Annotated in this window: 49 protein-coding genes and 1 pseudogene (1 of these 50 only partly in view); 32 read left to right on the top strand and 18 right to left on the bottom strand. The window is 70.3% G+C overall.

The window, feature by feature from the left end:
• Positions 1-684: 684 nt before the first annotated feature.
• Positions 685-2211 (top strand): hypothetical protein, encoded by a 1527-nt coding sequence (locus tag OC490_RS04230; RefSeq protein ID WP_262056417.1) that lies wholly within the window; start codon positions 685-687, stop codon positions 2209-2211.
• Here the strand turns inward: OC490_RS04230 and OC490_RS04225 are convergent.
• The 7 genes and pseudogenes from OC490_RS04225 to OC490_RS04195 form a co-directional block, all read right to left on the bottom strand.
• On the bottom strand, positions 2198-2572 hold the full coding sequence (locus OC490_RS04225) for an aldo/keto reductase (RefSeq protein WP_410098534.1): 375 nt from the start codon (positions 2570-2572) through the stop codon (positions 2198-2200). The two genes, OC490_RS04230 and OC490_RS04225, sit on opposite strands and share 14 nt — an antisense overlap.
• A gap of 18 nt (positions 2573-2590) precedes the next feature.
• Positions 2591-2965: a DUF2255 family protein gene (locus OC490_RS04220; RefSeq protein WP_262056416.1), complete on the bottom strand. Its 375-nt coding sequence runs from the start codon at positions 2963-2965 to the stop codon at positions 2591-2593.
• A gap of 61 nt (positions 2966-3026) precedes the next feature.
• Positions 3027-3275, bottom strand: a complete 249-nt coding sequence (locus tag OC490_RS04215) for a hypothetical protein (RefSeq protein WP_262056415.1) — start codon at positions 3273-3275, stop codon at positions 3027-3029.
• Positions 3276-3476: 201 nt separating this feature from the next.
• Entirely contained in the window at positions 3477-4247 is a 771-nt protein-coding gene (locus tag OC490_RS04210) for a glucose 1-dehydrogenase (protein ID WP_262056414.1), read from the bottom strand.
• A 44-nt stretch (positions 4248-4291) separates the two neighbouring features.
• Positions 4292-4756: pseudogene (locus OC490_RS04205) on the bottom strand (zinc-binding dehydrogenase); the annotation flags it as partial.
• 163 nt (positions 4757-4919) lie between these two features.
• Positions 4920-5327, bottom strand: a complete 408-nt coding sequence (locus OC490_RS04200) for a cupin domain-containing protein (RefSeq protein WP_262056413.1) — start codon at positions 5325-5327, stop codon at positions 4920-4922.
• A 56-nt stretch (positions 5328-5383) separates the two neighbouring features.
• The gene (locus OC490_RS04195; RefSeq protein WP_262056412.1) at positions 5384-5710 is read right to left on the bottom strand and encodes a carboxymuconolactone decarboxylase family protein; all 327 of its coding nucleotides are present in this window, start codon (positions 5708-5710) and stop codon (positions 5384-5386) included.
• Positions 5711-5860: 150 nt separating this feature from the next.
• Here OC490_RS04195 and OC490_RS04190 point away from each other — a divergent pair, with 150 nt between their 5' ends.
• Positions 5861-6760, top strand: a complete 900-nt coding sequence (locus OC490_RS04190; protein WP_262056411.1) for a helix-turn-helix transcriptional regulator — start codon at positions 5861-5863, stop codon at positions 6758-6760.
• Between the two features lie 36 nt (positions 6761-6796).
• On the opposite strand, the gene OC490_RS04185 is transcribed toward OC490_RS04190, so the two are convergent.
• Complete coding sequence (locus tag OC490_RS04185; RefSeq protein ID WP_262056410.1) at positions 6797-8986, bottom strand: sigma-70 family RNA polymerase sigma factor; 2190 nt, start codon at positions 8984-8986, stop codon at positions 6797-6799.
• A gap of 203 nt (positions 8987-9189) precedes the next feature.
• Here OC490_RS04185 and OC490_RS04180 point away from each other — a divergent pair, with 203 nt between their 5' ends.
• From OC490_RS04180 to OC490_RS04170, 3 genes are all read left to right on the top strand, one after another.
• Positions 9190-11907, top strand: a complete 2718-nt coding sequence (locus OC490_RS04180) for a pectinesterase family protein (RefSeq protein ID WP_262056409.1) — start codon at positions 9190-9192, stop codon at positions 11905-11907.
• A 57-nt stretch (positions 11908-11964) separates the two neighbouring features.
• Positions 11965-12237, top strand: a complete 273-nt coding sequence (locus OC490_RS04175; protein WP_262056408.1) for a cellulose-binding domain-containing protein — start codon at positions 11965-11967, stop codon at positions 12235-12237.
• Between the two features lie 271 nt (positions 12238-12508).
• Positions 12509-13057 (top strand): hypothetical protein, encoded by a 549-nt coding sequence (locus tag OC490_RS04170; protein WP_410098532.1) that lies wholly within the window; start codon positions 12509-12511, stop codon positions 13055-13057.
• A gap of 21 nt (positions 13058-13078) precedes the next feature.
• On the opposite strand, the gene OC490_RS04165 is transcribed toward OC490_RS04170, so the two are convergent.
• Positions 13079-13510, bottom strand: coding sequence for a hypothetical protein (locus tag OC490_RS04165; protein ID WP_262056407.1), 432 nt, complete (start codon positions 13508-13510; stop codon positions 13079-13081).
• A 69-nt stretch (positions 13511-13579) separates the two neighbouring features.
• Positions 13580-15100: an amino acid adenylation domain-containing protein gene (locus OC490_RS04160; protein WP_262056406.1), complete on the bottom strand. Its 1521-nt coding sequence runs from the start codon at positions 15098-15100 to the stop codon at positions 13580-13582.
• 196 nt (positions 15101-15296) lie between these two features.
• Here OC490_RS04160 and OC490_RS04155 point away from each other — a divergent pair, with 196 nt between their 5' ends.
• From OC490_RS04155 to OC490_RS04100, 12 genes are all read left to right on the top strand, one after another.
• A complete protein-coding gene (locus OC490_RS04155) occupies positions 15297-16046 on the top strand; it encodes an alpha/beta fold hydrolase (protein ID WP_262056405.1) in 750 nt (249 codons plus the stop codon).
• Complete coding sequence (locus OC490_RS04150; RefSeq protein WP_262056404.1) at positions 16043-17281, top strand: MFS transporter; 1239 nt, start codon at positions 16043-16045, stop codon at positions 17279-17281. Before OC490_RS04155 ends, OC490_RS04150 begins: the two co-directional genes overlap by 4 nt.
• A gap of 48 nt (positions 17282-17329) precedes the next feature.
• Positions 17330-18418, top strand: a complete 1089-nt coding sequence (locus tag OC490_RS04145) for a thioesterase domain-containing protein (RefSeq protein WP_262056403.1) — start codon at positions 17330-17332, stop codon at positions 18416-18418.
• A gap of 38 nt (positions 18419-18456) precedes the next feature.
• Positions 18457-18963, top strand: coding sequence for an SAM-dependent methyltransferase (locus OC490_RS04140; protein WP_262056402.1), 507 nt, complete (start codon positions 18457-18459; stop codon positions 18961-18963).
• A 70-nt stretch (positions 18964-19033) separates the two neighbouring features.
• Entirely contained in the window at positions 19034-20506 is a 1473-nt protein-coding gene (locus tag OC490_RS04135; protein WP_262056401.1) for a radical SAM protein, read from the top strand.
• Between the two features lie 2 nt (positions 20507-20508).
• Positions 20509-21567, top strand: a complete 1059-nt coding sequence (locus OC490_RS04130) for a PLP-dependent transferase (RefSeq protein ID WP_262056400.1) — start codon at positions 20509-20511, stop codon at positions 21565-21567.
• A complete protein-coding gene (locus tag OC490_RS04125; protein ID WP_262056399.1) occupies positions 21561-22574 on the top strand; it encodes a hypothetical protein in 1014 nt (337 codons plus the stop codon). Before OC490_RS04130 ends, OC490_RS04125 begins: the two co-directional genes overlap by 7 nt.
• A 30-nt stretch (positions 22575-22604) precedes the next feature.
• Positions 22605-23354: a class I SAM-dependent methyltransferase gene (locus OC490_RS04120; protein WP_262056398.1), complete on the top strand. Its 750-nt coding sequence runs from the start codon at positions 22605-22607 to the stop codon at positions 23352-23354.
• Between the two features lie 27 nt (positions 23355-23381).
• The gene (locus OC490_RS04115; RefSeq protein ID WP_262056397.1) at positions 23382-24677 is read left to right on the top strand and encodes an acetyl-CoA carboxylase biotin carboxylase subunit family protein; all 1296 of its coding nucleotides are present in this window, start codon (positions 23382-23384) and stop codon (positions 24675-24677) included.
• 31 nt (positions 24678-24708) lie between these two features.
• The gene (locus OC490_RS04110) at positions 24709-25191 is read left to right on the top strand and encodes an SAM-dependent methyltransferase (RefSeq protein WP_262056396.1); all 483 of its coding nucleotides are present in this window, start codon (positions 24709-24711) and stop codon (positions 25189-25191) included.
• A 54-nt stretch (positions 25192-25245) separates the two neighbouring features.
• A complete protein-coding gene (locus OC490_RS04105; RefSeq protein WP_262056395.1) occupies positions 25246-26376 on the top strand; it encodes an acetyl-CoA carboxylase biotin carboxylase subunit family protein in 1131 nt (376 codons plus the stop codon).
• 90 nt (positions 26377-26466) lie between these two features.
• Positions 26467-26622: a hypothetical protein gene (locus tag OC490_RS04100; RefSeq protein WP_262056394.1), complete on the top strand. Its 156-nt coding sequence runs from the start codon at positions 26467-26469 to the stop codon at positions 26620-26622.
• Here the strand turns inward: OC490_RS04100 and OC490_RS04095 are convergent.
• Together OC490_RS04095 and OC490_RS04090 are read right to left on the bottom strand one after the other, a co-directional pair.
• Complete coding sequence (locus OC490_RS04095) at positions 26612-29689, bottom strand: AfsR/SARP family transcriptional regulator (protein ID WP_262056393.1); 3078 nt, start codon at positions 29687-29689, stop codon at positions 26612-26614. The genes OC490_RS04100 and OC490_RS04095 overlap by 11 nt on opposite strands.
• A 145-nt stretch (positions 29690-29834) precedes the next feature.
• Positions 29835-30341, bottom strand: coding sequence for a response regulator transcription factor (locus OC490_RS04090; RefSeq protein WP_262056392.1), 507 nt, complete (start codon positions 30339-30341; stop codon positions 29835-29837).
• Positions 30342-30727: 386 nt separating this feature from the next.
• On the opposite strand from OC490_RS04090, the gene OC490_RS04085 reads away from it, so the two are divergent.
• From OC490_RS04085 to OC490_RS04060, 6 genes are read left to right on the top strand one after another with little or no spacing between them, the layout of a single operon-like run.
• Positions 30728-31324: a hypothetical protein gene (locus OC490_RS04085; protein WP_262056391.1), complete on the top strand. Its 597-nt coding sequence runs from the start codon at positions 30728-30730 to the stop codon at positions 31322-31324.
• Positions 31321-32217, top strand: a complete 897-nt coding sequence (locus OC490_RS04080; RefSeq protein ID WP_262056390.1) for a homocysteine S-methyltransferase family protein — start codon at positions 31321-31323, stop codon at positions 32215-32217. The genes OC490_RS04085 and OC490_RS04080 overlap by 4 nt, the downstream gene beginning before the upstream one ends.
• A complete protein-coding gene (locus tag OC490_RS04075; RefSeq protein WP_262056389.1) occupies positions 32214-34061 on the top strand; it encodes a B12-binding domain-containing radical SAM protein in 1848 nt (615 codons plus the stop codon). The genes OC490_RS04080 and OC490_RS04075 overlap by 4 nt, the downstream gene beginning before the upstream one ends.
• A complete protein-coding gene (locus OC490_RS04070; RefSeq protein WP_262056388.1) occupies positions 34058-35140 on the top strand; it encodes a peptidogalycan biosysnthesis protein in 1083 nt (360 codons plus the stop codon). Before OC490_RS04075 ends, OC490_RS04070 begins: the two co-directional genes overlap by 4 nt.
• A 51-nt stretch (positions 35141-35191) precedes the next feature.
• A complete protein-coding gene (locus tag OC490_RS04065; protein WP_262056387.1) occupies positions 35192-36421 on the top strand; it encodes an ATP-grasp domain-containing protein in 1230 nt (409 codons plus the stop codon).
• Positions 36418-37662, top strand: a complete 1245-nt coding sequence (locus tag OC490_RS04060) for an MFS transporter (protein WP_262056386.1) — start codon at positions 36418-36420, stop codon at positions 37660-37662. Before OC490_RS04065 ends, OC490_RS04060 begins: the two co-directional genes overlap by 4 nt.
• Positions 37663-37701: 39 nt before the next feature.
• On the opposite strand, the gene OC490_RS04055 is transcribed toward OC490_RS04060, so the two are convergent.
• The 6 genes from OC490_RS04055 to OC490_RS04025 all read right to left on the bottom strand — a co-directional run bounded on the left by OC490_RS04055 (position 37702) and on the right by OC490_RS04025 (position 44582).
• Positions 37702-38691: a L,D-transpeptidase gene (locus OC490_RS04055; RefSeq protein ID WP_262056385.1), complete on the bottom strand. Its 990-nt coding sequence runs from the start codon at positions 38689-38691 to the stop codon at positions 37702-37704.
• A 139-nt stretch (positions 38692-38830) separates the two neighbouring features.
• Entirely contained in the window at positions 38831-39931 is a 1101-nt protein-coding gene (locus OC490_RS49505; protein ID WP_410098529.1) for an MFS transporter, read from the bottom strand.
• 102 nt (positions 39932-40033) lie between these two features.
• Entirely contained in the window at positions 40034-40477 is a 444-nt protein-coding gene (locus OC490_RS04040) for a MarR family winged helix-turn-helix transcriptional regulator (protein ID WP_262056384.1), read from the bottom strand.
• A 120-nt stretch (positions 40478-40597) separates the two neighbouring features.
• Positions 40598-42094: a cellulose-binding domain-containing protein gene (locus tag OC490_RS04035; protein WP_262056383.1), complete on the bottom strand. Its 1497-nt coding sequence runs from the start codon at positions 42092-42094 to the stop codon at positions 40598-40600.
• Positions 42095-42308: 214 nt separating this feature from the next.
• Positions 42309-43628: a radical SAM protein gene (locus tag OC490_RS04030; protein ID WP_262056382.1), complete on the bottom strand. Its 1320-nt coding sequence runs from the start codon at positions 43626-43628 to the stop codon at positions 42309-42311.
• 294 nt (positions 43629-43922) lie between these two features.
• Positions 43923-44582, bottom strand: a complete 660-nt coding sequence (locus tag OC490_RS04025; RefSeq protein WP_262056381.1) for a pyridoxamine 5'-phosphate oxidase family protein — start codon at positions 44580-44582, stop codon at positions 43923-43925.
• Positions 44583-44730: 148 nt separating this feature from the next.
• Here OC490_RS04025 and OC490_RS04020 point away from each other — a divergent pair, with 148 nt between their 5' ends.
• The 9 genes from OC490_RS04020 to OC490_RS03980 form a co-directional block, all read left to right on the top strand.
• On the top strand, positions 44731-45975 hold the full coding sequence (locus OC490_RS04020; protein WP_262056380.1) for an FAD-binding protein: 1245 nt from the start codon (positions 44731-44733) through the stop codon (positions 45973-45975).
• Positions 45976-46150: 175 nt separating this feature from the next.
• Positions 46151-47398 (top strand): ROK family transcriptional regulator, encoded by a 1248-nt coding sequence (locus tag OC490_RS04015; protein WP_262056379.1) that lies wholly within the window; start codon positions 46151-46153, stop codon positions 47396-47398.
• An 11-nt stretch (positions 47399-47409) separates the two neighbouring features.
• Positions 47410-49275, top strand: a complete 1866-nt coding sequence (locus OC490_RS04010; protein WP_262056378.1) for a glycoside hydrolase — start codon at positions 47410-47412, stop codon at positions 49273-49275.
• A gap of 213 nt (positions 49276-49488) precedes the next feature.
• Positions 49489-50754 carry an ABC transporter substrate-binding protein gene (locus tag OC490_RS04005; protein WP_262056377.1) on the top strand — a complete coding sequence of 422 codons (1266 nt, stop codon included), beginning with the start codon at positions 49489-49491 and terminating at the stop codon, positions 50752-50754.
• A 17-nt stretch (positions 50755-50771) separates the two neighbouring features.
• Entirely contained in the window at positions 50772-51737 is a 966-nt protein-coding gene (locus tag OC490_RS04000; protein WP_262056376.1) for a carbohydrate ABC transporter permease, read from the top strand.
• Positions 51734-52606: a carbohydrate ABC transporter permease gene (locus OC490_RS03995; protein ID WP_262056375.1), complete on the top strand. Its 873-nt coding sequence runs from the start codon at positions 51734-51736 to the stop codon at positions 52604-52606. The genes OC490_RS04000 and OC490_RS03995 overlap by 4 nt, the downstream gene beginning before the upstream one ends.
• A gap of 27 nt (positions 52607-52633) precedes the next feature.
• Positions 52634-55495 (top strand): glycoside hydrolase family 2 TIM barrel-domain containing protein, encoded by a 2862-nt coding sequence (locus OC490_RS03990; RefSeq protein ID WP_262056374.1) that lies wholly within the window; start codon positions 52634-52636, stop codon positions 55493-55495.
• The gene (locus tag OC490_RS03985; protein WP_262056373.1) at positions 55492-56649 is read left to right on the top strand and encodes an MFS transporter; all 1158 of its coding nucleotides are present in this window, start codon (positions 55492-55494) and stop codon (positions 56647-56649) included. Before OC490_RS03990 ends, OC490_RS03985 begins: the two co-directional genes overlap by 4 nt.
• A gap of 34 nt (positions 56650-56683) precedes the next feature.
• On the top strand, positions 56684-57498 hold the 5' portion of the coding sequence (locus OC490_RS03980; protein WP_262056372.1) for an ATP-binding cassette domain-containing protein. It continues 214 nt past the right edge of the window; 815 of the gene's 1029 nt are visible here — the first part of the coding sequence; its start codon is at positions 56684-56686; its stop codon lies off the right edge, out of view.

Raw genomic sequence — 57498 nt, 5'->3', positions numbered from 1 at the left:
GAGAAGAGAAAGACAAGGGGTGACCCTTCACAAGGGTGGCCCCGGCACCGCGCACCCAGGCGCGGGAAGAAAGGAGAGGTCAGCCGGAGACCACGGGAGTGGACTTGATGAACTTCCGGATGCGGGCAGCGCCCATCACAGAGACAGCCATCGGTCACACCTCCCACAGCACAAGCCAAGTCACCGGCGGCAGCGCAAGGTTGCCGCTCTAACAGCACCGACCTTAGAAGGTGCAACGGCCGCGACGCCAGCGAATTACCGCGTATCCATGGCTCAACACGGCCACGTCGTCCCGGAGACCCCGGCGGCCTGCGTCCATGCCGCTGAACCGTCGCGGTCAGCACACCAGCGGACGTGACCAAGATCCGGGCAATCCGTCCAACGACGGTGCGTGGGCAGCCGATCCACTGCGTGCCGAGGGCTACCGGCGGAATTCGGTGACCTGCGGAAACGCGGCCTCTGGCCTGGGGGATACCGCGCTGGTCCGTACGGATTCCCGGTGAACTTCTGGCCGTCGGCTGTCGCTGGTTCGGGTGCTCTGGAGAGGTTCCCAGAGTGGAACCCGTCTGTCAGCTGACGGCCACTCGGACGCAACCTTCCGGTGCTCTGACGTGTCCACGTGGTGTGCTGACGATACGTAGAACATGGCGGACAGCTGCTGCCGCCGCATTCGCGACCGCCGCTATGGCGGTCGCGACCCCGGCCGCACACGCCGCCGGAACGACGCTCGTCCTGGACACCCAGGAGAACTACTACCTCCCCACCACGGGCGAGGGCCCGAACCTGGACCTCGCCATCACCGCCTCGGGCGGCGACGCCCATGACGTCTCGGTCGCCATCGACGCGTCGTCCCTCGCCGGGAAGGCGACGATGGTGGTCACGGGGGACTGCGTGAGCACCGGCGCCCTGAAGGTGAGGTGCGACGTGGGCCCGCTGTCGGGCAAGGAATCGATCGACCCGTTCCTCCTGAAGCCCACCGCGGCCGCCAAGGCGGGCGACACCGGTGCCATCACCTACACCGCCACCGCCTCCGACGCGGCCACCGTGACGGGGAAGACGGACGTTCTGATCGGCGGGCCCAAGCTCGTCGCCCGGCCCTACCCGGCGCTGAAGGGCATCGCGCCCGGCGCCGTCTTCGAGCGCACCCCGGCCTTCGCCAACACCGGCACGGCCCCCGCCGACAAGGGCGTCATGCTGCTGGTGCAGGACTCGGAAGGCGTCTCTCTGGCCCGTGACCACTCCAACTGCCACTACTCGGACCGGCCCGACGTCGGCGCCTGGTGCCGGTTCGACACCCCGGTCGCGCCCGGCGCGGCCTACGAGACGGACGCGCCGCTGCGCTACACCGCTTCCAAGGACACGATGTACGGCTACAACTCCTACGTCGTGTGGCCGGTCGGCGGCTCCGCGCCCGGCTCCTTCGACCCGTCCGACTTCCCCGGGACCGGCACCGGTGCACCGCTCGGCCTGAAGTCCGTCGCCGCCGGCTCCGGATTCACCGGCTCCGGGTACGGCACCTTCGCCACCACCCAGCACGCCGACTACCAGGCGCTCGGCGACACGGTCGAGGGCAAGGTCGGCGAGACGGTGAGCATCACCGTGGGTGTGCGGAACAACGGGCCGGGCTGGATGAACTTCCGGTGGATGGACGCCGACGACTCCGGCACGTTCGTGGTGACCCCGCCCGCCGGCACGACCATCACCGGCGTCCCCGCCCCCGGCGAACAGGGCGACCCCGGGCCGCTGTGGAACTGCACACCGCGCAAGGCCGGCGCGAAGAGCTACACCTGCGACATCGCCAGCACGGACTTCAAGCCGGGCGATTCCGTGACCCAGGAGTTCACGGTACGGATCGACCGGGTCGTCCCCGGCGCGCAGGGCAGCGTGCGGGCGGTGGAGAACCCCGAGTACCCCAATCGTGACGACGACGCGTCGAACGACACCGCGACGATCACGGTGAAGACCACCGGCTCGGCGACATCCAGCCCGTCGCCCAGCGCCTCCGCGTCCCCGTCGGCCACGGCCACCGCGAGCCCGTCCGGCTCCGGGGCAGGAACCAACGGCGGGACGACGACCGGCGGCGGACTCGCCGCCACGGGCACGGACGGAGTCCTGCTGCGGGCGGGCGCCGCCGTCCTGCTGGTGGCGGGCGGTGCGCTGGCGTTCCTGGCGGCGCGAAGGTCGCGGACGCAGGGCGTCAACGGCCGATGAGGCCACGTTCAGTGCCGGCAAGGGCTTTCGCTACGCAGGAAAGTTCTGGAAGGGTCACAAGACGGCCCGGACCGTCGTGCATCGGGCCGCGCACCTTCGTGGCCAGGACGATGTCCTCGCGCCGTGAGTACTCGCGGATCGCGCGGCCGACGAACTCCTCGGAGGTGCCCGCCTGGTAGACGTTGGCGGTGTCCCAGAAGGTGATGCCCAGCTCGACGGCCTGCCGGAAGAACGGCGCGGCCCTGTCCTCGGTCAGCGCCCACGGGTGGGCACGCGGGACGGTCGGGTCGCCGTAACTCATGCAGCCGAGAGCGAGGCGGCTCACCTTCAGGCCGGTGATGCCGAGACGGGTGTACTCCATGGTGACGCTCCTTTGCGCCTATGCGGCAGGGGTGATGCGGACGGTCGTCGAGCGGGGGCCGCTGCGCAGCATCGGCTCCAGGTAGGGGCTGGAGGCGTACTTGACGCGGTAGGCGTCGTCGACCGCGTCGAGAACGGTGTTGTCCGCCGGTGCGAAGGCGACCTCGTGTTCCGTGCCCGCGACTCGGATGCGTCCGCCCTTCTGCGACAACACCGCTTGGTGCCAGCGGGAGTTGGGGCCGTTGTAGGGGCGGACGTAGAGGTCGCCGCCCGCGACGACGGACCAGATCCAGGTCGGTGTGCCGTAGGTGCGGCCGTCCTCGCGGTACGGCGAGATGTGCAGGTCGTCGGCGGCTGCGAACGAGCGCAGTTGCGCCCGGTTCCAGGTGCTCATCGTGGTTCTCCGTGTGCGGTTGGGGGTGGTGTCCCGGACGGGTTGGGGACAGGTGCCGGGGTCAGCTGTTCAGGGCGCCGCGCCGTTCGGGGAGGACGTTCGCGGTCGCGGTGGCGATGACGATCACCGCGGCGATGAACAGGCTTGCGCGGAGTCCGGGCAGGGGGTTCGTCCGGCGCGCGAGGAGGGTCCCGAAGGCGGTCACGGCCAGGGCGCCGCCGATCTGGCGGCTGGTGTTGAACACCGCGCTCGCCACGCCGAGGCGGCGGGCGGGGACGTTCTCCAGGAGCAGGCCGGCGGTCGGCTGCATGGCCGGCGCTCCGCAGCAACCGACCGGGATCATCACGACGACGATCAGAAGAAGCCCAGCACGGCGGCCGCGAGCGCGGTGGTGGCCGCGCCGCGCGAACCGGCGACGTCACCAGGGGTGGACGGCGACGTGGTGAGCGGGAGCACGGGAAAGCGTTGGATCCGTGCCGTCGTGGCCTCGGCCGCACGGAACGGCGACCGGTCAGCTCGTGGTGTATCCGCCGTCGCCGGGCAGTGCGACGCCGACCACGAAGCTCGCGGCGGGGCTGCACAGCCACAGCACGGCTGCGGCGATCTCGTCGGCCCGGCCCAGCCGTCCGATCGGCTGCTGCTTCATGATCTCGGCCATGGCCTCGGCCTGCCCTTCGAGCATGTCCGCGACCATCGGGGTGTCGATCACGCCGGGACATACGGCGTTGATGCGGATGCCCTTGGGCGCGTACTCGACCGCCGCGCTCTTGGTCAGGCCGATCACCCCGTGCTTGGACGCGTGATACGCGGCACGCTCCGAAAGCCCCACCAACCCGCCCAGCGACGAGCAGTTGACGATGGCGCCGCCGCTGCCCTGCTCCCGCATCCGGCGCAGTTCGTGCTTCTGGGCGGCCCAAATACCGTGCAGATTAACGGCGTTGACGTGATCGAAGTTCTCGGCCGTCTCGTCGGCCGCGTCGCTGGGCGGGACCTGGATGCCGGCGTTGTTGAACGCCATGTCCAGGCGGCCGTACTCCGCCACCGCGCGGTCGACCGTCGCGGCGGCCTGCGCCTCGTCCGTGACGTCGCAGACGACACCGATAGCCCGGTGACCGGCCGCCGTCAGTTCCTCGGCCGCGTGCTGTACGGCCTTCTCGTCGATGTCGGCCAGGACGACCGCGGCACCGGCCTCGGCGAAGGCGCGGGCGGTGGCGAGGCCCATGCCGGAGGCGGCGCCGGTGACGAGGGCCACCTGGTCACGGAAGTCGTAGGTCGGGGTCATGAGAGGTGATTCCCATCGTGGATCGCGGGTCGTGGGTCGGCGGGTCAGGGGCGCAGCAGCGTCTTGACGGCGCGGCGCTCGTCCATGGCCCGGTAGCCCTCGGCGGCCTGGTCCAGCGGCAGGGTCAGGTCGAAGACCTTGCCGGGCTCGATACGGCCGTTCAGGACCCGGTCGATCAGGTCGGGCAGGAAGTGGCGTACCGGGGCGGGGCCGCCGCGCAGGGCGACGTGGGAGAAGAACAACTCATCGCCGTCGATGGCCACGTCGTGCGGGACGCCGACGAAGCCGACGTTGCCGCCGGGGCGGGTGGAGTGGAGGGCCTGGCGCATGGATTCCTGGGTGCCGACGCACTCCAGGACGGCGTCCGCGCCGATGCCTCCGGTGAGGTCCTTGATACGGGCGACGCCGTCCTCGCCGCGCTCGGCGACGATGTCCGTGGCGCCGAAGCCGACGGCCAGTCGCTGGCGGGAGGAGTGGCGGCTCATCGCGATGATCCGCTCGGCGCCGAGCGGCTGCCGGCACCCGGGCGAGGGGAACAGGTCGGCGTTCCATCAGCTCGCCCGGTGGCGTGAACAGCGCGTCGCGACGGTCCGGCCGGCGGCGCTCGGCGGCGAGTCGGCCGTCACGGCGTTGTCGAGGCGGCAGGTGGGGGTACCGCTCTGCGGTCTGAGCTCAGCGCGAGGTACGGGTGCTGGTGCGCGGGCCGTCGTACTCGGCGTCGGTGACGTGCTCCAGCCAGTTGACGTCGTCGCCCTCCCACAGGGCGAGGTGCTCCATGAACTGGTCCGGGCTCGCGCCGTGCCAGTGCTCCTCGCCGGGCGGGCAGCCGATGGTGTCACCGGGGTGGGCCTCGATGATCACGCCGTCCCGGGTGCCGACCAGGGCGACTCCGGACACGATGTGCAGGGTCTGCCCCAGGCCGTGGCTGTGCCAGGCGGTACGGGCGCCGGGTGCGAAACGGACCATGTTGGCCCGCGCCCGGGAAGGCTCCTCGCCCCGGTGGATCACGTCCGCCCAGACGTCACCGGCGAACATGTGCGGGGGCAGCTTCATGGTCGCGGGCTGCTTGAGGATCTCCATGGTGGTACGTGCTCCTTGCGTCGGTGTCAGAAGGGGGCGTGCAGGTGAGAGTGGGGTCAGGCCGTGCGGAACAGTTCCCGGGCCACCGTCAGGGCGGACATCGCCCTGGGCCAGCCGGCGTAGAACGCCATGTGGGTGATCGTCCCGATGATTTCCTCCTCGGTGACGCCGTTCTGCCTGGCCAGCGGGATGTGGAAGGTGAGCTGCTCACTGCTGCCGCTGGTGATCAGACTCGCCACGGTCACCAGGCTGCGGTCCCTCGGGGACAGCTCCGGGCTCTTCCACTCCTGCCCGAACAGCACGTCCTCGCTGTAGCCGGCCAGTGCGGGAGCGGTGTCCCCGAACAGCTCGCGCGGACCCGGGGACTGGGTCTTCTCCGTCATCGTCCATGTCCTTTCCACCGTGGCGCGTCCTGCGCCATTACCGATGAAACTGCAGGTCACGCGCGCGTGGAAGGACTCGTTGATACGTGTACTGCCAGTACACCCCTCAGCCGGAGACACCACCGGACAAGCCGACGTAGCCTCGAAGCCATGGACAACCGGAGCGAGGTACGCGAGTTCCTGACCAGCCGCCGCGCCAAGATCACGCCCCAGCAGGCGGGCCTGCCCGCCTACAGCGGCAACCGGCGAGTCAAGGGGCTGCGCAGGGAAGAGGTCGCACTGCTCGCCGGCGTCAGCGCCGAGTACTACGCCCGCCTGGAGCGCGGCAACCTCTCCGGCGTCTCCGAACCCGTCATCGACTCCCTCGCCCGCGCCCTCCAGCTCGACGACGCCGAGCGTGCCCACCTCGACGACCTCGCGCATACGGCGAACACCAGCCGCCGGCCGGCACGCCGACGGGCGCCGCAGGCGATCCGCGCGAGCCTGCAGCATCTGCTCGACGCGATGACCGAGGCCCCGGCCTTCATCCGCAACGGCCGCCTCGACATCCTCGCCACCAACCGGCTCGGCCGCGCCCTGTACGCCCCGGTCTTCGCCGACCCCGCCCGGCCCGTCAACCTCGCCCGCTACGAGTTCCTCAACCCCGGCGCCGCCGACTTCCTGCCCCAGCTGGAACGCCAGGCGGCCGGAGCAGTCGCGCTGCTGCGCACCGAGGCCGGACGCGACCCCTACAACCGGGACTTGACCGACCTGGTCGGTGAACTGTCCACCCGCAGCGAGAAGTTCCGCACCCTCTGGGCCGCCCACGACGTACGCCTGCACCAGACCGGCATCAAGTACTTCCACCACCCCGCGATCGGCGAACTCACCCTCCCCTTCGAGGCGATGCCCATCCCCACCGAGCCCGGCCTCACCCTCACCGCCCTCAGCGCCGAACCCGGCACCCCGGCCCACGACAGCCTTCGACTGCTGGCCAGTTGGGCCGCGACCCTCGACCAGGACGACCAGACGGACACCGCCGCCGTCGGCGACAACGAGCGCAGCGCGTAGCACGCCCGATCCCCCACGAGGGCACACGCTTGGTGATCAGGACGTCAACACCGCGCCGATGGACGGGTCCTTGCTGTTGCCGAGGAAGGGCGTACTGGGCAGTTGCCCGTCGCGGCGGCGCGGGGCGGTCGCCGAGTCGGCGTCGGCGGTGTGCAGTGCCGCCGCCGTCCAGCCCGACTGGTCCCAGGAGTTGCCGCTGTGCCGGGCTTGCGTGCCCAGCCAGTCGTCGGGGTGGTTCGCCAGGGCGAGGTTGCGCTGAAGTGTCGCGGCGGAGTGGACGAAGGCGAAGCCCGCCGCGCCGTTGCGGTAGGCGGTGTCGTTGGTCAGTCGGGGTGTTCCCGAGCTGCCGGTCTCGGTGAATCCGAAGCCCGCGTTGTCCCAGGCGGCGCTGTTCGAGGCGACGTGGGCGACCCGGATCCCCGCGTCGCCGCCGAGCTTGAAGCCGCTGCCTCCGCCGGAGAAGGTGGCGATGCCCCAGCGGTTGACGCCGTTGCCGAAGGCCCGGCTGTGCTCGACGGTCACGGCGTCGCCGAAGCCGCTGAGGTCGACGCCGTCGCCGGAGTTGTCGTAGATCCGGCATCCCCTGACCCGGTTTCCGCTGCCGGAGCCGTCGTTGAACACCAGGCCGTCGATGTGTCCGCCGGTGGAGCCGGTCTCGTGGTTGTCGTAGAAGTCGCTGTCGAGGATCAGGTTGTCGCGGGTCCCGGCGCCGTGGAGCACCAGTCCCGTCCCGGCGTTGCCGTGCACGCCGAGCCGGGCGAGGACGTCGTCGTGGCAGGACGTGCAGACGTACGGGTTTCCCGGGGAGTCGACGATCTCGATGCCCTGCACGGTGACGTGTCCGCCGCTCTGGGCGATGAGCGTGCCGGTGGCCGGGAGGTCCGATCCGTCGAACACGGGTTGCTCGTCACGGTAGTTGCTCACCGTGATCCGGTGCCCGGCGGTGCCGGAGGACGTGAGGGCGATCGTCGTCGCGGGGCGGTAGGTGCCTCCGCGGAGGGCGACCGTCTGGCCCGGGCGGGCCTTGGCGACGGCCCGGGTCAGCGTGGCGAAGGGGCGGGCGAGTGTGCCGGGGTTGGCGTCGTCGCCGGTGGGGGCGACGTAGTAGTCGGCGGTGGTGACGCCGGAGTAGGAGGGGGACGCGGTCGTCGGGGTGGCGGACGGTGTCGTACCGGAGGGGGCCCGGCCCGGCTGGCGCGACGGGGCTCCGGCACTCCGGGCCGGGCTCTGCGCCGCCTCGGTTCCGTGGGCGTGCGGCGGTAGTTGATGGACCGTCACGCCGATGACGACGGCGAGCGTCGCGGTGGTGCCGACGGCCACGGTCGCCGACTTCGCCGAGATCCGGGCCAGTGCGTGGTGCAGGGTGTTCAGCAGCGAGGACGCAAGTCCGGGGGTCACGGCGTGCTGGCTGACGAGACCCGGGATCGATGCCACCAGGGCGGCCGGGACGGCGAGGGCGCCGATCCGGATCGGCAGGTCGTCGATCGACCGCCAGGCCAACGCCGCCCCGCACTGCGGGCATTGGGCCACATGACGATCGAGCCTGGTCAGCAGCCGTCCCCCCGGCACTCCCCTGCCGCCGCCCGCGAGGGAGTCGAGTTCGGCGCACCGCGGCCGGGCCCGCCAGGCGGCAAGCACACCGACGGCGACTTCGAGTTTGGCCTTCATCCGCTGGATGCGTACGGCGGTGTGCGGGACGGTCAGGTTCAGCGCTTCGGCGACCTCCGTGCGGGTCAACTGGCCGGCGGTCTCCTGCCACCACAGCGCCAGCGTCCGGCGCTGCTCGTCGCTGAGCCACTGGCTGGCCTCCAGCAGGTCGCTGCCGGCCCGGGACAACGTCTCGCGGTCGACGGCGAGTTCGGCGAAGTCGCCGACGGGGTCGGGGACTTCGGCCGCGTCGGCCACCTGCGTGTGGCGGGCCAGCGCGGCCTTGTTCCGGCGCCTGTGGTCGTGCATCTGCCGGATCGCGATGGCCACGATCCAGGACCGGAACCGCTCGGGGTCGCGCAGTTCGGGCAGCGCCCGCATGGCGCGCAGCATGGTCTCCTGCACGACGTCGTCGACGTCCGCGTGCCCGTGCAGACCGCGCCCGACGATGTTGTAGATCAGCGGCAGATACTCGCGGAACAGGGCGGTCCGCGCGTCGGCGTCGCCGGACCGGGCCGCGTTGACCAGGTCGGTCGCGGACGGGTCGGCTCCGGGCGGACGGGCCGCCGTATCGGTCATGGGTCGTGCCGGAACCTCGCGCAATGCGCCCTCACAGAGTGATCCCTCAGATGGAGGCGGTCATGATGGCACAGGCGTGCGAACGGACCAAGATCAGGCAGGAGCAGCCCCGTTCGTGCCTCTGCAGGAAATTCGTGGTGCCGAACTTGTTATGGCCCGCCGGGGTGCGTCGTCTCCGTGGTGACAGCGGAGAAAGGAACGGCATGTACCTCAGACGTGGCAGACGGGCCCGGAGCAAGCGGGCCCAGTGGCGCATCGCGGCGGCCGGCGGGGCGGCACTGGTCGTCGTGGGCGGTGTCGCGACGGCGGCCACCGTCGTCACGGGAACCAGTGGGCAGACGGCCGAAGCCAAGGCCGGCACCTACACGCTCGCGGTCGCCAAGAGCGGGCTGTGCATGGACCTGGTCGGCAGCAGCGGGTCGAGCGGTGCGCTGATCCAGCAGTGGGGTTGCGGCCAGAACCAGGCCAACCAGCAGTGGACGCTGGTCGACCGGGGATCGGGAAGGTTCGCCATCAGGTCCGCCGCCAGCGGACTCTGCCTCGACGTCCCCGGCGGCTCCACCGCCGACGGGGTCCGGCTCCAGCAGTGGGGCTGCGGAACCGACCAGGCCAACCAGCTCTGGACGGTGAAGCCTGCGCGCGACGACACCTTCCAGATCGTCAACGTCAACAGCGGTCTGTGCGTCAGCGACGCGAAGGCGAGCACCGCGTCCGGCGCCGCCGTCATCCAGGAGACCTGCACCACCAACAGCAACAAGCGCTGGACACTCACCCAGGCCGGCACCGGTACGACGACCGCGACCCCGAGCCCGGCCGCAAGCCCGTCCGCCAGTAAGGCAACGGGCACGACGATCACGGTGGCCGCGGACGGTTCCGGTGACGTCACCACCGTCCAGGCGGCGATCGACAAGGTCCCGGCGAACAACACCGGGCCGGTGACCATCGCCGTCAAGAAGGGCACCTACCGGGGCGTGTTCACCGTCCCGAGCAACAAGCCCTACGTCACCCTGAAGGGCCTGGGGACCAGCGCCTCCGACGTCGTACTCGTCGAGAACCACGGGGCGAGCACGAAGAAGGCGGACGGCACGACGTACGGCACCTTCGGCAGCGCGACGGCGTTCGTCGACGGGCACGACTTCTCCGCGTCGAACCTCACGATCTCCAACGACTACGACTACGCGGCCAGCCCGAGCCAGGCGGTGGCCCTGAGCCTGTCCGCCGACCGCGCGGTCCTCACCGACGTGCGGCTCCTGGGCCACCAGGACACCCTGCTCGTCAACGACTCCGCGCGGGCGTACTTCTCGAAGTCCTACGTCGAAGGCACCGTCGACTTCATCTTCGGCGGCGGCATCGCGGTCTTCGACCGGAGCGACATCCACCAGCTGGGCAGCGGGGGTTACCTCACCGCGGCCAGCACTCCGGCGACCCGCACCTACGGCTACCTCTTCTACAAGTCGAACATCACCGGAGCCGGAACCGCGGGCACCAGCAGCCTCGGCCGCCCGTGGCGCCAGGACGCGCAGGTGCTCTACCGGGAGTCCACCATCGGGGCGTTCGTCAACACGGCCCAGCCGTGGAGCGACATGTCCAGCGCCGTGTGGACGAAGGCGCGGTTCAGCGAGTACAAGAACACGGGTGCGGGCGCGACGGTCAACTCCAGTCGCCCGCAACTGACCGACTCCCAGGCGGCGAACTACACCCCGCAGAAGTACCTGGCGGGCTCGGACGGTTGGAATCCGACCGCCACGTCCACCACGACGAGCCCGGCGTCCGGCACGGTCTGCAAGCCCACCGCCTACGGCGCGAAGGCCGACGGCACGACGAAGGACACCGCGGCCCTGCAGAAGGCGATCAACGCCTGCGCGGGCAAGGGCACGGTCGAGCTGACCGCCGGCAAGTACCTCTCGGGCGCCCTGACCCTGGCCGCCGACATGACGCTCCAACTGGACTCCGGAGCAACCCTGTTGGCCTCCCAGGACGCAGCTGACTACCCGCTGTCCGGCGGCAAGCCGACCCCGCTCCTCGGCGGTTCCGGGGTGAACAACCTCACGATCACCGGCGCGGGCACGATCGACGGCCAGGGTGCCCCATGGTGGACCCTGATCAACCAGGAGAAGGCCGCGGGCAAGACGCTCTCCTCCCGCCCCGGCCTGGTCTCCCTCAGCAACGCCTCGAACCTGAAGATCACCGGGATCACGCTGAAGAACGCCCCCAACGTCAACATCACCGTCAAGAAGGTGACTTCGACCGCCATCGACGGCATCACCGTCCAGGCCCCGTCGGACGCCCCCAACACCGACGGCATCGACGTGTGGTCGTCTTCCGGCGTCGCGGTCACCAACAGCACGATCGACACCGGCGACGACAACATCGCCATCAACTCCTCCTCTGAGGGCCCCTCCCACGACATCTCACTGAGCGGCTGCACGATCCTGCACGGCCACGGCCTGTCCATCGGCAGCTACACGGCCGGCGGCATCTACGACATCGACATCCACGACAACACCCTCAAGGGCACCACCGCCGGAGTCCGCATCAAGTCCGCGCGGGGCAGGGCCGGTGAGATCCACGCCGTCACCTACAAGAACCTGACGATGACCGACGTGACGACCCCGATCCAGATCACCGGGTACTACCCGTCGATCCCGGCGGACGGCGACGCCGCCCAGACGATCAACAGCACCACCCCGAACTACCACGACATCACCATCGCCAACATCACCGCGACCGGCGCCAACACGGCCGGACAGATCGTGGGCGTACCGGAACGGCCGATCACCGGACTGACCCTGACCTCGGTGAACATCACCGCGAAGACGGGCCTGACCGTGCGCAACGCCACCGTGAGCACGACCTCCACCACCATCAAGCCGGCCTCGGGCCCGGCGTACGTCGTGCAGAGCAAGGCCACCGTCAAGTAGCGCCGACGTGCTCCCCGACCCCGCCCGTCGGGGAGCACGTAGGGAACGAACCACCCGATGAGACCACCCCGTGCGTCTCACCGCCTGAGGCACCGCCTCCTGCGCCCGGTCCCCCTCGCGGTCGCCGCCGCACTCGTGGCCGGAACCGGCGCGCTGGTACCGCTGCTGGCCAACGGCGCCGAACCGACCTGCGCGGTGGACTACAACGTCGCCGGCCAGTGGACGGACGGCTTCCAAAGGACCGTCGGAATCACCAACAGGGGTGTGCAGCAGACCAGTTGGACCCTCACCTTCGAACTCGGCGGAGGCGAGAAGATCACCCAGGGCTGAAACGGCGACTGGCAGCAGTCCGGCACGACCGTCACCGTCAAGAACACGAGCTGGAACGGCACGTTGTCCCCGGGGAGACCGTCGCCCCCAGCTTCAGCGAGTCCAGCAGCCCGACACCGACGCCGACGCCGACGCCGACGCCGAGCGAGACCACCACCTCGGCCACCCCCACCCCCACGCCACGGCCACCGCGATCACCACAGCCGCGAGTGCCGCCGAGTGGAACCCGCCGTCCGGCATCGACGAGCAACTCGGCGACACCTGGGACCACATGGCCTCGACGTACCCGGACATCTACGGCTTCAAGAACTACCGCTACAACCAGTGGCCCTACGCCTCCGTGCAGGTCAAGGTCGTGGGCTGGGCCGTCAAGGACCGCTCCACCCTGAAGGGGGACGACGACTCCGTCGACATCTACGCCGGCAACCTCGACGAGGGCGGCGCACCCCAATGCGCCGAACCCTGCGGCCGGTTCTTCCACCAGGACGGCGACTACTCCCAGTGCCCCGGCAAGGCGGCACACCACTACGACGAGTCCCTCTGGCTCACCAAGGGCATGGGCTTCGGCGACGCCGGCGGCGACTGGGGACAACGCCTGCACCAGGAGTACTTCACGAACGCCCTGGACGAGGAGAACCTGCACATCTACCTGCACGAAGTCGGCCGCACCTTCGGCCTCGACGACTTCTACGACTGGACCCCGACACCCGACGTCGGCGGCTTCATCATGAACGCCGGATCGGCGACGGAGATCACCGAGTTCGACCAGTGGATGATCCGGGACTTCTGGCGCCACATCAAGAACCGCTACGGCTACTGACCTCGGCGTCCGGCTCGGACCTCAGGGGGTCACGTCACCGACCGCCCGGCCCGCCGGGACCGACACCGCCCCGGCCGGGCGCTGGCCGTCTCCCGCCCAGACGTCTCCGCGGATCAGCAACTCGCCCGGTACGGCGCGGTGCACGGCGAGATAGACCTCGTCGCCGGGCACACCGAGCAGTGTGCTCAGCTCGTCGCGCAGCAGCCGCAACAGCCGCCCCACGGTCTCCTGCGGATAGGTCTCCTTGCAGGTGACGAAGCCGATGGGGGCGCGCGCGCCCGCGGCTGCGCGCTGCCATTCCGGGCGGTGCGACGCGTCGGCGCCCAACTGCTGCCAGGTCACCCAGCAGTGCTCCACCGGAATGCGCAGCAGCCCGGTGACCGCTTTCGCGACCTGCGCCAGGCCGGTGCCGCCCGGGCTCGGGTCGGGCGACATGAGGGTGATGACGGGCATGGCACAACGCCTCTCTGTGGCGGAGGGGGTGGGTACGGGTTCTCGCTCATTGGCAGGCGGGGGAAACGGTCAGCCCGGGAGCAGGGCCAGCAGTTCGGAACGGTCGACCTTGCCGTTGGCGGTGACCGGCAGCCGGTCCACCCGCCGTACGACGTCCGGCACCGCGTGGGCGGGCAGCAATTGGCCGAGCGAACGGCGCAACAGCACGGAGTTCTCCGTGCCGTCGGTGCGGTCGGAGTCCTCGGTGGCGGAGGTGTAGAAGAGCGCGAGCCGTTCGTAGGTGCCCAGTCGTCCGGGTACGGGGACGGCCACGCAGTGCGTGATCCCCGGCAGTCCGGCCGCGTGCGCCTCGATCTCCTCGGGCTCGATGCGGTAGCCGCGGATCTTGACCTGCCGGTCGGTGCGGCCGGTGAAGTGGAGGACACCGTCGGCGTCGCGGAAACCGCGGTCGCCCGTCCGGTAGAGGCGCAGGTGCGCGTCGGCGACCCGGGCTTCCTGGAAACGGGCTTCGGTCAGGGCCGGGTCGCCGAGATAGCCCAGCGCCAGTCCGGCCCCGCTGACGCACAGTTCGCCCACGTCACCGGGTGGGCACACGCCGCCGGTGTCGTCCAGTACGTGCACCGCGGTACCGGGGACCTCGCGGCCGATGGGAACGCCGTACTCCGCGTCGCAGTCGTGTGCGGCGATGGGATGGACGGTGGCGAACACACAACTCTCCACCGGGCCATAGCCGTTGAGCAGCCGGATCCCGGGGTGCCGGTCGAGGAAGGCGCCGACGTGGGCGGTCGACAGTTTCTCGCCGCCGATGTAGAGGCGTCGCAGGCCCTGGAAGCAGTCCGGGTCGATCTCGGTGAAGAGGTTGAAGAGGGAGGCCGTCAGCCAGCCGGTGTTGAGCCCGCAGGTGTCGACCGCCTGCCGCAGCATGTCGGGCAGGAGGTAGTCGTCCCTGGCTGTGACGCAGGTGCCGCCGGTCGTGAGCGTGCCCCACAGTTCGAGGGAGAAGGCGTCCCAGGAAGCCGGTGCGGCCTGCAGCATGACGGTGCCGGGGCCGAGGGCGAGCGGCCCGTCCGGCGTGAAGAGACGTGTGGTGGCCGCGTGCGGTGACACCACTCCCTTGGGGGTGCCGCTGGTGCCGGAGGTGAAGAAGACCGCCGCGGCGGCTTCCGCCGGTCCTTCGTACCCGCGGAAGCCGTCGCCCCCGGCGTCGGGAGCCGACAGCTCGGCCGGGGGCCGCCACACCGGCTGCCGCGCGGACATCTCCGCCAGGTCCGTCACCAGCACGGGAGCGTCCAGCTGCCCCAGCACGCCGTCGACCCGCTCCCGCGGCCATCTGGGGTCCAGGGCCGCGTAGCCGGCGCCGCACTTGAGTACCGCGAGCAACGCGACGTACAACCGGGCGGATCGCGGCAGTTGCACGGGGACCAGCGTGCCCGGCCCGGCCCCGGCCGCTGCCAGGTGTCCCGCCCAGTCGTCCGCGACCGCGTCGAGCGTCGCGTAGTCGAGGCGGATGTCGCCGTCCACCACCGCGAGGGCCTCTGGCGCCGTCCGGGCCTGGTGCGCGACGGCCTGGTGTATGAGTCCGACTCCCATGGAAGGCCCTCCAGATCTGCCGGTGGCAAAACCCTGGGCGACCGAATTCCCGGCAGCCCTCAACAGATATACGGGCCCCTCATACCTGGTGTCACGTACCCGGTTCCGGGGACGGCTGCCGGCGTTGACTTCACGGGCCATCGATCGTGAATCTTACTGAGGCCGGGTCGGCCGGACATTCGAGGGGGTTTGTTCGATGAGGGCCTTCACACAGGAAGCACGCATTCTTCCCAGACCGCTTCTGGCAGGACACAGCAGCGGCATAGAGCTGCTGGACCACGACGCCGTCCCCGGGCTGCCCGGAGCCGGCGGAGCGCCGGGAAGCATGCTGCTGCTGCACGGCTTCGGCGGTGACAAGGGGCAGTTGAGGCCGGTCGGCGACGCGCTCTGCCCGCCGGGTTCGGTGGCCGTCCACCCCTCCCTGCGTGCCCACGGCGACAGCCACCGGCCCAACTGGGGTTACTCGGTGCTGGACTTCGCCGCCGATGTGCACCGCTTCGCCGACGCCCTCCCCGGCGAACTGCACCTGGTGGGCTACTCGTACGGCGGCCTGGTGGCGGCCGTCTCCGCGGTCACCTGGGGTGCGTCCCAGGTCCGCAGCCTGGTCGTGATCGACCAGTCCTTCGACGCGCACCCCGCCCTGCACGTGGCGGACGAGTGGGCCGAGGGAAGTCTGCTGCGCTGGACCTACGACTTCGGACACCTGCCGGATCTGCTGGAGCGGCTGGGCATTCCCGTCCTGGTGCTGGCGGCCGAGGAGAGCCGGAACATCCTGGCCGACGAGCGGGAGCGCCTGTCCCGGCGCGACAGCGCGTCCCTGCGGCTGGAATTCATCCGGGGCTCCCATTCCGATTGCCATCGCAATACGGACGAGATCACCGCCGCGATGCGCGATTTCTACCGCGATCACTTCCCCGCGTCCCACGAAGAGAAAGAAACACCATGAAATCCTCCTTCATCGAGGAGGGGCCCGCGCGCACCCTGGTGCTCGGCACACTCGCCAACTCCGTCGGAAACGGCGTGTTCCTGACGTGTTCCGCGCTCTATTTCATCCGGATCGTGGGTTTCTCACCGGCCGAACTGGGCCTCGGGCTCAGCATCGCCGGGATCGCGGGCCTCTTCGCCGGAGTCCCCTTCGGCCATCTCGCCGACCGCAGGGGCCCGCGCGGCACCGCGGCGGCGCTCCTGATACTGGCCGGCCTCGCCACCGCCGCGTACCTCGCGACCGACTCGTACCCCCTGTTCGTCGTCATCGCCTTCCTGTACGCGCTCTTCGAGCGCGGCGCGCACGCGGCGCGCCAGGCGCTGATTCCGGCGGTGCTGAGCGGCGAGAGTCTGGTGCGGGTCCGCGCCAAGGTCCGGGTGGTCACCAACGCCGGGGTGTCGGCGGGAGCCGCGCTGGGCGGGCTGGCCCTGCTGTGGGACACCAAGGCTGCCTATCAACTCACGTTCGCCGGGAACGCGTTGAGCTTCGTCGTGTGCGGGCTGCTGTTCCTGCGGCTGCCCGCCGTGCCGCCCTCGCCGGAGCGCCCGCCGGGTGAGCCGCGGCTGGCGGTGCTGCGCGACACCCCCTACGCGGTCCTCGCCCTGATCAACATGGTGATGCTGCTGCACATCCCGATCCTGGAGGTGATCCTCCCGCTCTGGATCGCGCTGCGCACCGACGCACCGCACTCGCTCACCGCCGTGCTGCTGCTGTTCAACACCCTCGCCGTCGTCGCCCTTCAGGTGCCCGTCACCAAGAAGATCGACGCCCTGGAACCGGCGGTCCGCGCCTTCCGGGTGGCGGGCGTCGTCCTGCTCGCCTGCTGCGCGGCCTTCGCCCTGTCGGCCGGCCGCGGTGCGGTGACGGCGACGGCGGTGCTGGTGGTGGCCGCGGCCCTGCACGTCCACGGCGAGATGGTGCAGTCGGCGGGCTCCTGGCTGATCGGCTACGAACTCGCTCCCGCGGACAAACAGGGCCAGTACCAGGGCCTGTTCAACACCGGAATAGCCGCCGTCCAGATGTTCGGCCCGGTCTCGCTGACCCTGCTCCTCATCGACTGGGGCAGGCCCGGCTGGCTGGTGCTCGGCGCGGTGTTCCTGGTCGGCGGACTGTCGATGGCACCGGCCGTCCGGTGGGCGCAGAAGCGCCGGGCCACCGCGGACGCGGCCGGTGCGACGGCGGTCACCGCCGTCTGAGCGCTCCGGGGCGCCGTACAACCGACACCACCTGATGGGGGAAACACGATGGTCAACCGGGAATCCACCGCCGTGCCGTCCACCGGCCTCGGCCGCGACGGCATCGAGCTCCAACTGTCCGATGTGTGGCGCAGGTTGCTCAACCGCACGGACATCGGCATCCACGACGACTTCTTCTCGCTGGGCGGCCACTCGCTGCTCGCCATCAGGCTCACCGTGGAGGTGCGCAGGCTCTTCCAGGTCGATCTGAGCGCCGCCGACCTGCTGTCCGCGGCCACCGTCGCGGAGCTCGCCGAGATCGTCCGCCGCGGCACGGCGGACCGTCAGGGTCAGTTGGTGCGCATCCAGGCCGGCTCGGGCGGCAGCCCCGTCTACGCCCTGCCGCCCGTGTCCGGGACCGTGCTGCTGTATCCGCCGATCGCCCGCGCCATGGGGCGGGACCAGCCCTTCTGGGCCGTGCAGTCGGTCGGTCTGCTGCCCGGCGAGGAGCCCCTCGGCTCGATCGAGGAGATCTCCGAGGCCTTCATCGAGCAGCTGCGCGGCGTCCATCCCGAGGGCGCCGAATGGAATCTGATCGGCTACTCCATGGGCGGCCTCCTGGCCTACGAGACCGCCCGCCGGCTGAGGGAACGGGGCGAGCGGGTCGGCCTCGTCGGGCTGCTCGACACCCGTATCACCGTCGAACCCAGCGGTGACCCGGACTTCGCCCTGCGCGCTCTGCTCTGGCGCGGACTCAAGCTGGACCTGGACATCGACTGGCTGCGCGGTCTTGACCCGGCCACCCGGGCCGCGGAGCTGGTGCGGCGGGCCGTCGCCGCGGGCACGATGCCCGCCGACTTCGACGCCGACCGGCTGCGCCGCATGATCGACATGTACCAGTTCAACCTCGACGCCCTCGCGGCCTACCGGATCAAGCCCTACGACGGCACCGTCACCGTCTTCCGCGTGACGGACCGCTCCCTGGAGGGCGGCACGCTCCCCGACGACCTCGGGTGGGGGGACGTCGCCGCCCGCGCGGTGGTCTGCGACGTACCGGGCGACCACTTCACGATGGTCGAGCCCGGCCAGGTCGAGGTCCTGGGCCGCCGGCTGCGGGAGCAGGTCGACCTCCTGTCCGCGGTCACGCCCCTGACCTGACCGCCCCAGGACCTGTCCGGAAAGGAAGCGCTCGCACCATGTCCCGACAGCAGACACAGGAACCCGACGCGACCCCCACCACCTACGGCGTCCGCCCGATCGGCGTCGTCCGCTCCCCCCGCGCCGTGCCCCGGCACGATCACTGGGGCGGGGTCACCTCGCTCATCGAGCTGGACCCCACGGTGCTGCAGCCCGAGGCCGTGACCGGTCTGGAGGAGTTCTCGCATCTCGAAGTGGTCTTCCACTTCCATCTCGTCCCCGAGTCGGACGCGGTCACCGGAGCGGTCCACCCCAGGGGCCGTACCGACCTGCCACGGCTCGGCATCCTCGCCCAGCGGCTCAAGGAACGCCCCAACCGGCTCGGCGTCTCCCGCTGCGAACTGGTCCGCGTGGACGGCCTCACCCTGCACGTACGCGCGCTCGACGCACTGGACGGCACCCCGGTCCTGGACGTCAAGCCGTACCAGCGGCTCTTCCAGCCGGACAGCGAGGCCGTACGGGAACCCGCATGGCTCCACGAGGCGATGTCCGCCTACTACTTCTGACGCTTTCGGCTTCTTGCCCTGGTCCGGCCACAAGCCGGCACGGGTTCCGTCCACAGCCAAGGAGACCACCATGTCCATCCTCACCACCGGCAACGGCACCACCCCGGTCGACCTCGAACTCAACCTCGGCCGCCTTCTCGACCGCAACCCGCAGCTGCAGATCCCTCGCGACGAGTACAACATCAACGTCACCTCGAACGAGGGCGACCGGCTCGGCAGCGACGAACTCGCCGCCGAGTACGGCGCGTTCCCCGGGGCGGGGCACCCGGCGCACCTGTACTTCCACCTGCCGCTGTGCAACTACATCTGTCATTTCTGCAACTACGTCAAACGGCTGGTGCCACGCGGCAAGGAGGACTCCGCGCTGAGCCTCTGGTCCGAGCTGCTGATCGAGGAGTCCCGCCGCTATCTGGACCGCTTCGACTGGATACCCCGGGCGTCCGTCGAGTCCTTCTACATCGGCGGCGGCACCGCGGCCCTGCTGCTCAACAGCCCTGACTTCATCGAGCCGTTGGTCCGGCACGTGCGCGAGAACTACGACCTCTCGGACAACGTCGAGTTCAACATCGAGGGCAACCCCGAGAACTTCCAGCGCCATCATCTGGAGACGGCACGGGAGTTGGGCTTCAACCGATTCAGCCTCGGCGTGCAGTCCCTGCAGGACGAGGTGAACGACTTCACCAAGCGCCGTCACTCCTCGGCCCAGTCCATCGAGGCCGTGGAGAACCTGCTCGCGACGGGCTGCCCCTTCAACGTCGACATGATGTTCGGACTGCCGTACCAGACCCCGGAGTCGGTTCGCCGCGACATGCGGATCCTCACCGATCTCGGTGTCCCGACCATCACCATCTACCGGCTGCGCAACGCGGACCGCGAGGAGATGGGCATCGGCAACCGGGCGGTCTGGAACAACCCCGCCGTCCGTGAACGCCTCATCACCGAGGGCCGTTTCCCGGACCTGGACTCGACCTACGCGATGCGCCAGGAGGCCGTCGAGGTCCTGCTGGAGCAGGGGTACTACCCGAGCCCCTGCGGCTGGTGGAGCCGCCCGGGGACGTACGAGGGCGGAAACATCCCGCAGACGTCGAAGAACAAGTGGGAGCACTACAACACCATGATCGCGTACGGTCCCGGGGCCTACGGGTGGCTGACCGGTGACCAGGAGGAGTTCCTCCAGACGCACAACGTCACCGACATCAGCAAGTACGTCTCCTTCATGCAGAACAACGAGGGCCTGCCGCTCAACTTCGGCCGGCGGCTCTCCGGGCACAAGGCCATCGGCACCGCGCTCGGCTTCAACTTCAAGGCCAACCAGCCGATCGTCCTCGACCGCTACCGGCAGCGCTTCGGCGCCGACCTGCTCACGATGGAGCCCTTCGCCTCCGCGTTCAGTGAACTGCTGGAGCGCGGGCTCGTCGAGAAGGTCGACGACGGCACCGCGCTGAAGCCGACCCTGGACGGCGAAGCGCTGCACGAGGAGATCATCTTCCACTACTTCCACCAGCGCATCGGCCTGTCCGACGCGCCCGTGTGCCGGCGGTGACCATGCGACAGACCACTGAGACGACCGCACCGTCCACGGCATCGCCGAGCTCCCGCGGAGCCAGGCGCAGGGTCGAGGACGCGTTCGCCGCCCTGCACGGCGCCGAGGCGGCGCTGCTCGTGCCCGGCCACGTGGCCGCCACGACGGCCGTACTGCTCGCACTGACCAATCCGGGGGGCCACATCGTCGCCTCGGACCAGACCTGCGACCCGCTGCGCGGTGTCCTGGCCGAGGAGCTCACCGGCCTCGGACGGACGGTCACCTTCGTCGACTGCACCGATCTGGACGCGGTGACGGCGGCCGTGGAACCCGCGACCCAGGTCGTGTACACGCAGTCTCTGAGCGATCCGCTGATGCGGCTGTATCCGCTCAACGACATCGCCATCCACGCCCAGATGAACGACCTGCTGCTGGTCGTCGACAACACCGCCCTCTCGCCCGCCCAGCTGCGGCCTCTGGAGACCGGCGCCGTGGTCGTCGTCGAGAACACCTCTCCCTATCTGGACGCCTGGGGCGACGTCGAGGCCGCCCTGGTGACCGGCATCGGCCGGTACCTGCCGCGGATCCAGGAGCAGTGCGCCCGCTTCGGCGGCGAGGTCGACAACTGGTCGGCGCACCTGCTGGAACGCTCCCTGCCCACCCTGCAGTTGCGCCTGGCGGCCCAGCGGCGGGACGCGGAGCGCGTCGCCGAGGCACTGCGCGAGCACCCCGCCGTACGGACGGTGCACCGTCCGTCGTTCGACGAGGCTCCCTGGGCCCTGGAAACCCATCAGGGCTTCGGCGGACTGCTGTCCTTCGAGGTCCGGCCCGAGATCCGGGACCTCTCCGGAGTACTGAACGCCTGCCGCCCGGACGGCACGGCCCTGGCCACCGCGGCCCGGGTCCCGGCCCGCACCACCCATGCCCACCTGAGCGAGCGGGTGCGCCGTGAGGCCGGCGTCTCCCGGCAGTTGGTGCGGCTGTCGGTGGGCGTCGAGGACTGCGACGGGCTGCTGCGCGGGCTCCGGCGGGCTCTGGACGCCTGCCTCGCCCAGAGCGGGAACGGAGGAGAACGATGCTGAACGGCATCGATCTGCGCGCCAGGCAGGCCCTGGCCGAGCAGATCCGTGAGGACTCGTGGGAGGCACAGCTCAGCATCGGCGTGGTGGCGCATCCCACGTCCCCCGACCGCTGCCGGGTGCACACCGAACCGATGCGGCTGGGGTCCACCAGGGTCGCCCGGGCCTTCGGTATCGAGCAACGCTGGGGCTCGTCCGCCGGCGGCGACTGCCTCGATCCGGTCGGTTCCCTGCTGGTGGCGCTCGGCGCGTCCGTGACGGACAGCGTCGTCACCCATCTGACCGGCGAAGGGTGCGGCCCCGCCCTCGTCGAGGTGCTGCCCTGCGTCGAGTTCACCTCGGACGGCGGCCCGGCCGGGCTGTCGTACGAGATACGGATCGACGGGGACGTCTCCGTCGAGCAGGCCCGGCGCGCGGTCGCGGCGGCACGCGAGCGGGGCAGCGCCCATCACACGCTCGCGGAGCCCAACGAGATCAAGGCCGTCGTGCAGACCGCCCAGGACGTGCACCTCACCAGCCGACCGGTCCCGGCCGGGGCCGAGCCGGGCGCGTCAGTCCGGCGGCGCGCGGCCCGCGTGATGTGGGAGGTGGGCACCCATGTGCTCGCCGAGGTGGACGGCACGCAGGCCGAGTCCGACCAGCCCAAGCAGCTCTTCGGCGCCGATCTCGCGCCGAGCGCCCAGGAGTACGTCCTGACCGCTCTGGCGGCGGAGGCACTCGGCTACACGGCCCCGGACGCCCCGGGCCCGGGCGGGCCGACCGCCTCGGTCCACACCTCCGGCCGTATCGACCTGCGCGGGCCCTACTCCGCCCACGACTCCCCGGCCGGACTGCGCAACATCCTCGTCCAGCTGCTGCCCGCCGACCCGTCCGGCCCGGACCCCGTCGACGCCGTGCGCCGCTGGCTCGCCGAGGGAGACGCCCTGCGGCTGGTCAGGGACGCCCACCCGATCGAGGTCGGGCTGGTCCTCGACGGTGTACGCGTCGACCCGAACCCCACCAACGCGTGAACCGCGCAAACGACATGAAGGAGCAGCACCGTGCCCCGTGAATGGGACGCCAAGACGTACGACTCGCTTCCCCTGCCGCACCAGGGGTGGGGCAAGCGCACCCTCGGCCGGCTGAACCTCAAGGGCGGTGAGACCGTCCTGGACGCCGGCTGCGGCACGGGGCGCGACACGGCCTCGCTGCTCGACCTGGTGCCGGAGGGCCGGGTGATCGGGGTCGACGGATCCGGCCGGATGCTCGAACAGCTCCGGGTGAAGCTGGCCGACCGCCTCGACCGGGTCGAGGTCGTACAGGCCGACCTCACCAAGCCCCTGCCGGTCGACGGCCAGGTCGACGCGATCACCAGCGTCGCCACCTTCCACTGGATCACCGACCACGCCGCGCTGTTCGACAACCTGGCCCAACACCTGCGGCCCGGCGGCCAGTTCGTCGCCGAGTGCGGTGGCCAGGGCAACGTCTCGAAGATCAACGCCGCCGTCGAGGACGTGCTCGGCGCGCCCGCCGAGAAGGAGAAGGTCTGGTACTTCGCCGGCGTCGAGGAGACCACCGAGCGGCTGCGGAACGCCGGGTTCACCGACATCGAGGTCAACCTCCTGCCCGACCCGGCACGGCTGGATCCGGGCGAGCAGCTGTGGAGCTACCTGGCCACCGTGGTCCTCGGCTCCCACCTGGACCGCCTCCCCGAGGCCGACCACGAGGAGTTCGTCCACGCGGTCGCCGCCCGCCTCCCCGAACCGGTCGTGGACTACGTCCGCCTGAACATCACCGCCCGCCGGGCCTAGGGGCCCGTCCGTCACGGAGGCACCCCCTTGCGGCACTCTGCTCTCCCCACGCTCCTGGTCGTCCACGACCAGGGTTCCGCCGGTCCGCTGCGCGTCCTGTCGGCGGCCCGGCGGCTGTGCCGGGTCGTGTTTCTGTGCGAGCCGGAACACCCGGCGCTCAAGGCCGAGTTGGGCCAGGTCGCGGCGCACGGCGACGTCGTGGACATCACCGGCCTCGGTGCGGAGGAGGTGGGCCGGCTCGCCGCGGGGTTGTCTCCCGACGGCATCGTCACCTTCAGCGAACACCGTCTGCGGCTCACCGCGGCGGTGGCCGCCCACTGCGGGCTGCCCTTCCACTCCGCCGGGACCGTCGACACCCTCACCGACAAGTTCCGCCAGCGGCGCGTCCTGGCGGACCACGGCGTACAGCACACCGGGTGCGCCCTGCTCCGGCACCCGGACGACTGCGCCGGTGCCCTCGCCGTCACGGGCACGCCCGCGGTGCTCAAGCCGCGGCACGGGGCGGGCAGCGTGGACACCTGCCTGATCGGATCGGCCGACGAGTGCCGGCAGCGGCTGGCGGAGTTCACCGGGAACGCGCCCAGGGACTTCGTCCTGGAGGAGTACCTGCGGGGAGATCCCCGGCACGCGGACTCGGGGTGGGGCGACTACGTCTCCGTCGAGTCCCTGATCGTCGACGGCGAGCCCCGGACCGTCGCCGTCACCGGGAAGCCCCCGCTCGTCCCGCCGTTCAGGGAGACCGGACACATCCTCCCCGCGCCGGTCCCGGCCTCCCTGGCCGCGGACGTCGTAGGGCTCGAACAGGCCGCGGTACGGGCGCTCGGCATCCGGCACGGCATCACCCACACCGAGGTCAAGCTCACCGCCGACGGTCCGCGGATCATCGAGGTCAACGGGCGGCTGGGCGGGTTCGTGGCCGAGATCGTGCAACGCCGCACGGGGTACGACCTGGTGGCGGCGGCGCTGCGACTGGCGCTGGGGCTCCCCCTGGCGGTGCCGGAGCCCTCGGTGCCGGGGCGGGGACCGGACCCGGTGGCCTTCCAGTACCTGCTGATCCCGCCCTCGGACCCGGTGACCCCGGGGCCGCTCTCGCTCGTCGAGACGCTGGAGGAACTCCCCGGCGTCGATCTGGTCGAGGTCTCCGCACCGGACGGCCGCCCCGGCGACTGGCGCAAAGGCACGCTCGGCGCCATCGGCGTGGTGTACGGAACCGCCCCGGACCACGCCCAACTCCGCGATCTCCTGGGGCTGTTGCGGGACCGCATGGAACTCTTCTGGTACGGCGTCACACCTGCCCCTGCAGTACGCTCGGGCGCCGCGTGACACATGATCCTCCGACGAAAGGCACAGCAAGATGTCTGAGAACAGCGCCCCGGCCGGGGTGGTGTCGGTCCCGGTGGGCCGGGTGGTCGGTGGCCGGGAGGAGGTGCGGGACGACGACTGGGGCGGAGTGAAGGCGGTCATCCGGCTGGACGGGACCCTGTTCGGGCCGGACGCGCTGGCCGGTCTGGACGCCTTCTCCCACCTGGAGGTCGTCTACCACTTCGACCGGGTCCCCGTGGAGAAGATCGAGACCGGTGCCCGCCATCCCCGGGGCAACACCGACTGGCCCCTGGTCGGCATCTTCGCCCAGCGCGGCAAGAACCGCCCCAACCGTATCGGCGTCTCCCGCTGCCGCCTGCTGCACACCGACGGACTCGACCTCCACGTCCAGGGCCTCGACGCCGTCGACAACACGCCCGTCCTCGACATCAAGCCCTACATGAGCGAATTCGGCCCCCAGGACACCACCACCCAACCCGCCTGGGCCACCGACATCATGCGCCACTACTACTGACAGGTCTGCTCCTCCAGCAGCACGTGCGGGACTACAGAAAGGGAGGCAGTGACGGTGAATCCACGGCGGGTGCTGCTCCTGGAGCCGGACGCCGGGTTACGTGCGGCGGCGGCGACCGCTGGCTGCGACACCTGGTCGGTCGAGTGTCAGGCGACCGCCGCGCCCGACACCGATCGACGGCTGTCCGTGGACCCGGACGACGTGGACGCGCTGCATTCCGCCCTGGTGGGGACCGCTCGCACGCACGAGATCCCGCACATCGTGTACCTCGGTGACTCGGAGGTGCTGCACCTCGCCGTCGAGCGGGCCCTTCGGGAACTGTCACCGGAGCGGGCGGAACCCCTGCGCAGGCTCCGTGACCCCGCGGTCATGCGGCGGATCCTCAATCAGAGCGGGGTGTCCGTCGTCCGGGCCGAGACGGCCACCACGGTGGAGGCCGTACGCGCGCTCGTCGAGGACTTCCCGCTGCCCGTGGCCGTCAAGGCCGGCCCCGTGCCGAGGACCACCGTCGTACGGAACAGGGACGACCTGGAGAAATGGGTGGCCGACGCCCCCGCCGGGCCCCATCTGGTCGAGGAGCTGCTGTCCGGACCGCGGGTCAGCGTGGACACGCTCACCTGCGAGGGCATGCACGAGGTGACCGGGATGACCACCGGGACGTACGCCGGTGCCGATCTGCTGCATCCGGCGGCCCTGTCCGAAGCCTGCACGGCCGAGATCCGAACCGCGGTACGGGCTCTGCTGGATCTGGCAGGGCTCCAGTCGGGGCCCGCCCACACCCAGGTGGTCGTCACCGCGAACGGCCCGCGGATCGCCGCTTCGAAGGCACGGCTCGGCCCGCGGCCGATCCGCCGCCTGCTGCGGGCGTCGACCGGCCGGGTCCCGGAGGAGGACGTCCTGTCGGCGCTGTCCGGATCGCCGCGCCGGTATCCGGCGCCCGGCCGGTCCGCGGCCCTCGCCCGCCTGCCCCTGAGCCACCGCGGAGCGGACCTGGCGGCGGCCCTCGACGTCATCGGCGCGATGGACCACGTCGACGACGTCCGGGTGGCGGAAGCCGACGAGGGCGGCCCCGAGCACGTCCAGGTCATCGTCCACGGTGGTTCCCGCCAGGAGGTGGACGAACGGCTCGCCGCCGTACGGCAGAGGTGGCATGCCCCGCGCGAAGCGGAACCGACGCAGCGGTGAGGAGGCGGTAACGAGACGGGACCGGGACGGGAAGGGCCGCGACAAGCATGACGACGTCACCCCAAGCGGCAACCGTCACCAAGGAGAACCATGCGCACACTGCTGACCACGCTCGTCGGCGCCCTCTCGGCGGCGGCCCTGGTACTCGGCGTGGGAGCGACGGTCGGCTCCGGCGCGCCCGGCCCTCACCACACCGCCCACCACGTCGTCGCGGACAATCAGGGACCCACGTCGGTCACGTCCTGACCCGGTCGTCGACAAGAGGCGCGCGACAGCCCATGGAGTCGAGCAACTCCGCAGCCGCGCCCCTGTGTTCACGGGCCCGGGCCGTGTCACCGAGTGCCTCCTCCGCACAGGCCATCCCGTGCAACGCCCGTGCGCTCTCCGCCCGGTACTGGATGGCGGTGGCGAGTTCATGGGCGTGGGCGTGGAGCGACAGGGCCCTCTCGTGTTCGTTCCTCCGCCGGCAGAATCCGCCGATGAGGTTCTCGACCTTCGCCTGCCTCGTCGGACTGCCGCTCATCCGTGCCAGCTCCAGTGCCCGGCGCGCGAAACCGGCCGCCTCCGACCGGCGGCCCAGGCACTCGTCGACCTCGGCGGACAGTGCCAGGGCCAGGGCGACATCGCCCGGCGGGCTCGTGGGGTCGCACATGGCGCGAGCCTCTTCGAGGCAGACGCGGGCGTCCTCGTACTCGCCCAGTCCGAGGTGGGCGAAGGCCAGATCGGTCAGCGCCATCACGTGGTTGTCGCGGTACTCGAAGGTCCGGTGGAGTTCCAGGGCCTGACGCGCGGCTGTGGCCGCCTCCTCGCACCTGCCCCACTGCGCGTACAGGGTGCTGAGGTTGGTGAGCGTCTCGGCCTCGGCCCGCGGAATGTCCAGCTCGCGTTCCAGGGCGAGGGCGCGTTCCAGATGCAGCAGTGCCTCGGGGTGTCGCCCGAGCACGGTCAGCAGCAGTCCGATCGTGGACTCGCCGTGTGCCTCGGTGTGCTGATCGCGGAGGCGGACGGCGACGTCACGTGCCTCCGTGGCCACCTCGAGGCCCTCCTCGAAGTGCCCCAGTTTCCAGCAGGCGACGCCCAGATTGGACAGGCTGACGCTCAGCAGGCCCACGTCCTCCAGCCTCCGGGCGGCCTCGACGGCGATCCGGCCGACGTCCCTGAACTCCTGGAACTGTCCTCGGGCGTTGAGCCTGAAGACGATGTTGCGGGCGAGGCACACCGTGTGGCGGTCGAGGCCGGAGCGGTACGCGAGGGAGATCGCCGCGGTCAGGTTCCCGTGTTCCCGGTCCAGCCAGCGGCCGGTGCGCGCCGCGTCCACGAACAGCGGCTGGTCACCGGCGTAGGGAACGATGCCGGTGGAGCGGCGCTTGCGACCGCTGAAGAGCAGCTCGCACGCGGTCTCGGTGATCGTGACGTAGTAGTCGAGCAGCCGTTGGACGGCCGCGGTGTCGTCCCGTGCGGTGTCCGGACCGCACTGGCTCTGTGCGAAGTTGCGCACCAGGTCGTGGAACCGGTACTGGCCGATGGCGGGTTGCTCCAGCAGGTGCACGTCCAGCAGCCGTTCCAGTACGTTCTCCGCGTCGTGCCGGTCCGTGCCCAGCAGGGCGGCCGCCGCGTACACGTCGATGTCGGCACCGGGGTGCAGGCCCAGGATGCGCAGGGCGATGCGGTGTTCCTCGTCCATGATCTGGTACGAGAGCCGCAGGGACGCCGCGACGCTGCGTTCACCCGCGCTCAGCTCCTCCAGCCGACGGGTCTCGTCACGCAACCGGTCGACCATGTACTCCACGGTCCACCGCGGTCGGTTGCGCAGCCGGGCGGCGACGATGCGCAGCGCCAGCGGAAGACGGCCGCAGAGGTGGACCAGTTCGGCCGTCGCCTCCGACTCGGCCGCGACGCGCGTAGTGCCGAGTACTTCCTCTATCAGCAGCGTGCTGTCCTCATGGGACATCGGGCCGATCGAGACCCACTCGGCCCCGTCGAGGTCGACGAGCCTGGCCCGGCTGGTGATCAGGACCAGACAGCCGTGCGTGACGGGCAGCAGGGGGAGCACCTGGCCGACGTCGATGACGTTGTCGATCAGCAACAGCAACCGCCGCTCGGCCAGTTGGGAGCGCCACAGCGCGGTACGGCCCTGGATGTCGTCGGGTATTCGGTCACCCGGGGTGCCGAGCGCCCTGAGCAGTACGTCGAGGGCGGTCGCCGGCGAGACCGGCGGCTCACCGGGGGTGAAGCCGCGGAGGTCGAGGTGGAGCTGACCGTCCGGGAAGTCCGCGGCCACCTGATGGGCCGCGCGGACGACGAGAGAGGTCTTGCCGCTGCCGCCCATTCCGTCGATCGCCACGATCGGGCTGCGTCGCTGCCCTGCCGCACCACCGCCGTTGATGCGGTCGACCAGTGCGTCCAGTTCCCTTTTCCGGCCGGTGAAGTCCGAGAGGTCGCAGGGCAGGGTGCACGGGGGTGCGGGCCGGTCGGTCCGCGGGACGGCGGCAGGAGCGGCAGGCTGTGCCACCGGCTCGGGGGGCGGCGGCAACAGCAGCCCGGGTACGCCCAGTTCCGGGGCCTCGCGCAGGATCGCGGCGTGCAGCTCGCTCAGTCTCGGTCCGGGGTCGATCCCGAGTTCCTCCAGCAGCAGTTCCCGGACCTTCTGGTACTCCTGGAGAGCCTGCGCCTGACAGCCCGTGCGGTACAGCGCCAGGATCAGCTGGCCCCGCAGGGTCTCGCGCAAGGGGTTCCGGGCGATGAGGTCCCGGAGGTCACCGATCAGCTCGGAAGCCTCGCCGAGGCCGAGGCGCAGTTCGAAGAACTGCTCGGCGGCGGCCAGCCGGCGTTCGTCGAGCGCGGTTGCGACAGCCTGGATCACGGCGCCTCCGGTGTCCGCCATGACCGGCCCGCGCCACAGCGCGAGCGCCCGGCGCAGTGCTTCCACGGCCTCCGGGGACCGGCCCTCGGCGACCGCGCGGCCCGCTGCGCGGAGGTGGGTCCCGAATTCCGTCAGATCCAGTTCGGTGTCGGTCACCATCGCCCGGTAGCCCGGTCCTTCGGTGACGACCATTCTGCCGCCGTCCGGCACGCGCCGGCGAAGGTCGGCGACGGCCTTGCGTATCTGGTGCGTGGCGGTCGCCGGTGGATCGTCGTCCCACGCGGCCTGCACCAGGCGTGACACCGGTACCACCCTGCCGCGTTCGAGCAGCAGGGTCACCAGAACCCGCTCCTGGATCGCTCCGCCCAGGCGCAGCCGGGTGGTGCCCAGCCATCCCTCCAGCGGCCCGAGGATGTTGAACCGCAGTGCTCCGTCTCCCTGTTCGGACATGGATGCTCTGTCCCCCCGTCATGCAGAAAGCCCTGGTAGGGGCTCTACAGAGGCTCGGTTAGAGCCTCGCCTCGCGATCATAAGAGGTTTGGGGGGCGAATGGTACGGCGTTAGTCACAGGGTCTCGGCGCGGGTAAAGGTTCGTTCAAAGTGGCATCAAGCCGAGTGCGATTCGCGTGAGTTCGGCCTTGTTTCCGACGCTGAACTTCGACCGTACTCGCTTGACGTAGGTGTCCACCGTGTGATGGCTGATCCCGATACGCCGGGCCACCTGCCCATGGGTCATTCCCAGCGCGATGAAACGCAGTACCTCCTGCTCCCGCGGTGACAACGCCGCCGCCGGGCGTTCCGTCACGGACTCCGTGGACGAGCGTGCCACCGCCTCGGACACCGACCGCAGCACCTCCTCCGCGGTCGCGTCCGCCCGCACCACCACCACGTCCGGTATCTCGTCCCCGGTGCCGGACCGCGCCCACGTCTCCGGCAGGCCGGCCGCCACGCTCTCCCCGACGACCAGGACATCGATCCGTTCCCCGGCCCCGGGAAGCGCATCGGCCGAGGTGAACACCACTTCGCAGGACGACTGGGCACTCAGCAGGTGCGCCAGGCCCATGAGAACCAACGGCTGTCGCTCACATATCGCAGTTCGCATGTGCTCAACATCCGCCCGCGGCTTCCCGATTCGATCCCGCCGCGTTCCCGTCTCCCCTTCACACGGGCGGGACGGCGTCCCCCGAAACGGTGTCACCGGTTCCTGCGGCATGCTCCCGCACCGCCCTGCGGCAACCATGGAATCCGCCGCACCAAGGGCTGTCGCTCCGTTTGTGAAACGGATATCTCGGGGGTTTTCTCATGGTCGTCGACGTTCGCGAGGTCTCTCGGCTCTATCTTCGCCGCGCCAATCTGGAAGAGAAATGGGTGGGTTCCGATTTCCGGGCGCCGGGCGTTCCGGAACGATTGGTGCGGAAAATAGCGCAGCGTTTTCACGAACAACAGAGCCTCCCCAATGATCCCGACGCCCGCGGCCAGTACCTGCGGATGGCGGAGGAAGCGCGCGCCCAGCTCGCCTGTATGACCGACATGGGGCTGAAGGTGCGCTACTTCCGGAGTTCCGGGCAGCCCTACGGAGCCTCCCGCGAGCTCTGCGCGGCCCTGGACGCCGGTGAGGACCTCTATGTGTTCCCCACGGAGCACGGACACGGGCCGGAGGGCTACGAGGATCCCGACAACCCCCTCCTGTCGCAGTCGGGCACCGAGATCGACGGCACCCCGGCCCTCCGCAACGACGTACTGCGTGCCACCCACGACTATTTCGGGCACTACCTCATGCGCGCCCCCTTCAATCTCCGCGGTGAACTCTCCGTGGCCCACGCGCATCTGCGCATGTTCTCCCCCGACATACACAGAGCGGTGCTGAACGAGTTCGTGGGGCAGATCGCCTGGTTCTACTACGGCCCGCACATCGTCAGGCCCGACGGCTCGGTCCCGAGCCGCGGCGACGACGACTGGATCCCCCCTCAGGAGCGCCCGTTCGCCGACCAGAAGATAAATCTGATGCCCGCCGAATGGGTCGACGAGTTCCTGGCGTGGGGCGGCGAGGAGACGACCCCGCGGAGTCTCGGGGAGATCGCGTGAGCCCCCTCCCCAGGATCCTCGACGGCGGTACGGCCACCGGCCTCCAGGCGGCCGGCATCCCCATGCTCGCGCCGTGGCTCACCAGCGCGCCGCTGCGCGACCGGGCCGGGACGGACGCGCTGGTGAAGGTCCACGCGGAGTTCCTGGAGAGCGGCAGCGACCTCGTCACCGCCAACACCTTCCGCACCAACACCCGGGCCCTGTCCCGCATGGGCGTGCCCGACAGCGAACAGGCCGGCTACGTGCGCCGGGCCGTGACATGTGCCGTACGGGCCCGTCGGGTCGCCGGAACACCGCACGCCCTGGTGGCCGCCTCCGTCGCACCCGTCGAGGACTGCTACACCCCGGCGCTCACCCCGGACGACGGCTCCCTCGCCCGCGAGCACGGCTGGATGGCCGGCGTACTCGCGGACTCCGGGGCCGATCTCGTTCTCGTGGAGACGCAGTGCACGCGCCGCGAGGCCGTGATCGCGGTCGAGGCCGCGGTCCGGCGCGGGCTGCGGACCTGGGTGAGCTTCGTCGTCACGGACGGGGCCGCCCTCCCCGACGGTGACGCGCTCCGCGAGGCCGCGCTGGCCTGCGTCGACGCCGGAGCGAGTGCGGTGGCGGCCAACTGCCTGCCCCGCACGGCCGTCCCGCGCGCGCTGGAACGGCTCGACGGCCTCGGCGTGCCCGTCGGCGTCTATCCCAACCTGGAGGACCGGACGGCGCTCGACCGGTGGGAGCACAGCGAGCGCACCCTCCCGCCGGCCCTGTCGCCCCCGGAGTTCGCCGACCTGGCGTACGGCTGGGCCGAGGAGTTCGGTCTTGGCTTCGTCGGCGGCTGTTGCGGAACGGCGCCCGCGCACATCAGTGCCCTGGCGGACAAGTGGAAGGAAGAGGCGGCGGCGTGACGAGCATTCAGGTACGAGCCACTTTCGGGCCCGCCCTTCTGCACATCGGCGGCCACGGCACCGACACCGCGACGCGGGAGAACCCCGTACTGCGCGCCCGGCGCCACCGGCTGCGGACCGAGGTGCGCGACGCCGGATTCGAGGCCGCCGGGGCGGTGCGCGCGTTCGGGGTGCTCGGAATTCTCGCGCCGGTGATCACCGACGAGGAGAACGACGTCGCGTATCCGGGCGATCCCATGGCCCTTTATTCGGCGCTGAGTTACCCCATGGCACGGGCGACGGCCTCGTTCGCCGATCCCTTCGGCCCGGCCGACGTGTACAACGACCTGTGCCCGCTGTGGCCCCGTCTCCCGGGCAAGAAGGAGCGGCCGGACGTGTCCCGCCGCCACGAGACCGAGGTGCGGACGACCGACGACACCGTCTTCGACCCCCGGACCTGGACCCCCCGCACCCGCGCCGACCTCGTCAGCCTGCTGCGGCGGCGCCGCCCCTCCGTCGTCCTGATCAGCGCCGTCTCCCCCGCACACCGCTACGCCCTGGAGATCGCCGCCCTGGTCAAGGCGGAATGTCCCGACTCCCTTGTGGTGATGGGCGGACGGCACGCGGACGAGACGGTGCGCCGGCAGGAACCGGCCGAGGTGTATCTCGCGCCCAGTTCCACCGCCACCGGCGCGCGGCGGCCCGACCCGGCCCCGGTGGACGTCGTCGTGAGCGGCGACGGCGGCCCGCTGCTCGACCTCACCCTGCGGGCCGTCGCCCGTTCCATGGACCTGGCGACCCGCACGACCACCGCACAGCAGGTCGTCACCGAGCTGGAGCGGATGGCCGCCGAGGGAGGACAGGAGTACGGGCGGGGCAGCATCCTCGTCCACGGCACCGCCGGCTGGACCGCCTTCCGGGTGGAGGGCCCGCCCGTCCCGACGGAACAGGAGCCGTCTCCGTACGCTCCGTTCCTGATCCGCTCCCGGTTCCCGATCTTCACCCGCGACGACGGTACGACGTCCCGGTGCGCCCACGTCCTCGTCTCGGGCACCTGTCCGATGCGGTGCACCTTCTGCTCGGAATCCGCGCTGCTCGGCCAGGTCAGGCGGTCGGCGCCCGGCGATGCCGAGCGCATGGTGGAACGGCTGAGGGAGTACGTCGAATACGGTGCCGAGGCCGCCTTCTTCGACGACTCGATCTTCTGGTCCGGCTCCTGGCCGCGCATCAAGGAGTTCTGTACCGCGCTGGCCGAGGCCAGGCAGATCGACCGCGGCCTGACCGTGCTGCAGTGGGGGGCCCAGCTCACCGTCGACGTGCTCACCGGCCCGAAGTCCGAGATCGTACGAGCCGGCCTGGCCCGGATGCGCGAAGCGGGCTGCACCTACGTCTACCTGGGCATCGAGAGCATGTCCGAGCAGGTGATGCGGCACGTCCACAAGAACGTGCGGCGGGGCACCCCGTGGAAGGAACGCGTGCGCCTGGCGCTCGGGCTGTTGCGCGAGGCCGGGATCCGCGTCGGCAGCTCGGTCCTCTTCGGGCTGGACGGCGAGGACGAGAACAGCATCGCCGAGACCATCGAGGAGGTGGGCCGGCTCATCGACGACGGCTACCTCATGCTCGCCAGCCCCAACATCCTGACGTACCACCCGGGCACGGAGATCACCCGCCGGCACGGTATGGACGACCGCCTGGACTACGGTTCCCAAGGTGTCGAGGTCCCCCCGCCGTACTCCTTCTTCGAAGAGGCCTATCCCGGTGTCGTCTCCCGTCTGCTGACGGAGGACAACATCTGGCGGATCCACCGGGAGACGCGGGTGCGGTGGGGTCACGTGCGCAACGGAGTGGAAGCGGTGGCGATGTGACGGTCACTCAGTACGCGGCGGCGGACGGTCTGCCCGCCGGCTACTGGAACGCCGATCCGGCGGACCCCCGGGCCTCGCGCGCCTGGCTCACCGCGAACCGGTGGCCCGAGGACGGTGTGCGTTTCCTGGAGGTCCCCGGAGCCGGAGCCGCCTGCGCGGTGCGCGTCCAGGACGACCACTCCGGCTTCTCCCGGATGAACTGCACCGATGTGTCCGCCGGTACGGGCCGCGCCGTGGACCAGCCCGAGGCGGACATCAAGGAGGCCAGGGCCGAGGGGGTGCGCCAGTTGAACGTGTGCGCCCTCGGATACGGGCCGTCCGTCTTCCCCGCGGGCGGCGCCGAGTTCGACGCGGACGCCCTGGTGACCGCCCTTGAGGCGTACGCGGGCGCCCAGGGGCGGCTGCTCAGCTTCCTGCATCTCGACGAGGACAGCCCCGTACTGCCGCGGCTGCGGGAGCGCGGCTGGAGCGTGGGCGTCACCGACCGCTATTTCCGGATCCCGGACGTCGGAGCGGACGAGGACGCCTACCTCGCGGGCTTCTCCGCGCACCGGCGACGCAGGCTGCGGCGGGAGTCGGCGTCGCTGGCGGAGGCCGGTGCGACCGCCGAGATCCACCAGGGCGACCCGACCGAGGAGATCCAGCGGGAGGTCGCGCGGCTGGAGGCGTGCTCGGACGAGAAGCACGGTCTCCCGGGTGATCCGGCGCGGCTGCTGCGCGTGAACGAGCGCCTCCGGGAGGCGTTCGGCGCCCGCTACTGCGTGATCCTCGTGCGGGACCACCGCGGAACGGCCGTGGCCAGTTCGACCGTGGTGCTGGGCGCCCGCGAAGTGCTGCCGCGCATGGTCGGGCTCGGCCCCGGAAGCGCGGAGATCGGCGCGTATTTCCACGTCGCCTACCATCTGCCCATGCGGCTGGCCCGCGGCCACGGAGCCCGCGGTGTGCTGCTCAGCACCGGAACCCCAACTCCCAAGCTGCACAGGGGTGCTGTGGCACAGCCGCTGCTGAGTGCCGTACCGCCCGGCGCTCCCGCCCACCGTGCGCTGCTGCGCCGTACGGACACGGCCCTGGCCGTCTGACGAGCCCGCACCACTCATGCCCCCGAACCACTCATGAAGGAAGAGATCGCCTTGAACGCACGTCCCACCGTCCTGGTCATCGGCATCGGACCACTGCGTGAACGCTTCTTCGCGGTGGCCGAGCGCAGGGGTGTCGACACGGTCCTCGTGGACGAGACCGCCTACTCCCGGTACGACCGGCTGGCCACCGAGAACCACGCCTGGCAACTGACCGACCACCAGGACCCGGGGCCGGACCTGGACCGCCTCAAGGAGTTCGAGGGCAAGGTCGACGGCGTCCTCGCCTTCAACGACTGGGGCACCCGGATCGCGGCCCGCCTCGCGAAGGAGTGGGGGCTGCCCGGCGCCGGACCGGCGGTGGCGGAGGAGCTCACCCACAAGGCCGATGTGCGGGGCCGACTGGCCGGTACCGGCGCCGAGTTGCCGTTCGTGCTCACCGCGGACCCCGCCGAGGCCGAGGAACTGCTGCGTTCGGCTCCGTCCGGCGAGGTCATCGTCAAGCCCGTCGACGGCGCGGCCAGTCTCGGGATCCGGCGGGTGGCCGACCCCGCCGGACTGCCTGCCGCGCTGTCGGCCGTGATGTCCACCACCGGTCAACCGCGGGCGTTGGTCGAGCACTTCGTGCCGGGGCCGGAACTCTCCCTCGAAGCCGTGGTGTCGGCGGGGCGCACGCTGTTCGTCGGCGTCACCGAGAAGACCTGCACCGCGCCGCCGTCCTTCGTCGAGACGCGGCACGTGATCGACCCCGCGACACAGCGCGAACTGGGCCCGTCGGCCCGGGACTTCGTCGACAGCGTGGCGACCGCGCTGGACATCGACAACGCCGTGCTCCACCTGGAGGCCAAGCGCGACGGCGACCGGTGGCATCTGATCGAGATCGCCTTCCGGCCGGCCGGCGGCCTGATCAGCGACGTGCTGCTGCGAGCCACCGGACTCGACCTGTACGACGCCGCGCTCTCCGTCGCGCTCGGCGAGGCCCACCCCGTGCGGACGCGGCCCGGCACCTCCCCGCAGGTGGCGGCGGTCGAGTTCGTGGCCGGTACCGGAACCGTCGCGGACGCCCCCACGATGGCCGGGGTGCGTGCGGGGCTGCCGCTCGTCACGCACGCGGAGCGCCTGCTGTCGCCCGGCACGACCCTCACCGGGGTGGACGCCAACTGGTGGCGGGCCGGCTACGTCCTGGGCAGTGGACCGGACCGCGGCGAGACCCTGGCGCAGCTGGCCGAGGCGAACTCCCGGCTGCTCGCGCTTCTGGGGCTGACCAAACTTCCCGACGCATGAGCCGTACGGACGGGCCGCTGCCCCGGCTGTTCGTGTCGGCGATGATCGTGGACGCGGTCGGCTCGGGGATGTTCATGCCCTTCGCGCTGCTGTACTTCGTCCGGGTGCAGCACCTCGGCGTCGCGTCCGTCGGCATCACGCTCACCGTGGTGAACCTGGCCCTGATCGGGTCGAGCGCGGCCCTGGGGCGCCTCGTGCAGTCGGTGGGTCATCTGCGCTCGCTCGTCCTGGGCAACGCCGTACGCACCGTGCTGTTCGCCGTCTACGCGGTGACGCTGCCCGCCCCGCTGGCCGTCGGCGCGCTGGCCCTGTCCGCCGTACTCGACAAGGCGGTGTGGGTGTCGCTCGGCGCCACGATCGCCCGCCTGGCCCGCGGGTCCGCGTCCCGACGCGCGTTCGGCACCGTGGGCTGGGCCCGGAACGTCGGCCTGTGCCTGGGGTCCCTCGTCGGCGGTGTGCTGGCCTCGGCGCACAGCACGGGCGGCCTGCGGGTGATCGCGCTGGTCAACGCGGCGAGCTTCGCCGTCACCACCGCCGTACTGGTGCGGCTGCGAGGGCGGACGGGGGCGGAAGCCGACGCGCCCGCGCGGACGCCTGCCGACGTCGCCGCTGCCACCGCGGCTGCCGGAGCCCGGCAGGTGCTGCGCCTGCCGGGCTTCGCGCTGCTGACCGCCGCCAAGACGTGCTTCGCGATATGCGCCACGGTGGTGTCGACGTTCATCGGTCTCTACCTGGTCGACGACGCCCGGCTGTACGGCTGGACGGCCGGCGCCGTGCTGGCCGTGAACGGCGCGCTCGTGGTGCTGTTCCAGCAGTCGTTGGTGAAACGCACCTCGGACCGCGGCGCTCCCCGGATGATGTCCCTGGGCGGCGCGCTGTACGCGGCCTCCGGGTTGGGGTTCGCGCTGGTCTCCCCCCTGCGGGACACGCTGCTTCCGGCGTTCGCCGTCTGCCTGGCGCTCGTCTCGATGACCGTGTACACGCTCGGCGAGATCGTGATCGCACCGACCAGCGACGGATACGCGGCGGAACTCGCGGCGCCGGGCATGGAGGCCTCCTGCATGGCGGTGTACCAGACGTCCTGGTCCATCGCCTCCGTGGTCGTCCCGGTCGCGGGAGCCTGGCTGCTCCTCACCTCGGCGTCCGCCCTCTGGATCACCTTCACGGTCGTGGCTCTCCTGGGCGCGGTCCTCAGCGCGATGCTCGACCGTACGCACGCGGAGCGGCCCGTCCCGGCCTGATGGCGGGGGTCCTTGAGTCGACCCCCGCGGCCGCCGGCGTCACAGCGTCGCCGTGGTCCCCTCGCCCGAGCCGCTGCCCGCGAGCCACTGGCTCCAGTCCAGGTTGAAGTCGGCGTAGCCGTTGTCCGCCGGGGCCTTGCCCCGGGGGGAGCCGGTGATGGTGACGGGGTCGCCCTGCTTGACCTGGCCGTAGAACCACTCGGCGTCCGAGAGGGAGAGGTGGACGCAGCCGTGCGAACCGCGCGCGCTGCCGCTGCCCGGGTTCGGGTCGCCGGTCGAGTAGTGCACGTAGGTGCCGGACTGGGTGAGGTGGATGTCCCAGGGCAGCGTCAGGTCGTAGAAGTTGGGGCTGCCCTTGTCGCAGCTGATGCCGACGCTGCAGGAGGTCATGTGGACCTTCTTCTGCTTGTCGATGACGGCCATCGTGCCGTCCCACGTCGGGTACTCGGCGCTGCCCGCGTTGATCGACAGGGTGCGTACGGTCGCGCCGTTCTTGGTCACCTTCATGGTGTGGTTGGTGACCGAGACGTCGGCGCGCACATCGTCGCCGATCTTGAAGGTGTGGGTGTAGTTGTGCACGCCGTAGCGGCCGTTGCCGTTGCTGACGCCCGTCATGTCGGCGTCGATCTTCACCGTCGTGCCGGAGGGCCAGTACGTCTTCGGGCGCCAGTCGGCGCGCTGGTTGCCCATCCAGTGCCAGGCGCCGACCACCGGCTGCGAGGCGCTCACCTTCATGTGCTTCTCGACCGTGGCGTGTACCTTGGCCGCCACCGGGTTGGTGAAGATCACCGAGATCGGCATGGCCACGCCGACCGTGGTTCCCGTCTGCGGGGTGATCGTGTCCAGCAGCATCGGCGGGCCCGCGGGCTTCGTCGGCGACGGCGAGGCACTCGCGCTGGGCTTGTCCGACGACGCCTTCGCGTCGTCCCCGCTCGCCTTGGCGCTGCCACTCCCACCGCAGGCACTCGCGCCCACCAGCAGCACACCCGTGACCAGTGCGATACCTATGCTGCCCTTGCGCCGTCCCACGACGTGCCCCACTCTCTCGTTGCTGCGGCCCTGAAGGGCCCGACTCCATGTCAGACGGTTACCCCGGGGGCGGCAGTTTCGTCTGCCACGTAAAACGTGTCCCAAGATTCGCTGTGTATGCGGATTCGCCGTACCGGAGTCAGCGTTCGAAGGCGCCGGTCAGACGGGCGCGGCCGAGGACGGGCGCGGGGACGGCGGCCAGGAGGGCGCGGGGGCGCACCCGGTCCACCGGCGTGCCGTCCAGGGAAGCCGGGAGGGCGAACAGCTGGAAGACGTAACGGTGCGGTCCGTGCCCCTTGATGGGTGCGGGGCCGTGGTAGCCGCGTCCGACCGTGGAACGCAGTACTCGTACCCCGGGGCCGGGGTGCCGCGCGGACAGGGCGCCGGACTCCAGGTGTCCGGCCGCCGGATCGATCAGGGCCAGGCAGTGCACGGCGGGCCTGGCCAGGGGGACGTCGATGTCCTCCACGACCAGGAGGAGTTGGGCGGTGCCGGGCGGCGGCGGGGTCCAGGCCAGGTGCGGGGACTCGGCCAGCGGGTTGGTCCAGCCCATGGTGTGGCCGCCGTAGGGCTGGAGGCCGATGGTGACGGCGATCAGGGTGGCGCTGAGGCCCACTCCGAAGGTGATGTTGCCCCACCAGTCGACACGGCCGCCGTCGCGTCGGGCGGTCTCGCGGAGGGTGCGGTAGGCCCACACCGTGAAGAACACGCCGATGGGGACGTTCACCCAGAACACCGCCCGCCAGTCCCAGGCCGACAGCAGACCGCCGGCGACGAGGCCGATGAACATCCCGCCCAGGGCGGCGACCTGGTTGATGCCCAGGGCGAAGCCGCGCTGTTCCTCGGGGAAGGCGTCGGTCAGGATCGCGGCCGAGTTCGCGGTCAGCATCGAGCCGCCGACGGCCTGGAGCACGCGCCAGGCGATCAGCCACATCGCTCCGTGGCCGCCGTCGAAGGGGTCGAAGGAGAGCAGGACCGAGGCGAAGGTGAAGACGGCGAACCCGGAGTTGTAGATCCGGACCCGGCCGTACATGTCGCCCAGGCGGCCGACCGTGACCACCAGGACGGCCTGGACCAGCCGGTAGCCCATGATCATCCACAGCAGATACGCGATGTTGCCGGGGGCGAGCGGGTCCAGGTGCACACCGCGGAAGATGGCCGGCAGGGCGATGAGCACGATGGAGCCGTCGAGCGCGGACATGAAGACCGCGGCGGTGGTGTTCGTCAGCGCGCGGTCCACTTGTAGCGGTCCTCGCCGGCCGGACGGCGCGGGGTGCGCGTCCTGAGGGGTTTCGTCATTCGCTTGCTTCCTCCGCAGCCGTCGGCGGCAGCCGTGCCGGCGTCAGATCTTCTGGGCCAGCCGCTCCAACAGCGGTGCGGCTGCGGCGAGTTGCCCCAGCTCCGTCGGGGTGAACGTGCCGCCGGTCAGGGCCTTGCCGAGGAGTTCGGCCCGCTCGTTGCGCTTGTTCCGCAGCGCCTGCCGGCCCGCGTCGGTCACCGTCAGCACCACGCGCCGCCCGTCGTCCGGGTCCGGGCGGCGCTCGACCAGGCCCCGGGTCCGCAGCGTGCCGAGCGTCGCTCCCATGGCCTGCGCGGTGATCTGCGCGTCCCGGGCCAGCGCCGAGGAGGTGGTGGGGCCGGTACGGTCCAGCTGCGCCAGGGCGGCACGCTCGGGCATCGTGAGCCCACCCTCGACCGGCACTTGGCGCACCCGCCGCAGCAGCACGCCGATACTCGCCAGCAGGGCCGAGGCGACGGCCTCGGGGTCCAGGTCTTCATCACTCATACACTAAGGCTAGTTTATAAAGCTGCCTTAGTAAATTGCCGTGCGGTGGCGGCCGGAGCGGGAAGGCAGAAGTCGACCGTCACCACGAAAGGACGTCACTGCTCTGACCCGACGTCAGAACTAGTCGCAAGCAGCCCCGTTGAGCGTGAAGCCGGACGGTGCGGAGTTCTTGCTGTTGTTCCAGGTCCCGAGGAAGCCGAAGGTGAGGCTGCCGTCCGCGACGACGTTCTTGTTGTAGTCGGCGGCGGTGGCGGTGACCCTGGAGCCGTCCTGGGCGACGCTCGCGTCCCACATCTGCGTGACCTGCTGACCGTCGCGGTAGGACCAGGCGACCCGCCAGTTGTCGAGGGCCTTGGTGGTGGTGACGGTGACCGTGGCCTGGAAACCGTCGTTCCACTGGCCGACCAGGTCGTAGGTGACGTCGCAGCTCGCCGCGGCGGGCGGCTGCGCCGGCGCGCCGGTGGTCGGCGCGGGTGCGTCGCTCGCGGTGGCCGAGGCGGTGCCCTGGGGTTCCGTGTCGGGGTTCTTGTTGCTGGGCGCGGCGGTCGCCTTGCTGTCGCTCGCCGTCGGCCGGCCGGACTGGGACGGCGTGGTCGACGGATGCGTGCCGACGGAGGCGACGGTGGAGCCGGGGTCGATCACCGGCCGGCTGTCGGCGTCGTCGCTGGCCGTGTTCTCGCGCCCGGAGCCGCCCATCGGCATCATCGACACCCCGAGCGCCACGAACGAGAGGAGGACGGCGGCGACGAGCAGTCCGTTGCGGACGAGACGCGCCTTGCTCGCGCCCTCCTTCGATTCCCCCGCCTCCAGCTCGGCCACGGGACGCCCGGCACCGAGCCGTACCTCGGCGGCCCGACGGCGGCGCTCCAGGTACGCGAGCCCGCCCCAGCCGATCACCCCGCCGGCGAGGGCCGACGGCAGTCCGCCGCCCTGCAGTCGCAGACAGGCGGCGGCCTCCGCGCACTGCACACAGGTGGCCAGGTGGCGCGAGAGGTCCTCGGGTGTGTCGGCGGACGGCGACCGGGTGACCGCGTCCAGCAACCGGGCGTAGCTGCGGCACTCCGCGGCCATCGGTGTGTCGAGGTGGCTGCGGTGACAGCGGTCCCTGAACAGGCCGCGCACCTGGGCGAGTTCACCGGAGACGATCGCCGGGTCGAGGCCGAGGCGGCGGGCCACGACGGTCAGCGGCAGCGCCTCGACCTCGGCCAGCCACAGCAGTGCCGCGTCCGCCTCCTGCAGATCCCGCAGACCGCGCAGGGCGATCGGGCGCTGCAACGGCATGCCGTGGTAGCGGGCCGCCTTCTCCGAGTTGAGCCACAGCCGAAGGTCCGGGTCGAGCCGGTGCCCCTGCCCGGCGAACTCCCACGCCGCCGCCGTGGTCCGTACGGCGGTCAGCAGCAGCGGTATCACCGGCAGCACGCGACGGGCCGGACCGCGCATCGGCCCGGACCCGGCGGACCGGGCCTCCTGTATGCCGAGTGCGAAGGCCTCGCCGGCCAGCTCGGTGGCCGAGGCTGCGCCGGACGTGCACAGGTCGGCGTAGGACAGCACGGCGTCCCAGCACTCGGTGAACAGTGCGGCCTCAGCGGCGTCCTGGGGAGTCGGCAGGTCGGGCATGGGTCTCCTGCATCCACGAATGACGGCCAACTAGCTCTGACATTAAGCGAGTTGGAGGGGGGCTGCCTCGTGACAGGGCCAGAGCCTTTCACGCGTCCCACACAACTGACAAGCCGGGTATTCAATTGCGGTAACCGTCAGTCGCCTCTGTGCAGTTGTACGTGTCCGAGCCTCTCCCGTCTCACCTGTACCAGGAGTTGTCCACACCGTTACCTTACAAAGCCGCGGGCTCCTCGGCGGGGAGGCTGTCCATGAAGGAGCTGACGGAGAAGACCGCGCGGCCGGGGCCGGGTTCGCCGTATCCGGGCGGGGACTTGAGCCCGAAGTCCTCCATCGTGGAGCGGTAGGCCTCAAGCAGCCGGATGTGGTACTCCAGCGGCGCGCCCTGCGGGTTGGCCTTGCCGAGCGGGGTGGTCGGTTCGGGGCACCAGGTGGTGAACCGGGGCGTGATGCCGTGCGACATGAAGAAGCGCAGGCCCTCGGTGGTGGAGGCGATCGCCTCGTCGACGGTCGTGAAGCCGAACGGCTCCGCCATCTCCACGCCGGCCACGAAGTTGGGGATCACGTTGCGCGCGCCGAAGATCTCGGCCGAGTCCAGGATGCGCTTGTGCCACTCGGCGCGGCCGACGTAGCGCTCCTTGCCCGGGCAGTGCAGCTTGAACAGATACTCGTCCCACACCTCGTAGTTGGGGTGGTAGATCTGCACGCCGTAGTCCTTGAAGCGCTGTACGTCGTCCTTCGGCAGCGCCTGCGCCACGACCTTGCCGATCCAGCGGCCCGGGAAGCGCTCCTCGATGGCCTTGGCGTAGTGGCCGTAGAAGTCGGCCTCGTCGCGCCCGGCGACCGTCTTGGTGATCGCGCCGCCGGTGAGGGTGTATGCGGTCGACACCTTCGCGGTGTCGTAGCGGTCGATGATCTCCAGGGCTTCGAGGACCTCCTCGACGTCCTTGACTCCTGTGTACGGTCGACCGGCGGCCTTGTGCTGGCGCCAGTTGTGGTTGATGTCGCAGTACTGGCACTCCTCCTTGGCGCCGAAGTACTGGCAGACGCGGAAGACGGTCAGGTAGATCAGGTAGCCCCACTGGATCGTCGGGGCCACCTCCATGACGGACTTCCCGTTGGCGAGCTTGTGCCGGTAGTACTCCGGCATCGGCGGCACACCGACGTCCGCGATCCGCTTGCCGTCGAGGTAGAGCCCGAGGACTCCGTCGTCGTCGGAGGCCACCCGGTACGGCGACGTCGGGTTCACCCGCACGGAGACGACGGTCCGCCTCAGGTCGTAGGGGCCACCGGTCAGGATGATCTCCTCCGGCGGGCGGCGCAGCGCGGCCTCGCCCAGCTCCGGCAGGGTGCCGTGGTCGAAGGAGAAGATGAAGTACGACTTCGGCTTGACCTCGCCGTCCTCGTTGTCGCTCAGCGCGGACGGGTCGAAGGCGACACCTCCGCGCAGCAGGTCCTCCTTGAAGACGGCTTCCCGCGGCACATGCGGAAAGCGCTCCATCAGATCCTCGACCAGTGCGGTGCGGCTGCCCATCCCGTATCTCCTCCCGGCGCGTGCGCCCTGCTCGGACGTACGACTCCTCACGGTATGCCCCCGGCGGTCGCGCGGTGGGAGCGGGGGGCGCGGTGTGGTGCGGGTCGGTCGGTCGGGGCGGGCCGGGGTGGGGGCTCGGGTTGTTTGCGGGGTGCGGGTGCGTTGTGGCCGGGTGCGCCCCGTGGCGGAGCCGCAAATGTCACGGCCCCGCGCCCCTGAGCGCATGGGGGTGGGCGGGATCGGGGCAAGTCGGGCCGCCAGGCGCCACGGGGCGGGGTGGAGATCACTGCCGGGTCAGCCTTGCCCGGCTCCCCCGCGGCGCGCGATGTGCTCCGGCACCGGGATACCCGCCTGCAGTACGGGGTCCGGTACGGGCGCGCCCCAGGTCGAGGTCAGCGGCAGCGTCCCGGCCCAGAGGCCCAGCTCCGCGTCGGGCCCGTCCCCGTCGTCGGGCCCACCGGTACGGATCTTGACGGAGGCCTCCTCCAGCGAGAGGACGAGCAGCGTGGTGGCGGCGAGTTCCTTGCGGTTCGGCTGCCTGGCGTACGACCACTGCCCCGGCGTCGCCTGTTCGGTGAGGCGGCGCAGGCCGGCCAGCTTCTCGTCCGGGTCGGTGACCTTGCGGGGCACCCCGTGGATCATCGCGCTGCGGTAGTTCACCCCGTGCTCGAAGACGGACCTGGCCAGCACCAGCCCGTCGACATGCGTGACGGTGACGCACACGGGCTCTCCGCCCGCGAGGCTACGACTCGCGACGGACCCGTGCAGATACAGCCGCCGCCCGTCCCTCCCGTACACCGTGGGTACGACAACCGGCCGCCCCTCGATCACGACTCCGAGATGGCAGACGAAGCCGGCGTCCAGGATCGCGTCCAGGTCGGCGCGGTCGAGGCTGCCCTGTTCGCGGAGCCGGCGGTGGCGGGTGAGGTCGGTGTCGGGCAGGCGCTCGCTCATATCGCCGGAGACTACCGATACCGCAGGCAAACGGCGATAGATTTGGGCATCAGGCGGTTTTTATCAACCTAAGACGACGAAATCCGCACTCTTCACCGACAGGTGAGAGGGTCGGGGAGAAACGCACGCTCCCGGAGGGACGGCAGGCATGACGGAGACGGTCACCAATTGGGCCGGCAACATCACCTACGCGGCGAAGGAACTCCACCGCCCGCGCACACTCGACGCGCTCCGGACCCTCGTGGCCGAGAGCGCACGGGTGCGGGTGCTGGGCAGCGGCCACTCCTTCAACGAGATCGCCGAGCCGGGCCCGGACGGCACCCTGCTGTCGATCGCCGCACTGCCGGCCGAGTTCGACGTGGACAAGACGGCCCGTACGGTACGGGTGTCGGGCGGTGTCCGGTACGCGGAGCTGGCCCGCCGGGTGGCCGCACACGGGCTCGCGCTGCCCAACATGGCGTCCCTGCCGCACATTTCGGTGGCCGGTTCGGTGGCGACCGGGACCCATGGCTCGGGCGTGGGCAACGGCTCGCTGGCGGCGGCCGTCCGCGAGGTCGAGATCGTGACGGCGGACGGCTCCACAGTGACGATCGCACGCGGCGACGACCGCTTCGACGGTGCCGTGACCTCGCTCGGCGCGCTCGGTGTCGTCACCTCCCTCACTCTCGACCTGGAGCCGGCCTTCGAGGTCGAGCAGCATGTCTTCACCGAACTCCCGCTCGCCGGGCTGGACTTCGAGACGGTGGCCGCCTCGGCGTACAGCGTGAGTCTGTTCACCGACTGGCGGGAGCCGGGCTTCGGGCAGGTGTGGCTGAAGCGGCGCACCGACCAGGCGCCGGTCGACTTCCCGTGGGCCGCGCCCGCGACCGAGGCGCTGCACCCGGTACCGGGGATGCCCGCGGTGAACACCACCGAGCAGCTCGGGGTGCCGGGGCCCTGGCACGAGCGGCTGCCGCACTTCCGGGCGGAGTTCACCCCGAGCAGCGGGGCGGAGCTGCAGTCGGAGTACCTGCTGCCGCGGTCGGCCGCACTCGACGCACTGTATGCGGTCGACGGGATCCGGGAGACGGTCGCCGGTGTACTGCAGACCTGCGAGGTGCGGACGGTCGCCGCCGACGCGCAGTGGCTGAGCCCCTCGTACGGACGGGACACCGTGGCGCTGCACTTCACCTGGATCGAGGACACGGCGACGGTACTGCCGGTGGTACGGCGGCTGGAGGAGGCGTTGGACGGCTTCGACGCGCGACCGCACTGGGGGAAGGTGTTCACCACCCCGGCGGAGGTGCTGCGCGGGCGCTATCCGCGGCTCGGCGACTTCGCGGCGCTGGCGCGGGACCTCGACCCGCAGGGCACGTTCGCGAACGCATTCGTCCGGGACGTCATCGGTGAATGACTCGGTCCACGACTCGGCGGGCGGCCCGGCGGAGGACCGGGCCGACGACCGGGTGGGCGACTTTGTATAGCCCCTTTCCTAACCCCTTGTCGAACGTCACCCGCTGCCCATAGCCTTGCCGCGCGCCGGGGCCGTCGTGCCCCGGCATGACGGCACAAGGGTGGGGGCACCTCCGGTGAAGCGCACATCACGCGACATCCGTACCGCGAACCGCTACGAGGTGCTGCGTCAGATCATCGCCCAGTCGCCCACGTCCCGGCAGGAGTTGGCCGCGGCGACCGGGCTGAGCCTGGCCACGGTGGCCACGCTCGTCGGTGAGCTGCTGGATCTGCGGATGATCACCGAGGTCGGCTTCGAGGACTCGGCGGGGGGCCGCCCCCGGGGTCTGGTCGCGGTCAACGCGTCGGGGGGCGCACTGATCGGCGTCGACATCGCGGAGACGTACGTCCATGTCGAGCTGTTCGACCTGGCGTTGAACGTCCTGGCCCGTGCCGACGAGGACATGCGGCCCGGCGAGAGCCGTCCGGAACAGGTGGTCGGTCATGTCGCCGCCGCCGTCGGGGCGGTGGTCGCGCAGGCCGGAGTCGAGGCGGCGCGCGTCCTCGGCGTCGGGGTGAGCGTGCCGGGCCAGGTGGACCGCAAGACCGGTGTCTCGGAGTACGCGCCCAACTGGGACTGGCACGACGTGCCGTTGCTGGACCTGCTGTCCGAGGTCATCGCCTACCCGCTCTACCTGGACAATCCGCTGCGGGCCGGCGCGGTCGCCGAGATGTGGTTCGGGGCGGCGCGCGGGCGCGGGGACACGGTGGTGGTCAACCTCGGGACCGGGGTCGGCGCCGGGCTCGCGCTGGGCGGCGGGCTGTACCGGGGGGTGAGCAACAGCGCCGGCGAGTGGGGCCACACCACGCTCGTCCTGGACGGACGACTGTGCCGCTGCGGCAACCACGGCTGCGTCGAGGCCTATGTCGGCGCGCCCGGAATCATGCTGAACCTGCGGGAGTTGAGCCCGCAGAGCCCACTGCTGCACCCCGAGGACCAGACGGCCACGATCGACGCGCTGGCCCGCGCCGTGGCCGCGAACGATCCCGTGGCCCTCAAGGTCGTACGGGAGACGGCCCGTTACGTCGGCGCGGGCATCGCCAATCTGGTCAACCTCCTCAACCCCGAAGTGGTCGTGCTCAGCAGCTGGGTGGCCCGCAAGCTCGGTGAACCCCTGCTGCACGAAGTGCGCGAGGCCGTCCAACGGCACGCGCTCAGGCGGCCGTTCGCCGCCACCGAGATCGTCCTCTCCCCCATCCCCACCGATCCGGCGTGCCTCGGAGCGGCAACGTTCGCGCTCGAAGGGGCACTTCAGTCGGTGGGACAGAGGACCGGCAAGAACCGCACCACCCAGGCAAGGAGCCGTACCGCACCACCTTCATGACGACGGAAGGGATGCACGTGACTCAGCACCACCCCAGGAGATCGATCCTCGCGACAGCGGCAGCCGCGCTCGCCGTCACCGGGGCCCTGATATCCGCGCCGCCCGCGAACGCCGACGGCGTCGCACCGGCGGAGGTCTCCCCCCACGCGGCCCAGACCATCGACAACATCGGCGCGTCCGGCGCCTGGTGGGTCGACGACCTCCAGTACTTCAAGCCCGAGGTCCAGGCCCGGGTCGCCCAACTCCTGTTCTCCTCAAAGGGATTGGGCCTCTCCTCCTACCGCTACAACATCGGTGGCGGTGGCGCCGCGGTCACCACCCCGGCCCGCGCCGCCCAGGACTTCCTGAACGCCGACGGCACCTACGACTGGAGCAGGGACAAGGGCGGGCAGACGTTCCTCAAGTACGCCGCGAAGTACGGCGTCCAGGACCTGATCGGGTTCGTGAACAGCGCGCCCGCGCAGTGGACGACCAACGGGCAGAGCTGCGGCGGCCAGTTGAAGGCCGAGAACGAGGGCGACTACGCGAAGTACGTCGCCGACGTCACCGCCCACTTCGCGAAGCAGGGCGCCGAGTTCGACTACATCAGCCCCTTCAACGAGCCCAACAACAACTTCGGCGACTGCGGCCAGGAGGGCATGCAGGTCACCGTCGGCCAACGCGACGACATCGTGCGGGCGTTGGGCGCCGAGCAGCGGGCCCGGAAGCAGAAGACCAGCATCATCGCCGACGAGTCGAGCAGCACGGTGAGCTTCAGCACCGAGGTCCCGCAGTGGATCGCGCAGCCGGACACCGCCCAGTACGTGTCCGAGCTGGCACATCACACGTACAACAACCCGAACGACGGCCAGTTGGGCAATGTCTACGAGACGGCGAAGACGGTCGGCAAGCCCTCCTGGGCCACCGAGATCTGCTGCTTCGGCAAGGGCAGCACGGGCTGGAACCAGGAGTACGACCCGACGATCGACAACGCCCTGCTGATGTCCCGGATCATGTACAAGGACTTCGCGAGCGCACACGACTCGGCGTTCCAGTGGTGGGTGGCCCTCGCCAGCGGCTACGGCACGGACCCGGCCGCGCGCAACGACGTCGGCTGGAACGACGGGCTGATCTACTACGACCCCGACTACGCGACGGACGGCAACCAGAGCCTGTACTTCACCAAGCGGTACTACGCGCTGGGCCAGTACAGCAAGTTCGTCCGGCCGGGCTCCGTCGCGCACAACGTGACGGGCGCGCCGAGCGGTGTGGAGGTGACCTCGTACGACCGGGACGGCAAGTGGGTCGTCGTCGTCAACAACCAGAACACCACGGACACTCCGCTCGACCTGCACTTCAACAGCAGGACGCCGGTGCGGGCGACGCAGGCCGTGCGGACCTCGGCCACGGAGAACTGGGCGAAGGTCGCCAAGCCGGAGGTGAGTGGCTCCACGGTCTCCACGACCCTCGCCGCCCGCTCGATCACGACGTACGTCCTCGACCAGAAGGACCGGAAGGGCCAGGCGGGCCACGGGAGTTCGACGGCGATCACCGGCGCCCTGCAGGGCAGCCAGTCCGGGAAGTGCCTGACGGCGGACGCCTCGGGGGCCGCGATCGGCACCTGCACGGGCGGGGCGGAGCAGACATGGTCGTACGACGCGAAGGGTGGCCTGAAGGGGGCCAACGGGTATCTGACGGTGGGGAGTTCGGGGCTGACGACCGCAGCCGCCTTCACGGGTGATCCCGGCCAGCGGTGGCTGTTGAACGCCAACGGGCAGATCCTCAGCGAGGCGTCCGGGAAGTGTCTCGACGTGAGCGGTCAGGCGACCGCCGACGGCAGCAGAGTGATCCTGTACAGCTGCAACGGCGGGGCCAACGAGGCCTGGTCGAAAGTCTGATGACCACCTGACACCTGGTGCGGGCCGACCGCGTGGCGGCCCGCACCTTCGTCACGTCCGGTATTCCGAACCTTGCACAACGCTTCGAACAGGCTTCGTCCAACCCCTTGCCGAAGCCTTAGCCGAAGGTTAACGTCCCGCACCGCACCTCGAATTCAGCCACGGGCAGCTGAGCCGTGGAGCCGCAGCCGCGCGAGAGACAAGGACGTCACCATGTCGGCAATGAGCAACAGCAACTGGTCCCGCCGATCGATATTCCGGGCGGCAGCGGGAATGGCCGCGGCCGGCACGCTGGCCGCGTGCGGGGGCAACAACGGGCGTGGGGGAAGCGGCGGTTCGGGCAAGAACCTCACCCAGATGTTCCACGCCTACGGCGAGGCCGGGACCGAACAGGCCATCAAGCGCTATGCGAAGGCCTACTCCAAGGCCAATGTGGCCACCCAGTGGATCACCAGCAGCGACTACGAGAGCAAGCTGTTCGCCACGCTGCTCACCAAGAGCGCGCCGGACATGTTCGAGTTCCACCCGCAGATCCAGATGGTGAAGAGCGGTCAGGTGGCCGACCTGAGCGACATCATCGACCCGGTCAAGGCCGACTTCAATCCGGCCGACATCGCCTCGCACACGGTGGACGGGAAGATCTACGGCGTCCGGATGATCGACGACCCGCAGTTCTTCTTCTACCGGCCCTCCCTCCTGGAGAAGGCCGGTGTGAAGGTGCCGGAGACCCTCGACGAGCTGATCGAGGCCGCCGCGAAGCTCACCACCGGCAAGGTCAAGGGCCTGTACATCGGCAACGACCTGCACGCGGTCATCAACCCCATGATCTGGTCGGCCGGCGCCGACACCCTCAACGCCCAGAACCAGATCGCCTACCACACGCCCGGCGTCATCGAGGGCATCAAGAAGATGCGCAAGCTGTTCACCAGCGGCGACCTGCTGCTCGACGCCCCGACGGACTACTGGGACCCGTCCGCGCTCAACCAGGGCCTGTGCGCCATCCAGTTCTGCGGCATGTGGGCGATGCCGCAGTTCCAGAAGGCGCTCGGCGACGACATCGGCATCTTCCCGTTCCCGAAGACCATCGACTCCGGCAAGCAGTCGGTCTACAACGGCGGTTGGTCGATGTTCGTCAACGCCAAGGGCGCGAACGTCGACGCGGCCAAGGAGTACGTGAAGTGGCTGTGGATCGACCAGAAGAAGGACCAGGAGGACTGGGCCACCTCCTACGGCTTCCACATCCCGCCGCGCGCCTCGATCGCCGCCGGGGCCACCAAGCTCAAGTCCGGGCTGCCCGCCGAGGGCGTCAAGCTCTTCAACGAGTTCGGCCACTTCGACAACATCGGCTGGACCCAGGCGATGATCACCGCGCTGGAGGACGTCTTCGCCAACTCCGTGCGCAAGGGCGGTGACCCGGAGGCCTCTCTCGACAAGGCCGACACGGCGGTGAACCGCGAGCTCAAGAAGCTGTTCGGATAGGCCCGGACGGACTGGACATGTCGACGACCACGACGCGCGACCTCGCGAACCCCGCCCCGGCGAAGGCCACTTCGGCCAAGCCGCGGCGGGGTCTGCGGGGCAACCGCACCTTCAACTTCTGGCTCTTCATCGGCCCGTTCCTCCTCGGACTGATGATCTTCGTCTATGTGCCGATCGGCTGGAGCATCTACCTCAGCTTCTTCGAGGCACGCTTCACCGTCACACCGAGCAGGTTCGTCGGTTTCGACAACTACACCTACATGCTGACGAACCCCGACTTCGTCGGCTCGCTCGGCACGTTCACCGTCTTCGCCGCGTTCATCGTGCCCACCACCTGGGCCCTGTCGCTGGGCCTCGCTCTGCTGGTGAACCGGCTCCGGTTCATGCGGGCCTTCTTCCGGTCGGTGTTCTTCCTGCCTACCGCGTGCAGCTATGTCGCGGCGGCCCTGATCTGGAAGATGTCCATCTTCAGCGGCGTCCGCTTCGGCCTGATGAACACGATCATCGGCTGGTTCGGGGTCGAGAACATCGCCTGGCTGTCCAACCCCAGCCCGCCCTGGTACTGGTTCGTGATCGTCACCGCGCGTCTGTGGCTGCAGTCCGGTTTCTACATGATCCTGTTCCTGGCCGCACTGCAGAACATCCCGGGCGAGCTGTACGAAGCAGCCGCGATCGACGGCGCCAAGCCGGGCTGGCAGACCTTCCGGTACATCACACTGCCGCAGCTGCGGGCCACCTCGACCGCGGTGATCCTGCTGCTGCTCATCGCCGCCTACCAGGCCTTCGACGAGTTCTTCAACCTCCTGTCCAAGACCACCTGGGGCCGCCCGCCCCTCGTCGAGCTGTACTACACCGCGCTCGGCGAGAACCAGGACTACGGCGCCGGCAGCGCGGGCGCCGTGATCCTGACCCTGCTGATCATCATCGTCACCCTGTTCCAGGGCAAGCTCATGGGTTTCGGAAGGGGTGAGGAGGCCAAGTGACCACCACCGCACCACAGTTGAGCAAGAAGCGGCGTACGAGGCGCGGAGGCGTCCTCGGCAACACGGGCCTGTACATCGCCACCGGCGTCGCCGCCTTCCTCTTCCTCGTCCCGTTCTATCTGCTGGTCCGCAACGCACTCTCCACCGATGCCGAAATCACCGGGGAACACTGGAAGTTCTTCCCCACGAACCTGCAGTGGAGCAACGTCAGCGACCTCTTCGACGACACCTCGGTGGACTTCGCCCGGTCGATGTGGAACTCGCTGGTCGTCGCCGTCTCCATGACCGTGGGCATCCTGCTGGTGTGCTCGCTGGCCGGCTATGCCCTGGCCCGCATCCCGTACAAGCACTCCAACAAGATCTTCTACCTCGTCCTGGGCACCCTGATGGTTCCGACGGCCGTCACCTTCGTGCCGAGCTTCGTCCTCGTCTCGTCCCTGGGCTGGGTCGACACTTACCGGGGTCTCATCATCCCGGGCCTGTTCAGTGGTTTCACCTGCTTCCTCTTCCGGCAGTACTTCCTGGGGTTCCCCAAGGAGTTGGAGGAGGCGGCACGCGTGGACGGACTCGGTTACTGGGGCGCGTACTGGAAGGTCGTGGTGCCCAACTCGCTGAACTTCTTCGCCGCGATCGCCACGATCACCTTCATCAGCGGCTGGAACGCCTTCCTCTGGCCGCTGGTCATCGGCCAGGATCCTGGTGCCTGGACCGTCCAGGTCGCGCTCTCCTCGTACATGACCAACCAGACCGTCGTCTTCCACCAGATCTTCATGGCCACCGCGATTTCCATCCTGCCCCTGGTGTTCGTGTTCCTCTTCCTCCAGCGCTGGCTGGTGCAGGGGATCGCGCAGACCGGCATCAAGGGCTGACACCCGCATCTCACGACCTGGAGACCGATGACTTCCAGCACCGCCGCCGACTACATCGAGGACGTCTCACCGGGCAGCGGAGCCCTCCCGCCCCGCGCCCGGTACGCGGCCTCGGACGCGAAGTCACTGTCCCTCAACGGTAGTTGGCGTCTTCGTGTGTCGGCGACGGCCGACGCCGAGGACGACTCGTTCGCCGAGGAGGGCTACGACGCCGGGGACTGGGCCGAGGTCACGGTCCCCGGCCACTGGGTCCTGCAAGGGCACGGCTCCCCCATCTACACGAACCACCTCTACCCCTTCCCGGTCGACCCGCCGCACGTCCCGACCGAGAACCCGACCGGCGACCACCTCCGTGTCTTCGACCTGCCGTCCGAGTGGCCCTCGGACGGCGGGGCGGTGCTCCGCTTCGACGGCGTGGAGTCCTGCGCCCGCGTCTGGCTGAACGGCACGGACATCGGCGAGTTCAAGGGCTCCCGGCTGCCGCACGAGTTCGCGGTCGGACACCTGCTCAAGCCCGGCGGCAACGTGCTGGCCGTCCGCGTCCACCAGTGGTCGGCGGGCTCGTACCTGGAGGACCAGGACCAGTGGTGGCTGCCCGGCATCTTCCGTGACGTCACCCTGCTGCACCGCCCGCCGGGCAGCGCCCTCGACTTCTTCGTCCACGCCTCCTACGACCACCTCGGCGGCGCGGGCACTCTGCGCGTCGACTCCGACGTCGACGGCCGGATCACCGTGCCCGCGTTGGACATCGATGTCGCGACGGGCGAGTCGGTCACCGTCCCGGTGCGGCCGTGGACAGCCGAACTCCCCTACCTGTACGAGGGGTTGCTGACGACGGAAGGCGAACGCGTCCCGCTGCGCATCGGCTTCCGGACCGTCGAACTCTCCGACGGCCTGATCAAGGTCAACGGGAAGGCGATCCTCTTCAAGGGCGTCAACCGCCACGAGTGGCACCCCGAGAAGGGCCGCGCCCTCGACCTGGAGACCATGCGCGAGGACGTGCTGCTGATGAAGCGGCACAACATCAACGCCGTCCGCACCTCGCACTATCCGCCGCACCCGGACTTCCTGGACCTGTGCGACGAGTACGGCCTGTGGGTCATCGACGAGTGCGACCTCGAAACCCACGGCTTCACCGAACAGGCCTGGCGCGACAACCCCGTTGACGACGACCGCTGGACGCCGGCCCTGCTGGACCGCGCGGCCCGCATGGTCGAACGGGACAAGAACCACCCGTCGATCGTCATCTGGTCCCTCGGCAACGAGGCCGGCACCGGCCGCGGTCTCACCGCCATGGCCGAGTGGATCCACGGCCGGGACCGCTCACGCCTCGTGCACTACGAGGGCGACATCAACTCCCGTGACACGGACGTCTATTCACGGATGTACGCCTCCCACGCCGAGGTCGAGCGCATCGGCCAGGACCTGGACGGCGGCACCCACAAACGCCGCCAACTCCCCTTCGTCCTCTGCGAGTACGGCCACGCCATGGGCAACGGCCCCGGCGGACTCGCCGACTACCAGCGCCTCTTCGAGTCGTACGACCGGCTCCAGGGCGGTTTCATCTGGGAGTGGATCGACCACGGCATCAAGGACGAGCGCTACGGCTTCGCGTACGGCGGCGACTTCGGCGAGGAGCTGCACGACGGGAACTTCGTCTGCGACGGCCTGCTCTTCCCGGACCGCGTCCCCTCCCCCGGTCTGATCGAGTTCAAGAAGGTCGTCGAGCCGGTCTCCATCGACGGCCCCGACGACTACGACGGCTCCGTGCGGGTCACCAACAAGCACGACTTCGCCGACCTGTCCGCATTCGTCTTCCAGTGGTCCTACCAAGTGGACGGCGAGACGGTCGAGTCGGGCCCGCTGACGGTGCCGCCGCTCGCACCGGGCGAGTCCGCCGATGTGAAGCTGCCGGCACCGCCCGTGGAGTCCGACGGCGCCGAATCCCAGTGGACCGTACGGGCGTTGCTGGCGGCCGACACCGCGTGGGCTCCCGTCGGCCATGTGGTGGGCTGGGGCCAAATCCCGCTCACCACACGCCCGTTGCCGTATGTCCCCGCCACCTCCGCTCCCGTCCTCGGCGAGCGGCGGATCACTCTCGGCCCGGCCTCCTTCGACGCCCGTACCGGCGAGTTGAAGTCGATCGGCGCGGTGGACGTCACCGCCCTCCGCCTGGACGTATGGCGGGCGACCACCGACAACGACGACGGCGCGTCCTGGCAGACGGACATCCGCTACGGCCTGCTCTGGCGCAAGTTGGGGCTGCACCGGATGCGACACCGCCTGGACGGGGTGGAGTTGAGCGAGGACGCGCTGACCGTACGGACCCGGGTGGCGCCCGCCGCCTGGGAGATCGGGCTCGCCACGGTGTACCGCTGGACCTCGGACGGCGATCGGCTGCGGCTGACGGTGTCCGTGGCACCCGAGGGCGACTGGCCGGTACCACTGCCGAGGCTCGGCGTCCGCTTCGGGCTCGACGCGGGCACCGAGGCTGTGAAGTGGTTCGGCGGCGGACCCAGCGAGGGGTACCCGGACACCAAGTCGGCCTTGCTGCTGGGCCGTTGGGAGTCCACGGTCGACGGCCTCCAGACTCCCTACGTCCGTCCGCAGGAGAACGGCGCCCGTCCGGACGTCCGTTGGGCGGAGCTGGGCGGGCTGCGGATCGACGGCGACCCGGAGTTCTGGTTCACGGCCCGCCGTTGGACGACGGAACAGCTGGACGCGGCCACCCACCGCACGGACCTCACGCCCACCGGCACGGTGTGGGTCAACCTCGACCACGGGCAGCACGGCATCGGCTCGCAGTCCTGCGGCCCGGGCCCGCTCCCGCAGTACTTCCTGAACGCCGAACCCGCCGAGTTCTCCTTCGTGTTCTCGGCGCGGCCGTGACATCGACTGTGGCCGACCGGCTCTTCAGCCGGTCGGCCGCGGTCGCGTCCTGCGTCGGCTTCGTTCTCATCGGCATGCTCCAGGCCCTCTACGGGCCCGCGATACCGGGCCTGCGCCACGAGTTCGGGCTCTCCCCGTCCGCCGCCGGGCTCGGCCTGAGTCTGCACTTCGCGGGCGGGGTCGCCGGTGTGCTCGCCTTCAACGCGATCCACTCCCGGATCAGCAACCGGGCGCTGCTGGTGTGGGGTTACGGCCTGATGGCTGCGGGCGGCGCGGGTTTCGCGCTCGCGCCGAACTGGCCCCTCGCGCTGGCCGCGGCGTTCCTGTGCGGGCTCGGCTTCGGCGGCATCGACTACGGCCTCAACCAGCTCTTCGCCGTCGGCTTCGGCAACCGTTCCACCGCCATGCTGAACGTGCTCAACGCCCACTACGGCATCGGCGCGGTGCTCGGCCCGGCGATGATGGCCTGGCTCGGTCCGGACAATTATCCGTACGCGTTCGGGGTGTGCGCGGCACTGGCGGCGGTGCTGGCGTTCGCGGGTTCAAGTGGCGTACGTACACGTGTATCTGACGATCCACCAGCGGAGAGAGGAAGCGTCGGCCTGGGCCTGTCACGGGTCCTCGTCGGGTTCCTCGTCCTCTACATCCTCAACGTGGCGGTCGAGGCGAGCGTCGGCGGCTGGGAGCCCACGCACCTGGAGACGGTCGGCTACACGGCGGCCGTCGCCGCGTCGGCGACCTCCGTCTATTGGCTGATGATGACGGCGGGCCGCTTCCTCGTCGTGCCGATCACCCTGCGGTACTCCCCCGAGCGCATCCTCGCGGTGTGCGCGGTCGGGATGACGGTGTGTCTGCTGTTGACGCTGGTTAAAGGAGTGGCACCGGTGGCGTACGCCGGTGTTGGCTTGTTCATCGCACCGGTCTTCCCGACGGGACTTTCCTGGCTCAACAGGGCGCTCCCCCAGGCCGAGCGGGCCGGGGCGTGGGTGATGGCGGCCTCGAATGTCGGCGGGGGGGCGGCTCCACCGCTGCTCGGCGTCGGGATCGAGGCCGCCGGGATCCACGCGGTGCCCTGGTTGTTGACCGCGATGTCGGGCGCGTCGCTGCTGGCGACGCTCCGGCTGATCCGACTGACGAGGAGGTCCGCATCATGAAGGCCCTGTTCCTGCTCACGCGAAGGCTGATCGAGTGAACGCGAGCAGCACGCGAACGGCACATCAGATCGAGGTCCGGGGGCTGTCCCGCACCTTTCACACAACTGTCCGCCGCCCGGGCTTCGTCGGCGGTCTGCGCTCTCTCGTCAACCCGGACCGCGTGCCCAAGCACGCCGTCTCCGACGTCACGTTCGATGTCGCCCCGGGTGAACTCCTCGCCCTGCTGGGCCCGAACGGCGCCGGCAAGTCCACCACCATCAAGATCCTCACGGGCATCCTCAGGCCCACCTCCGGCGAGGCCCGGGTGGCGGGCGTGGTGCCGTACGAGGAGCGGGAGCGCAACGCCCGGAACATCGGGGCGGTGTTCGGGCAGCGGACCCAGCTGTGGTGGGACCTGCCGGTGCGCGAGTCGTTCTCGATCCTGCGGGACATCTACGAGGTGCCGAAGGCCCAACACGCGGCCCGCTTGCGGGAGTTCGACGACATCCTCGAACTGTCGTCCTTCTGGGACACCCGCGTCCGCCATCTCTCCCTCGGCCAGCGCGTCCGCTGCGATCTGGCCGCCGCGCTGCTGCACGACCCGCCGGTCGTCTTCCTCGACGAGCCGACCATCGGCATGGACGTGGTCGTGAAGGAGCAGGTGCGCGAGTTCCTGCGCCACCAGGTGGAGGAGCGCGGCCGTACGGTCCTGCTGACCACGCACGACATGACCGAGGTGGCCCGGCTCGCCGAACGGGTCGTCCTCATCAACCACGGCCGGCTGGTGCTGGACGGCACCCTCGACGAGATCCGCCGCAGGTTCGGCTCGACCTGGCAGATCCGCGCGACGCTGGCCGACGCGCACGCCGA

The organism is Streptomyces sp. STR69 (assembly GCF_024519455.1).
GTDB lineage: Bacteria > Actinomycetota > Actinomycetes > Streptomycetales > Streptomycetaceae > Streptomyces.
The sequence above is the reverse complement of the archived record's forward strand: the minus strand, read 5'-3'. Positions and strand labels throughout refer to the sequence as shown.

What these genes read in the sequence shown, in the direction of transcription:
- OC490_RS04060 (WP_262056386.1), top strand. Translation starts at nt 36,418, where the DNA reads ATGAGCCGTACGGACGGGCCGCTGCCCCGGCTGTTCGTGTCGGCGATG.
- OC490_RS04200 (WP_262056413.1), bottom strand. Translation starts at nt 5,327, where the DNA reads ATGGAGATCCTCAAGCAGCCCGCGACCATGAAGCTGCCCCCGCACATG.
- OC490_RS04220 (WP_262056416.1), bottom strand. Translation starts at nt 2,965, where the DNA reads ATGAGCACCTGGAACCGGGCGCAACTGCGCTCGTTCGCAGCCGCCGAC.
- OC490_RS04040 (WP_262056384.1), bottom strand. Translation starts at nt 40,477, where the DNA reads ATGAGTGATGAAGACCTGGACCCCGAGGCCGTCGCCTCGGCCCTGCTG.
- OC490_RS04090 (WP_262056392.1), bottom strand. Translation starts at nt 30,341, where the DNA reads ATGCGAACTGCGATATGTGAGCGACAGCCGTTGGTTCTCATGGGCCTG.
- OC490_RS04030 (WP_262056382.1), bottom strand. Translation starts at nt 43,628, where the DNA reads ATGGGCAGCCGCACCGCACTGGTCGAGGATCTGATGGAGCGCTTTCCG.
- OC490_RS04095 (WP_262056393.1), bottom strand. Translation starts at nt 29,689, where the DNA reads ATGTCCGAACAGGGAGACGGAGCACTGCGGTTCAACATCCTCGGGCCG.
- OC490_RS03990 (WP_262056374.1), top strand. Translation starts at nt 52,634, where the DNA reads ATGACTTCCAGCACCGCCGCCGACTACATCGAGGACGTCTCACCGGGC.
- OC490_RS04005 (WP_262056377.1), top strand. Translation starts at nt 49,489, where the DNA reads ATGTCGGCAATGAGCAACAGCAACTGGTCCCGCCGATCGATATTCCGG.
- OC490_RS04130 (WP_262056400.1), top strand. Translation starts at nt 20,509, where the DNA reads ATGCGACAGACCACTGAGACGACCGCACCGTCCACGGCATCGCCGAGC.
- OC490_RS04185 (WP_262056410.1), bottom strand. Translation starts at nt 8,986, where the DNA reads ATGACCGATACGGCGGCCCGTCCGCCCGGAGCCGACCCGTCCGCGACC.
- OC490_RS04010 (WP_262056378.1), top strand. Translation starts at nt 47,410, where the DNA reads ATGCACGTGACTCAGCACCACCCCAGGAGATCGATCCTCGCGACAGCG.
- OC490_RS04000 (WP_262056376.1), top strand. Translation starts at nt 50,772, where the DNA reads ATGTCGACGACCACGACGCGCGACCTCGCGAACCCCGCCCCGGCGAAG.
- OC490_RS04195 (WP_262056412.1), bottom strand. Translation starts at nt 5,710, where the DNA reads ATGACGGAGAAGACCCAGTCCCCGGGTCCGCGCGAGCTGTTCGGGGAC.
- OC490_RS04230 (WP_262056417.1), top strand. Translation starts at nt 685, where the DNA reads ATGGCGGTCGCGACCCCGGCCGCACACGCCGCCGGAACGACGCTCGTC.
- OC490_RS04210 (WP_262056414.1), bottom strand. Translation starts at nt 4,247, where the DNA reads ATGACCCCGACCTACGACTTCCGTGACCAGGTGGCCCTCGTCACCGGC.
- OC490_RS04100 (WP_262056394.1), top strand. Translation starts at nt 26,467, where the DNA reads ATGCGCACACTGCTGACCACGCTCGTCGGCGCCCTCTCGGCGGCGGCC.
- OC490_RS04135 (WP_262056401.1), top strand. Translation starts at nt 19,034, where the DNA reads ATGTCCATCCTCACCACCGGCAACGGCACCACCCCGGTCGACCTCGAA.
- OC490_RS04110 (WP_262056396.1), top strand. Translation starts at nt 24,709, where the DNA reads ATGTCTGAGAACAGCGCCCCGGCCGGGGTGGTGTCGGTCCCGGTGGGC.
- OC490_RS04160 (WP_262056406.1), bottom strand. Translation starts at nt 15,100, where the DNA reads ATGGGAGTCGGACTCATACACCAGGCCGTCGCGCACCAGGCCCGGACG.
- OC490_RS04180 (WP_262056409.1), top strand. Translation starts at nt 9,190, where the DNA reads ATGTACCTCAGACGTGGCAGACGGGCCCGGAGCAAGCGGGCCCAGTGG.
- OC490_RS04020 (WP_262056380.1), top strand. Translation starts at nt 44,731, where the DNA reads ATGACGGAGACGGTCACCAATTGGGCCGGCAACATCACCTACGCGGCG.
- OC490_RS04140 (WP_262056402.1), top strand. Translation starts at nt 18,457, where the DNA reads ATGTCCCGACAGCAGACACAGGAACCCGACGCGACCCCCACCACCTAC.
- OC490_RS04165 (WP_262056407.1), bottom strand. Translation starts at nt 13,510, where the DNA reads ATGCCCGTCATCACCCTCATGTCGCCCGACCCGAGCCCGGGCGGCACC.
- OC490_RS04155 (WP_262056405.1), top strand. Translation starts at nt 15,297, where the DNA reads ATGAGGGCCTTCACACAGGAAGCACGCATTCTTCCCAGACCGCTTCTG.
- OC490_RS04145 (WP_262056403.1), top strand. Translation starts at nt 17,330, where the DNA reads ATGGTCAACCGGGAATCCACCGCCGTGCCGTCCACCGGCCTCGGCCGC.
- OC490_RS04025 (WP_262056381.1), bottom strand. Translation starts at nt 44,582, where the DNA reads ATGAGCGAGCGCCTGCCCGACACCGACCTCACCCGCCACCGCCGGCTC.
- OC490_RS04035 (WP_262056383.1), bottom strand. Translation starts at nt 42,094, where the DNA reads ATGCCCGACCTGCCGACTCCCCAGGACGCCGCTGAGGCCGCACTGTTC.
- OC490_RS04150 (WP_262056404.1), top strand. Translation starts at nt 16,043, where the DNA reads ATGAAATCCTCCTTCATCGAGGAGGGGCCCGCGCGCACCCTGGTGCTC.
- OC490_RS04170 (WP_410098532.1), top strand. Translation starts at nt 12,509, where the DNA reads ATGGCCTCGACGTACCCGGACATCTACGGCTTCAAGAACTACCGCTAC.
- OC490_RS04225 (WP_410098534.1), bottom strand. Translation starts at nt 2,572, where the DNA reads ATGGAGTACACCCGTCTCGGCATCACCGGCCTGAAGGTGAGCCGCCTC.
- OC490_RS04085 (WP_262056391.1), top strand. Translation starts at nt 30,728, where the DNA reads ATGGCGGAGGAAGCGCGCGCCCAGCTCGCCTGTATGACCGACATGGGG.
- OC490_RS04190 (WP_262056411.1), top strand. Translation starts at nt 5,861, where the DNA reads ATGGACAACCGGAGCGAGGTACGCGAGTTCCTGACCAGCCGCCGCGCC.
- OC490_RS04125 (WP_262056399.1), top strand. Translation starts at nt 21,561, where the DNA reads ATGCTGAACGGCATCGATCTGCGCGCCAGGCAGGCCCTGGCCGAGCAG.
- OC490_RS04215 (WP_262056415.1), bottom strand. Translation starts at nt 3,275, where the DNA reads ATGCAGCCGACCGCCGGCCTGCTCCTGGAGAACGTCCCCGCCCGCCGC.
- OC490_RS04175 (WP_262056408.1), top strand. Translation starts at nt 11,965, where the DNA reads ATGAGACCACCCCGTGCGTCTCACCGCCTGAGGCACCGCCTCCTGCGC.